Source organism: Clostridium sp. AM34-11AC, assembly GCF_003435375.1.
Taxonomy (GTDB): Bacteria; Bacillota; Clostridia; order Lachnospirales; family Lachnospiraceae; genus Pilosibacter; species Pilosibacter fragilis.
Genome location: NZ_QWGL01000009.1, coordinates 1 through 56,729, shown reverse-complemented (window position 1 = coordinate 56,729; position 56,729 = coordinate 1). Strand labels below are relative to the sequence as shown.

The 56,729-nt window shown below is 47.9% G+C and carries 64 protein-coding genes and 10 tRNA genes; 6 read left to right on the top strand and 68 right to left on the bottom strand.

The window, feature by feature from the left end; translation table 11 throughout:
- The first annotated feature begins 261 nt into the window (after positions 1-261).
- The 4 genes from DW826_RS07735 to fabG all read left to right on the top strand — a co-directional run bounded on the left by DW826_RS07735 (position 262) and on the right by fabG (position 4,748).
- Positions 262-1,311, top strand: a complete 1,050-nt coding sequence (locus tag DW826_RS07735; protein ID WP_117552451.1) for a beta-propeller fold lactonase family protein — start codon at positions 262-264, stop codon at positions 1,309-1,311.
- Positions 1,312-1,323: 12 nt separating this feature from the next.
- Complete coding sequence (locus DW826_RS07730; RefSeq protein WP_117552450.1) at positions 1,324-2,577, top strand: SLC13 family permease; 1,254 nt, start codon at positions 1,324-1,326, stop codon at positions 2,575-2,577.
- Positions 2,578-2,945: 368 nt separating this feature from the next.
- Positions 2,946-3,611 carry a hypothetical protein gene (locus DW826_RS07725; protein WP_117552449.1) on the top strand — a complete coding sequence of 222 codons (666 nt, stop codon included), beginning with the start codon at positions 2,946-2,948 and terminating at the stop codon, positions 3,609-3,611.
- Positions 3,612-4,016: 405 nt separating this feature from the next.
- Entirely contained in the window at positions 4,017-4,748 is a 732-nt protein-coding gene (gene fabG, locus DW826_RS07720; RefSeq protein WP_117552448.1) for a 3-oxoacyl-ACP reductase FabG, read from the top strand.
- A 16-nt stretch (positions 4,749-4,764) separates the two neighbouring features.
- On the opposite strand, the gene tsaB is transcribed toward fabG, so the two are convergent.
- The 5 genes from tsaB to DW826_RS07695 all read right to left on the bottom strand — a co-directional run bounded on the left by tsaB (position 4,765) and on the right by DW826_RS07695 (position 9,919).
- Positions 4,765-5,472 carry a tRNA (adenosine(37)-N6)-threonylcarbamoyltransferase complex dimerization subunit type 1 TsaB gene (gene tsaB / locus DW826_RS07715; protein ID WP_117552447.1) on the bottom strand — a complete coding sequence of 236 codons (708 nt, stop codon included), beginning with the start codon at positions 5,470-5,472 and terminating at the stop codon, positions 4,765-4,767.
- Positions 5,473-5,898 (bottom strand): tRNA (adenosine(37)-N6)-threonylcarbamoyltransferase complex ATPase subunit type 1 TsaE, encoded by a 426-nt coding sequence (tsaE, locus tag DW826_RS07710; RefSeq protein WP_015553816.1) that lies wholly within the window; start codon positions 5,896-5,898, stop codon positions 5,473-5,475. It lies immediately after the preceding gene.
- On the bottom strand, positions 5,895-6,389 hold the full coding sequence (locus DW826_RS07705; RefSeq protein ID WP_021905509.1) for a YcxB family protein: 495 nt from the start codon (positions 6,387-6,389) through the stop codon (positions 5,895-5,897). The genes tsaE and DW826_RS07705 overlap by 4 nt, the downstream gene beginning before the upstream one ends.
- Positions 6,386-7,576: a MalY/PatB family protein gene (locus DW826_RS07700; protein WP_117552446.1), complete on the bottom strand. Its 1,191-nt coding sequence runs from the start codon at positions 7,574-7,576 to the stop codon at positions 6,386-6,388. The genes DW826_RS07705 and DW826_RS07700 overlap by 4 nt, the downstream gene beginning before the upstream one ends.
- 192 nt (positions 7,577-7,768) lie before the next feature.
- A complete protein-coding gene (locus DW826_RS07695; RefSeq protein WP_117552445.1) occupies positions 7,769-9,919 on the bottom strand; it encodes a Tex family protein in 2,151 nt (716 codons plus the stop codon).
- Between the two features lie 250 nt (positions 9,920-10,169).
- On the opposite strand from DW826_RS07695, the gene DW826_RS07690 reads away from it, so the two are divergent.
- The gene (locus tag DW826_RS07690) at positions 10,170-10,889 is read left to right on the top strand and encodes a DUF4190 domain-containing protein (RefSeq protein WP_117552444.1); all 720 of its coding nucleotides are present in this window, start codon (positions 10,170-10,172) and stop codon (positions 10,887-10,889) included.
- Between the two features lie 338 nt (positions 10,890-11,227).
- On the opposite strand, the gene DW826_RS07685 is transcribed toward DW826_RS07690, so the two are convergent.
- The 63 genes from DW826_RS07685 to DW826_RS07370 all read right to left on the bottom strand — a co-directional run bounded on the left by DW826_RS07685 (position 11,228) and on the right by DW826_RS07370 (position 55,515).
- Positions 11,228-11,764, bottom strand: a complete 537-nt coding sequence (locus DW826_RS07685) for a L17 family ribosomal protein (RefSeq protein WP_015553821.1) — start codon at positions 11,762-11,764, stop codon at positions 11,228-11,230.
- A gap of 144 nt (positions 11,765-11,908) precedes the next feature.
- On the bottom strand, positions 11,909-12,871 hold the full coding sequence (locus DW826_RS07680; RefSeq protein ID WP_117470158.1) for a DNA-directed RNA polymerase subunit alpha: 963 nt from the start codon (positions 12,869-12,871) through the stop codon (positions 11,909-11,911).
- Positions 12,872-12,983: 112 nt separating this feature from the next.
- On the bottom strand, positions 12,984-13,577 hold the full coding sequence (gene rpsD / locus DW826_RS07675; protein WP_015553822.1) for a 30S ribosomal protein S4: 594 nt from the start codon (positions 13,575-13,577) through the stop codon (positions 12,984-12,986).
- Positions 13,578-13,592: 15 nt separating this feature from the next.
- A complete protein-coding gene (gene rpsK, locus DW826_RS07670) occupies positions 13,593-13,994 on the bottom strand; it encodes a 30S ribosomal protein S11 (protein ID WP_015553823.1) in 402 nt (133 codons plus the stop codon).
- Positions 13,995-14,081: 87 nt separating this feature from the next.
- Positions 14,082-14,450: a 30S ribosomal protein S13 gene (gene rpsM / locus DW826_RS07665; RefSeq protein WP_015553824.1), complete on the bottom strand. Its 369-nt coding sequence runs from the start codon at positions 14,448-14,450 to the stop codon at positions 14,082-14,084.
- 108 nt (positions 14,451-14,558) lie between these two features.
- Positions 14,559-14,672: a 50S ribosomal protein L36 gene (rpmJ, locus tag DW826_RS07660; protein ID WP_003022746.1), complete on the bottom strand. Its 114-nt coding sequence runs from the start codon at positions 14,670-14,672 to the stop codon at positions 14,559-14,561.
- 232 nt (positions 14,673-14,904) lie between these two features.
- Entirely contained in the window at positions 14,905-15,123 is a 219-nt protein-coding gene (gene infA / locus DW826_RS07655; RefSeq protein ID WP_015553825.1) for a translation initiation factor IF-1, read from the bottom strand.
- A gap of 5 nt (positions 15,124-15,128) precedes the next feature.
- Positions 15,129-15,302, bottom strand: a complete 174-nt coding sequence (locus tag DW826_RS18220) for a hypothetical protein (protein WP_015553826.1) — start codon at positions 15,300-15,302, stop codon at positions 15,129-15,131.
- An 11-nt stretch (positions 15,303-15,313) separates the two neighbouring features.
- Positions 15,314-16,078, bottom strand: a complete 765-nt coding sequence (gene map / locus DW826_RS07650) for a type I methionyl aminopeptidase (protein ID WP_015553827.1) — start codon at positions 16,076-16,078, stop codon at positions 15,314-15,316.
- A 4-nt stretch (positions 16,079-16,082) separates the two neighbouring features.
- Entirely contained in the window at positions 16,083-16,727 is a 645-nt protein-coding gene (locus tag DW826_RS07645) for an adenylate kinase (RefSeq protein ID WP_117470223.1), read from the bottom strand.
- Positions 16,728-16,834: 107 nt separating this feature from the next.
- Positions 16,835-18,157, bottom strand: a complete 1,323-nt coding sequence (secY, locus tag DW826_RS07640; RefSeq protein WP_117552443.1) for a preprotein translocase subunit SecY — start codon at positions 18,155-18,157, stop codon at positions 16,835-16,837.
- A gap of 1 nt (position 18,158) precedes the next feature.
- Positions 18,159-18,599 carry a 50S ribosomal protein L15 gene (gene rplO, locus DW826_RS07635; RefSeq protein ID WP_015553829.1) on the bottom strand — a complete coding sequence of 147 codons (441 nt, stop codon included), beginning with the start codon at positions 18,597-18,599 and terminating at the stop codon, positions 18,159-18,161.
- A gap of 26 nt (positions 18,600-18,625) precedes the next feature.
- Positions 18,626-18,808, bottom strand: coding sequence for a 50S ribosomal protein L30 (rpmD, locus tag DW826_RS07630; RefSeq protein WP_015553830.1), 183 nt, complete (start codon positions 18,806-18,808; stop codon positions 18,626-18,628).
- Positions 18,809-18,823: 15 nt separating this feature from the next.
- On the bottom strand, positions 18,824-19,333 hold the full coding sequence (rpsE, locus tag DW826_RS07625; protein ID WP_015553831.1) for a 30S ribosomal protein S5: 510 nt from the start codon (positions 19,331-19,333) through the stop codon (positions 18,824-18,826).
- 18 nt (positions 19,334-19,351) lie between these two features.
- Positions 19,352-19,720, bottom strand: a complete 369-nt coding sequence (rplR, locus tag DW826_RS07620) for a 50S ribosomal protein L18 (RefSeq protein WP_015553832.1) — start codon at positions 19,718-19,720, stop codon at positions 19,352-19,354.
- An 18-nt stretch (positions 19,721-19,738) separates the two neighbouring features.
- Positions 19,739-20,281 (bottom strand): 50S ribosomal protein L6, encoded by a 543-nt coding sequence (rplF, locus tag DW826_RS07615; RefSeq protein ID WP_015553833.1) that lies wholly within the window; start codon positions 20,279-20,281, stop codon positions 19,739-19,741.
- 165 nt (positions 20,282-20,446) lie between these two features.
- Positions 20,447-20,848: a 30S ribosomal protein S8 gene (rpsH, locus tag DW826_RS07610; RefSeq protein WP_117470156.1), complete on the bottom strand. Its 402-nt coding sequence runs from the start codon at positions 20,846-20,848 to the stop codon at positions 20,447-20,449.
- 251 nt (positions 20,849-21,099) lie between these two features.
- On the bottom strand, positions 21,100-21,285 hold the full coding sequence (locus DW826_RS07605) for a type Z 30S ribosomal protein S14 (protein WP_008396318.1): 186 nt from the start codon (positions 21,283-21,285) through the stop codon (positions 21,100-21,102).
- Between the two features lie 16 nt (positions 21,286-21,301).
- The gene (rplE, locus tag DW826_RS07600) at positions 21,302-21,841 is read right to left on the bottom strand and encodes a 50S ribosomal protein L5 (protein ID WP_021905519.1); all 540 of its coding nucleotides are present in this window, start codon (positions 21,839-21,841) and stop codon (positions 21,302-21,304) included.
- 23 nt (positions 21,842-21,864) lie between these two features.
- The gene (rplX, locus tag DW826_RS07595; protein ID WP_015553835.1) at positions 21,865-22,170 is read right to left on the bottom strand and encodes a 50S ribosomal protein L24; all 306 of its coding nucleotides are present in this window, start codon (positions 22,168-22,170) and stop codon (positions 21,865-21,867) included.
- Between the two features lie 14 nt (positions 22,171-22,184).
- Entirely contained in the window at positions 22,185-22,553 is a 369-nt protein-coding gene (rplN, locus tag DW826_RS07590) for a 50S ribosomal protein L14 (protein ID WP_015553836.1), read from the bottom strand.
- Between the two features lie 25 nt (positions 22,554-22,578).
- Positions 22,579-22,833 (bottom strand): 30S ribosomal protein S17, encoded by a 255-nt coding sequence (rpsQ, locus tag DW826_RS07585; protein ID WP_021905520.1) that lies wholly within the window; start codon positions 22,831-22,833, stop codon positions 22,579-22,581.
- 107 nt (positions 22,834-22,940) lie between these two features.
- Complete coding sequence (gene rpmC / locus DW826_RS07580) at positions 22,941-23,150, bottom strand: 50S ribosomal protein L29 (RefSeq protein ID WP_021905521.1); 210 nt, start codon at positions 23,148-23,150, stop codon at positions 22,941-22,943.
- Positions 23,140-23,577, bottom strand: a complete 438-nt coding sequence (gene rplP, locus DW826_RS07575) for a 50S ribosomal protein L16 (protein ID WP_015553837.1) — start codon at positions 23,575-23,577, stop codon at positions 23,140-23,142. The genes rpmC and rplP overlap by 11 nt, the downstream gene beginning before the upstream one ends.
- Positions 23,577-24,233: a 30S ribosomal protein S3 gene (gene rpsC / locus DW826_RS07570; RefSeq protein ID WP_015553838.1), complete on the bottom strand. Its 657-nt coding sequence runs from the start codon at positions 24,231-24,233 to the stop codon at positions 23,577-23,579. Before rpsC ends, rplP begins: the two co-directional genes overlap by 1 nt.
- A gap of 12 nt (positions 24,234-24,245) precedes the next feature.
- Entirely contained in the window at positions 24,246-24,632 is a 387-nt protein-coding gene (rplV, locus tag DW826_RS07565) for a 50S ribosomal protein L22 (RefSeq protein ID WP_015553839.1), read from the bottom strand.
- Positions 24,633-24,661: 29 nt separating this feature from the next.
- Positions 24,662-24,943 carry a 30S ribosomal protein S19 gene (rpsS, locus tag DW826_RS07560; RefSeq protein WP_015553840.1) on the bottom strand — a complete coding sequence of 94 codons (282 nt, stop codon included), beginning with the start codon at positions 24,941-24,943 and terminating at the stop codon, positions 24,662-24,664.
- 18 nt (positions 24,944-24,961) lie between these two features.
- Positions 24,962-25,807 (bottom strand): 50S ribosomal protein L2, encoded by an 846-nt coding sequence (gene rplB, locus DW826_RS07555; RefSeq protein ID WP_015553841.1) that lies wholly within the window; start codon positions 25,805-25,807, stop codon positions 24,962-24,964.
- 75 nt (positions 25,808-25,882) lie between these two features.
- Positions 25,883-26,182, bottom strand: coding sequence for a 50S ribosomal protein L23 (rplW, locus tag DW826_RS07550; protein ID WP_117470153.1), 300 nt, complete (start codon positions 26,180-26,182; stop codon positions 25,883-25,885).
- Positions 26,182-26,802, bottom strand: a complete 621-nt coding sequence (gene rplD / locus DW826_RS07545; RefSeq protein ID WP_117470152.1) for a 50S ribosomal protein L4 — start codon at positions 26,800-26,802, stop codon at positions 26,182-26,184. The genes rplW and rplD overlap by 1 nt, the downstream gene beginning before the upstream one ends.
- A gap of 27 nt (positions 26,803-26,829) precedes the next feature.
- Positions 26,830-27,465: a 50S ribosomal protein L3 gene (rplC, locus tag DW826_RS07540; RefSeq protein WP_117470151.1), complete on the bottom strand. Its 636-nt coding sequence runs from the start codon at positions 27,463-27,465 to the stop codon at positions 26,830-26,832.
- A gap of 222 nt (positions 27,466-27,687) precedes the next feature.
- Positions 27,688-28,005, bottom strand: a complete 318-nt coding sequence (rpsJ, locus tag DW826_RS07535; RefSeq protein ID WP_015553845.1) for a 30S ribosomal protein S10 — start codon at positions 28,003-28,005, stop codon at positions 27,688-27,690.
- Between the two features lie 485 nt (positions 28,006-28,490).
- Complete coding sequence (locus DW826_RS07530) at positions 28,491-29,888, bottom strand: S41 family peptidase (RefSeq protein WP_117552442.1); 1,398 nt, start codon at positions 29,886-29,888, stop codon at positions 28,491-28,493.
- Positions 29,889-30,022: 134 nt separating this feature from the next.
- Positions 30,023-31,255, bottom strand: a complete 1,233-nt coding sequence (locus DW826_RS07525; protein WP_117552441.1) for a M23 family metallopeptidase — start codon at positions 31,253-31,255, stop codon at positions 30,023-30,025.
- Between the two features lie 13 nt (positions 31,256-31,268).
- Positions 31,269-32,183, bottom strand: coding sequence for a permease-like cell division protein FtsX (locus DW826_RS07520; RefSeq protein WP_117552440.1), 915 nt, complete (start codon positions 32,181-32,183; stop codon positions 31,269-31,271).
- Positions 32,173-32,859 carry a cell division ATP-binding protein FtsE gene (ftsE, locus tag DW826_RS07515; protein ID WP_015553848.1) on the bottom strand — a complete coding sequence of 229 codons (687 nt, stop codon included), beginning with the start codon at positions 32,857-32,859 and terminating at the stop codon, positions 32,173-32,175. The genes DW826_RS07520 and ftsE overlap by 11 nt, the downstream gene beginning before the upstream one ends.
- Before the next feature lie 3 nt (positions 32,860-32,862).
- Positions 32,863-33,951 (bottom strand): helix-turn-helix domain-containing protein, encoded by a 1,089-nt coding sequence (locus DW826_RS07510; RefSeq protein WP_015553849.1) that lies wholly within the window; start codon positions 33,949-33,951, stop codon positions 32,863-32,865.
- A 295-nt stretch (positions 33,952-34,246) separates the two neighbouring features.
- Positions 34,247-35,341, bottom strand: coding sequence for an ABC transporter ATP-binding protein (locus DW826_RS07505; protein WP_117552439.1), 1,095 nt, complete (start codon positions 35,339-35,341; stop codon positions 34,247-34,249).
- A gap of 343 nt (positions 35,342-35,684) precedes the next feature.
- Positions 35,685-36,059 carry a RidA family protein gene (locus DW826_RS07495; protein ID WP_117470146.1) on the bottom strand — a complete coding sequence of 125 codons (375 nt, stop codon included), beginning with the start codon at positions 36,057-36,059 and terminating at the stop codon, positions 35,685-35,687.
- 22 nt (positions 36,060-36,081) lie between these two features.
- Positions 36,082-36,924 (bottom strand): S1-like domain-containing RNA-binding protein, encoded by an 843-nt coding sequence (locus tag DW826_RS07490; RefSeq protein WP_117552437.1) that lies wholly within the window; start codon positions 36,922-36,924, stop codon positions 36,082-36,084.
- A 29-nt stretch (positions 36,925-36,953) separates the two neighbouring features.
- Positions 36,954-37,673 (bottom strand): acyl-ACP thioesterase domain-containing protein, encoded by a 720-nt coding sequence (locus DW826_RS07485; protein ID WP_117552436.1) that lies wholly within the window; start codon positions 37,671-37,673, stop codon positions 36,954-36,956.
- 189 nt (positions 37,674-37,862) lie between these two features.
- Positions 37,863-37,935: transfer RNA gene (locus DW826_RS07480), tRNA-Gln, on the bottom strand.
- Positions 37,936-37,978: 43 nt separating this feature from the next.
- Positions 37,979-38,051 (bottom strand) — tRNA-Gln (locus tag DW826_RS07475).
- 77 nt (positions 38,052-38,128) lie between these two features.
- A complete protein-coding gene (locus tag DW826_RS07470) occupies positions 38,129-39,412 on the bottom strand; it encodes a hypothetical protein (RefSeq protein ID WP_117552435.1) in 1,284 nt (427 codons plus the stop codon).
- Complete coding sequence (gene truA / locus DW826_RS07465; RefSeq protein WP_117552434.1) at positions 39,412-40,179, bottom strand: tRNA pseudouridine(38-40) synthase TruA; 768 nt, start codon at positions 40,177-40,179, stop codon at positions 39,412-39,414. Before truA ends, DW826_RS07470 begins: the two co-directional genes overlap by 1 nt.
- 326 nt (positions 40,180-40,505) lie before the next feature.
- Positions 40,506-43,160 carry a cation-translocating P-type ATPase gene (locus DW826_RS07455; protein WP_181968020.1) on the bottom strand — a complete coding sequence of 885 codons (2,655 nt, stop codon included), beginning with the start codon at positions 43,158-43,160 and terminating at the stop codon, positions 40,506-40,508.
- A 91-nt stretch (positions 43,161-43,251) separates the two neighbouring features.
- Positions 43,252-44,973, bottom strand: coding sequence for a single-stranded-DNA-specific exonuclease RecJ (gene recJ, locus DW826_RS07450; protein WP_117552433.1), 1,722 nt, complete (start codon positions 44,971-44,973; stop codon positions 43,252-43,254).
- A gap of 39 nt (positions 44,974-45,012) precedes the next feature.
- On the bottom strand, positions 45,013-45,561 hold the full coding sequence (locus DW826_RS07445; RefSeq protein WP_117484614.1) for a SprT family zinc-dependent metalloprotease: 549 nt from the start codon (positions 45,559-45,561) through the stop codon (positions 45,013-45,015).
- Between the two features lie 113 nt (positions 45,562-45,674).
- A tRNA-Arg gene (locus DW826_RS07440) sits at positions 45,675-45,748 on the bottom strand.
- A 177-nt stretch (positions 45,749-45,925) separates the two neighbouring features.
- Positions 45,926-47,533, bottom strand: coding sequence for an ABC transporter substrate-binding protein (locus DW826_RS07435; protein ID WP_181968019.1), 1,608 nt, complete (start codon positions 47,531-47,533; stop codon positions 45,926-45,928).
- A 51-nt stretch (positions 47,534-47,584) separates the two neighbouring features.
- On the bottom strand, positions 47,585-49,303 hold the full coding sequence (locus tag DW826_RS07430; protein ID WP_117552432.1) for a M28 family metallopeptidase: 1,719 nt from the start codon (positions 49,301-49,303) through the stop codon (positions 47,585-47,587).
- Positions 49,304-49,602: 299 nt separating this feature from the next.
- Positions 49,603-51,039, bottom strand: coding sequence for a M20 family metallopeptidase (locus DW826_RS07425; protein WP_117514272.1), 1,437 nt, complete (start codon positions 51,037-51,039; stop codon positions 49,603-49,605).
- Between the two features lie 170 nt (positions 51,040-51,209).
- Positions 51,210-52,646, bottom strand: a complete 1,437-nt coding sequence (locus DW826_RS07420) for a M20 family metallopeptidase (RefSeq protein ID WP_117552431.1) — start codon at positions 52,644-52,646, stop codon at positions 51,210-51,212.
- 119 nt (positions 52,647-52,765) lie between these two features.
- Positions 52,766-53,248, bottom strand: a complete 483-nt coding sequence (locus DW826_RS07415; RefSeq protein WP_181968018.1) for a pyridoxamine 5'-phosphate oxidase family protein — start codon at positions 53,246-53,248, stop codon at positions 52,766-52,768.
- A 281-nt stretch (positions 53,249-53,529) separates the two neighbouring features.
- On the bottom strand, positions 53,530-53,853 hold the full coding sequence (locus tag DW826_RS07410; protein ID WP_015553864.1) for a branched-chain amino acid transporter permease: 324 nt from the start codon (positions 53,851-53,853) through the stop codon (positions 53,530-53,532).
- Between the two features lie 143 nt (positions 53,854-53,996).
- Positions 53,997-54,689, bottom strand: a complete 693-nt coding sequence (locus DW826_RS07405) for an AzlC family ABC transporter permease (RefSeq protein ID WP_117484611.1) — start codon at positions 54,687-54,689, stop codon at positions 53,997-53,999.
- 114 nt (positions 54,690-54,803) lie between these two features.
- Positions 54,804-54,887: transfer RNA gene (locus tag DW826_RS07400), tRNA-Leu, on the bottom strand.
- 37 nt (positions 54,888-54,924) lie between these two features.
- Positions 54,925-54,997 (bottom strand) — tRNA-Val (locus DW826_RS07395).
- 35 nt (positions 54,998-55,032) lie between these two features.
- Positions 55,033-55,106 (bottom strand) — tRNA-Asp (locus tag DW826_RS07390).
- Positions 55,107-55,146: 40 nt separating this feature from the next.
- Positions 55,147-55,220 (bottom strand) — tRNA-Ile (locus tag DW826_RS07385).
- A 17-nt stretch (positions 55,221-55,237) separates the two neighbouring features.
- Positions 55,238-55,310, bottom strand: a tRNA-Thr gene (locus tag DW826_RS07380).
- A gap of 7 nt (positions 55,311-55,317) precedes the next feature.
- Positions 55,318-55,389, bottom strand: a tRNA-Glu gene (locus DW826_RS07375).
- Positions 55,390-55,442: 53 nt separating this feature from the next.
- A tRNA-Asn gene (locus tag DW826_RS07370) sits at positions 55,443-55,515 on the bottom strand.
- A gap of 433 nt (positions 55,516-55,948) precedes the next feature.
- Here DW826_RS07370 and DW826_RS07365 point away from each other — a divergent pair.
- The gene (locus DW826_RS07365) at positions 55,949-56,536 is read left to right on the top strand and encodes an HD domain-containing protein (protein WP_015553866.1); all 588 of its coding nucleotides are present in this window, start codon (positions 55,949-55,951) and stop codon (positions 56,534-56,536) included.
- The last annotated feature ends 193 nt before the right edge of the window (positions 56,537-56,729 follow it).

Below are 56,729 nucleotides of genomic sequence, written 5' to 3'. Positions count from 1 at the left end.
AAATGTGCGGAACCGTTCCATTTCCGGTTCGTGATCCGGCGCGATATTCCATAATGGAATACCGCGCCTATTCTTTTCCTGAATTTCCATTTGACATGTTAATAATTTATCATATAGGTATCACCAGACAGAATCCCCCGATTTTTCTCTGAAACCGTCATCAGGTTATAGAGAACCCCCACATCGGTACGCAGGATTCCGGAACGTGATCAAGTGGGTATCTTTGATCGAATTATATATTTATCTCAGGAGGAAAAGGAAATGAGCTACGCTTATGTGGGCTGCAGAACAACAAAAGAACGAAACGCAAGGGGAAAAGGATTAAAAGTTTTCGAGATCAACGATAAGACCGGAGACTGGAACCTGATCCAGTGTTTAAAGACGGAGGAGGAAAATCCGTCCTACCAGACACTCGACAATGAAGGAAAATTCCTCTACTCCGTACACGGCGACAAGACAAAAGTCTCCAGCTACAGGATCCTTGAGGACGGAACCTTGTCCCCGTTAAATATGATCGATATCGGCGGAAAGAATCCGGTATTCATCACCGCTGACAAGACAAATCACTATCTGATCGTTGCTGCTCTTCAGGGCGGCGCTGTCTATGTGATCCGAAGAAACGGTGACGGCAGTCTCGGCGATATCGTCTCTGAGACACATCTTCCTGGCAGAAAAGAGGGATCCGTCTCCTTCGCGCACCAGTGCATCTGGGATCAGACAAAGACATTCCTCTTCGTTGTAACTCAGGGAAGGATTCAGGGATACGGACAGGTTCTCGTATACCGCTTCGACGCAGAAAACGGCACTCTCACCGAGACAGACTGCTTCCGCTCCAGAGAGTACGATGAACCGCGCCACATCGCGATCCATCCGAACAACCGGTATGCGTACCTGATCAATGAAAAGGGCAACAAGATGACATACTTCGGCTTTGATGACGTGAACGGAAAGCTTCTTCCGCGCCAGAACCTGCCGACACTTCCCGAGACATATACCGGAGAAGGACAGGCCAGCGCCTCTCTCCTTGACAAAAACGGTGAGATCCTCATCGGTTCCAACCGCATCCACGAATCCATCGTTCTCTACCGCATCGATCAGGAGACAGGTTATATGAAGGAGCTCGGCTACTATCCGGCAATGGGACTCACCCCGCGTTTTATTACCTTCAACCCGGATTACAGCCGTTTCTATATGGCAAATGAAGACAGTGATACCATTATCGAGATGAAACTTGACTCTGAACAGGGCCGCATGGAATACACCGGCCGCGTGATCGCAGCCGAAAGTCCGGTCTGCATCACATTCCGATAGGGAGGTGCACATTTGAATCTTGGTCTTATTTCACTGATCGCTCTTTTAGCAGCCATCGTCATCGGCTTCGTCCGCAAGGCGAACGTCGGAATTTTATGTATCGGCTTCTCCATGATCCTCGGTCTCGTCTACGGGATCAAGGCCGGAGACATCATCAAGGGCTTCAGTTCCTCCCTCTGCATGCAGATGATCGGTATCACATATCTGTTTGCCATCATCAATGAAAACGGAACTCTGGAGCTTCTCGCAAAAAAAATGGTAGCCCTTGTCGGACCGCACAAGGCGCTGATCCCGTTCGTCATGTACCTGCTCGGATTCCTGATCTGTGCGGTGGGACCGGGAGCCATCCCGTCTCTCGCGATCGTTCCGGTCATCGCGATCCCGGTTGCGATATCCGCAGGTGTGAACCCGATCATGACGGCGATCATCGGTGATCTCGGCGTTATGTCCGGACGTATGAGCCCTCTGACTCCGGAGAGTGCCGTTGTCCGTGAGCTTATGGAAGCACAGGGACTTACCGGAAATACTGTTCCGATCATGATGTGTCTCACTGTGACCGCTCTTGTCGTGGCTGTCTTCGTATACATCTACTACAAAGGGTGGAAGGTCGCTCCGCACACAGATCATGAGGACGTTCTTCCGAAATTCTGCAAAAATCAGTGGCTCTCCCTCGCGGGACTTGCCGCTCTCGCCATCGGTGCCCTGTTCTTTTCATGGAATGTCGGCCTCACAGGATTTACCGTCGGTTCCGTTCTGATCGTGCTCGGATGCGGCGATGAAAAGACTGCGTTTAAGATGATCCCGTGGAACGTGATCATCATGGTTCTCGGTGTCGGCATCTTAATGAATGTCATCTCCCTCTCCGGTGGTATCGACATCATGGTCGACGGTCTGGAATCCGTTATGGGACCGAAGACAGCCGCAACGATCATAGCGATCGCAGCAGGCCTCATGTCCTTCTTCAGCTCCGGACTCGGCGTTGTATTCCCGACCTTGATCCCGACAGCCAGCGGGCTCGCTGCGAGCATCGGAGGTGTAACCGCATTAGAGCTTGTCTCCGTGATCGTTATCGGAGGAACTGTTTCCGGCTTCACACCGATCTCCACCACCGGTGCCCTCATCATGGCAGGTGTTGCGCAGCAGGAGGAGGCAGACGAAAAATTCCCACAGAACAGACTGTTCGTCGAGCTGTTCGCGGTATCCTTCATCGCGCTTGCGGTGTTGGCAGTATTCGCTTTTATCGGAATTTACAAGATTATTGCTTAAATTTAGATAATTATGGCCTTTTAAATAACAAGCGGAATGCCTGGTGAGTTTTCATCGGGCATTTTTCTTAAGGGGTTACCGATAAATTTCAGGAATTGACTTGCATAATATTTTGGCATAGTGAATTGTCCTGAATTTATAAAACTCTTGATCTCTTTCTGTTATAATTGAGATACTGTCAGCAAATCAAATGATAGCTACATAGGAAGAGCCGTGTCCGTTTTCTCGCGAGAATGCGCAGTGATTCTGTGAAGAAATATGTCAGCTTACGCTGATCAGGATCATGCGCCAAGTCTCACGGATGTTCGACTTAAATTTTTGAAAGGAGAATCGCAGTTGCACATATCTATCCAGCTGCGGAACACATCATGATTTTCAACAAAGAAGAAAGAACCTACTGGATCGAAAACTACAAGAAATTCCCAACCTCAAATATTTCAGACGCGATGGATAACCTCGGTCTCCGCTCCGGAATCGTCCTTGGACTCCGCCCGTTAGACGTTTACCAGCCGAGAACCGCAGGTTTCGCGAAGACACTCCGCCAGATGCGCAGAAAGACAGCTTTTGACGGAAAGTCCCTGACAAAACAGGCATCCATCATCGACAGCCAGACCGAGTACGGTGACCTTCTCGTCATTGAGGCAACAGGGCTCACCGACGTTGCTACCGGAGGCGCTATGCTCGCCACAAGAGCCCAGATGCGCGGGGTCATGGGAGAACTCACAAACGGAAGTCTCCGTGACATCGACGAGATCGCAGACCTCAAATTCCCGGTCTACCTCGGCGGCACAAGCCCGGTAAAGAGCGCCCGCATCATGGAGACGGTTGACGTGGATGTACCGGTATTCCTCGGCGGTGTCCAGATCTGTCCGGAGGATCTGGTTTTAATGGACCGCACCGGAGTTGCCGTCGTCCCGAGCGCTCACTTAAAGGAAGTCCTTCTGGAAGCAGAGAAGATCAAGGCAAAAGAGGACCGCATCGAGAGCAAGGTCCGCAGCGGAATGAGCTTAAATGAGGCCAGACAGCAGAAATAACCATATCGAAACCGAAAGCCGTGACTGCATCGATCCTGATGTGGTCACGGCTTTCTTGTTGAGCTCCTTTGAAATATGACAATCCATACGCTGACCGAACTACAACGGATTTTTCCGCTATCCTATTGTAATTCCGGTGTTATTCCCTTAAAATATGCATATCTGCCGTTTTCATCAATCCTCGGAATTCTTATAGTCCGATCATATCCGGCAGCTGTGATCTCATCAAAAGAGCAACGTAACTATTCAGTACCTTCATAGTTACGTGCAAAAATCCATTCCAGATCAGCTTCGCTGATGGGATTTTTGCCTTCCAGCCTATGTTTTCTTACGGTCAGCGCAGCAAGTGCGCAGACCTACTGAACAGTTACAAAGCAACAAAATTTTATACGCAAATAGGAGTTCATTATGAAAGAAACAGTTCTCGTCACCGGCTCATCCCGCGGGATCGGGCGGGCCGTGGCTTTAAAATTTGCTTCCTGCGGATACCATGTCGTGATCAACTGTGCCAGAAGCATCGAACGGATGGAAAAAGTGAAAAAAGAAGTGGAGGCCTTGGGCGCAGAGTGCCTCGCGGTACAGGCGGACGTCGGAAATCCGGATGACTGTAAACGTCTATTTAAAGAGATCGAGTCCCGCGTCGGCCATGTGGATGTCCTCGTAAACAACGCCGGGATCTCCATCATCGGCCTTTTACAGGACTTAAGCTTTGAGGACTGGAACCGGATCCTCTCCGCAAATCTTTCCTCCGTCTTCCACTGCGCGAAGTTTGCGATTCCGGGAATGATCCACAACCACAGCGGAAAGATCATCAATATCTCTTCCGTCTGGGGTGTCTGCGGTGCCTCCTGCGAAGCGGCCTACTCTGCCACAAAAGGCGGCGTTAACGGTCTCACCATGGCCCTCGCCAAAGAACTTGCTCCGTCCGGCATCCAGGTGAACGCTATCGCCTGCGGGGCCATTGATACAGAGATGAACGGATTCCTCTCTGATGAGGAGCATGAAATGCTCTTGGAGGAAATCCCCGCTGGACGCATGGGAAAGCCGGAGGAAGTCGCAGACCTCGTCATGAAACTCGTAGAAGCACCGGATTACCTGACCGGACAAGTTATAAAAATGGATGGTGGCTGGATCTGATCCAGTCACCATCCACTCAGGCCTTCTTCTCTTCTCTCTCCTCGCGCTCCCGCTCCGCCTGGGACTTTCTCAGGTAGTCCGGCTTATGCTCCATGGCAGTCTCCGTCTTTCCCTCCGCAAAATAGACAGCACCGAGAGCGGCCACAGATGCGGCTCTCTGGCGGTTTACATGCGCCGGGGCAAGATCATAAGGCACGGTCATCTTCTCCGCGATCTGCTTCTCATAAACAGGCACACCGTCACCTAAGAAGATCACGCGCTCGCCCATCGCGTTCAGTTTTTCGATCAGCTCACCCATATCCATCGCATCCTGATCCATCACGGTCTCAAATTTCTTCTCAAAGCGATAGATTCCCGTGTAGACCTGGTTTCTTCTCGCATCCATGATCGGACAGATCAGTCCGGATGCACCGAACAGGTTGTACGCTGTCGCGTCAAGCGTCGGAACATGGATCAGCGGCTTATTTAATGCCAGTCCAAGTCCCTTCGCCGTCGCAGACCCGATTCTGAGGCCCGTAAAGGATCCCGGACCGCCGGATACTGCGATGGCGTCGATCGTATTCAGATCGATCCCCACAAGTTTTACCATCTCATCGATCATCGGCAGCAGGGTCTGCGAATGGGTCATCTTAAAATCCACCGTATATTCCGCCATCGTGATCCCGTCCTCATAGATGGCCGCCGATGCCACCAGTGAGGAACTTTCAATTCCTAAAATCCGCATCTATTTTTCCTCCACCGTGATCTTTCTGTAATCGAAGCCCTTTTCCAGGTTCTTCTCGATGGTGACAGTCTTCACATGCTCCGGCAGGATCTCCTCGATCATGTTGGACCACTCAATAAGAGTCACGCCTTCCCCGTAAAAGCAGTCTTCATATCCGACTTCATCCATCTCGCTGATGTCACCGATCCGGTACACATCAAAATGGTACAACGGCATTCTTCCGCTGTCATACTGCTGGACGATCGTGAAGGTAGGGCTGTTTACCGGCTCCGTGATCCCGAGTCCCTCAGCAAAGCCCTTCGTAAAAACTGTTTTTCCGACGCCGAGATCGCCGTTCAGGCAGATCACTTCGCCTGGCTTTGCCTGTTCCCCAAGCATTTTTCCAAAGGCGAAGGTCTCCTCCGGTGCGTTTGTTTCTTTTATCATGCCTTTAATCCTTTCGTCTTCTTCGGCGGAAGATTCCGCTTGCAGAAATCGACAAACTCCTGTTTTCTCCCTTCAATAGACCGGAATGGCACAAGATATCCGTTTGTCGGTCCGACCTTGATAATATACATGTTCGGGATCCGAACGACTTTCCAGATCTGATCCCATTTCAATTCTCCGGTCACACCGGCCTGTTCGACCCCGATCTGCTCATCCGAAACGTCAAGATTGATCGGCGTTGAGTATCCGGTCGTTTTCGCATGCGCCTTTGCCTTCATCCAGATCATGATCGGCTGGACAAACACAAAAAGGATGATACAGCCCAAAAGCATGACTCTCTGCATCACTGCCACTGAGCTCCATGCGTATCCGAGGATCCCGATGACCAGGATCAGGAACACGAATGTAAAGATCCCGGCAAATCCCGAATACGCGCTGTACATGGAGAAATCAAAAATATCTCTCGCTGTCATTTTTACCTGAATTTTCATACCAGTTTTTCCTCTTCAAATGCCGTCCGGATCCGGTTCATACACTCCTCGATGACGCTGCGCGGGGAAGCGACGTTGATACGCTCAAATCCGCGTCCCTCCTCACCGAAGATATATCCCTCATCCAGAGCGACCTTTGCTTTCTTCTGCATCAGTTCTTCCAGTTTTTTCTCATCCCGGTCAACGTATCCGTTGAGATCAAGCCACGCGAGGTAGGTTCCCTCCGCCTTGACGAGATGGGCCTTCGGAAGGTATTTCTTTAAATATTCGTCGATATACGCGAAGTTTCCATCCAGATAGTCCTTCAGCTGCTCCAGCCACTCTTCCCCCTCTGTGTAGGCCGCGATCATCGCCGTCATACCCAGAGCGGAAGCGCCATCCATGGACAGGCTGCCATTCACATAGTCTTTCCATTTTTTCTGAAGCTCTTTATTGTGGATCACAATGTTGGAGGTCTTCATTCCAGCAAGGTTAAAGGTCTTGCTCGGCGCCGTGCAGACAACGATCCGGTCCGCATACTCCGAAGCCACATTCATGATCGGTGTAAACGTCACGCCACGGCGGATCAGGTCGCAGTGGATCTCATCGCAGATGATCCATTTGTCGTACTTTTTACAGATCTCTACCGTCTTTTTAAGCTCGTCCTCCGTCCAGACACGACCTGTCGGGTTATGCGGACTGCACACCACGAGAACCTTGTTTGACGGGTCCGCCATCTTCTTATCGAGATCCTCAAAGTCGATCCGGTAAGCACCGTTCTCATAGATCAGCGCGTTGTCCACCGGAACACGGCCATTGCTGTTGGCTTTATTTGTAAATGGATAGTAGATTGGCCGCTGGAGAACGATCCCGTCCCCCGGCTCCGTGAGGAGGTTGATGAGTGCCGCATAGGCAGCCACAATGCCCGGACAGAAAAACAGGTTCTCTCTGCTCTCATTCCAGCCGTAGCGCTTTTTCATCCAGCCTGTCACCGCATCCATGCACTCGTCCGCATCGTACATGGTGTATCCGAAGATTTTCCGGTCGATCCGCTCATGGAGAGCCTTTAAGATCGGTTCTGCGCAGGCAAAATCCATATCCGCGATCCAGAGGGAGAGTGAATCCTTGTCCGCTCCCTTTGGCAGGCGCTCAACCTTCACTGCATGGGTTCCTTTACGGTCGATCACTTCATCAAAATTATACTTCATGACTGACTCCTCCATTTCTTCGGCTCGCCGGAATATTCACCGTCTGGCCCGTGTATTCCTTTTTTATCTGGTTCGTCTCCTTAAAAGCCTTATATCTCTGGCATTCCTACGCTGAAATCAGCTTCTTCCTGCCACAGGGATTTTATGACTTTTCCGTCAACTAAACGTTCCTTCGTATCGATAGTTTAGAATTTATTCCTCGTCCAATATCATAGATAAGGAAATCCTTTTCTTCGCCATATCCACTCCGAGAACCTTCACCTCAACGATATCCCCTACGCTGACCGCCTCAAGCGGATGCTTGATGTACTTCCTGGAAAGCTGGGAAATATGCACCAGACCATCCTGATGGACACCGATATCCACGAAAGCACCGAAATCGATGACGTTTCTTACAGTTCCCTTCAAGATCATTCCCGGCTTTAAATCCTTCATATCAAGGACATCGGTCCTTAAGATCGGTTTCTGCATCTCCTCACGCGGATCCCTCGCCGGTTTTTCCAGCTCTTTTACAATATCCTTCAAGGTCTCCTCACCGGCTTCAAGCTCCTCGGAAAGTTTCTTGTAATCTGTGATCTTTTTGCTGATTCCGGCCGCGCCGCCCTTCGCGATCTCCTCCGGTTCAATCTTTGCACGCTTTAATAACTCCAGCGCTGCCTTATAAGACTCCGGATGTACAGAGGTTCCGTCAAGCGGATTGTCCCCGCCTGCAATTCTCATAAATCCGGCACACTGCTCAAATGCCTTCGGGCCAAGCTTTGCGACCTTTAAGAGCTGGCGGCGGTTCGTAAACGCGCCGTTCTCCTCACGGTATGCGACGATGTTCTTCGCGATCACCTTGGAGATACCGGAAATATACTCTAAAAGAGATGCGGACGCCGTATTTAAGTCGACACCCACCTTATTTACGCAGTCCTCAACAACGTTTCCAAGAGCCTCGCTCAGATGTTTCTGGTTCATATCATGCTGATACTGGCCGACACCGATGGACTTCGGATCGATTTTTACGAGCTCCGCAAGCGGGTCCTGGAGACGTCGTGCGATGGAGACGGCACTTCTCTGTCCCACGTCGAATTTCGGGAATTCCTCTGTGGCAAGCTTGCTGGCAGAATATACGGAAGCTCCTGCCTCATTTACGATCACGTACTGGACGTGTTCCGGGATCTCCTTGATAAACTCCGCGATGATCTGCTCGGACTCTCTGGAAGCCGTTCCATTTCCGACGGAGATCAGGGAGATATTGTATTTCTCGATGAGCTTTTTTAAGGTCTTCTTCGCGTCCTCCACCTTGTTCTGCGGTGCGGTCGGGTAGATGACCACGGTATCCAGGACTTTTCCTGTGGCGTCAACGACTGCTAACTTACAGCCGGTACGGAACGCCGGATCCCATCCCAATACCACGCGGCCTGCGATCGGAGGCTGCATGAGAAGCTGCTCTAAGTTCTTTCCGAAGATCTTGATGGCACCGTCCTCCGCCTTCTCGGTCATGAGATTTCTCACCTCACGCTCAATTGCCGGGGCGATGAGACGGTTGTAGCTGTCTGCGATCACTTCCTGTAAGACCGGAGTTGTCACCGGGTTCTCTCTGGTGATGACCATCTTATTTAAGTAGCGTAAGATCTTCTCCTCCGGAGCCGCGATCTTTACAGTCAGGATCTTTTCCTTCTCACCGCGGTTTAAGGCGAGAATCCTGTGTCCAGCGCACTTTCTTACAAGCTCCTCGTGATGATAGTACATCTCGTAAACGGACTCTGTCTTCTCGTCCTTCGCCGCGGAGACGATAGAACCTTCCTCTTTTGTCACATTGCGGATGTATGCACGGTATTTTGCCACCTCGGAGATGCGCTCCGCAAGGATATCCTTTGCGCCGTCAATGGCCGCTTTCGCGTCTGCAACGCCTTTTTCCTCGGAGACATACTGGGTAGCCAGTGTTTCAATCGGTTCTTTTGTCACCTGCAGCAGGATCGTATCGGCCAGCGGCTCCAGGCCTCTCTCCTTCGCCATGCTGGCTCTTGTCTTTCTCTTCGGGCGGAACGGCAGGTATAAATCCTCCACCGCCACCATAGTCTCGGCTTCCTCGATCTTCTTCTTTAAATCAGCCGTCAGTTTTCCCTGATCCTCGATCGATGCGAGGATCTGAGTCTTGCGGTCTTCAAGACCTCTCAGATATTTTAATCGTTCATCCAGGTTTCTTAATACCTCATCGTTTAAGGAACCGGTTACTTCCTTCCGGTATCTGGCAATAAACGGAATCGTGTTTCCCTCGTCAATGAGCTTCACAGCCGCCTCGACCTGGCTCATTTTCACTCCCAATTCCGCAGTCAGTACGCCTAAAATGTCCATGTTCTTTCTCCTTCTAGTTCTACCCCGGAAAGCATAAAGCCGCCGGAGATGTCATTCTCCATTATAATTCAATCCATGCTCTTATGCAACTTAAATGTGGACATGGACGGCGTTTCATGTTAAACTATACGGTAACTGTTCCGTATTATTTTTCTTAACCATCGAGGGGCTGACCGGCCTTTTTTATCAGGGAACAGTGCTATGAGCATTTTGGCGGCAGCGCCGCAGAATTACAACAGGAGGAATTTTCATGGCAGATTACGAAGATCAGAATTCATCTGAATATAAAGATATGAACCAGGAAACACAGGCTGCTGATCCGAATCCGCACAGCGCCGGAAACGTTCCGCAGGCTCCAGATCCGGCACAGCCGGACCAGCAGAATCCACCCCAGAATAACGGACAGGATCCGTATTGGCATAATCCACAGAACGGACAGCCGATCCCGCCTCAGAATAACGGACAGGATCCATACTGGCAGAGTCCGCACAACGGTCAGCAAGTCCCGCCTCAGAATCCTGGACAGGATCCATACTGGCAGAATCAGCAGAACAGCGGGCAGTTCCCGCATCAGAACGGTCAGCCACCATATTGGCAGAATCAGTACAATAACGGACAGCCGCCCTGCTGGCAGAACCAGCCGCAGCGCCCGAGACGCGAGAAAAACTCCTTCGCAACGATCTCTCTGATCAGCGGAATCTTCGCCCTCTTAACGCTCTGCTGCTTCGCCTTCCCGGTCGCTATCATCTGCGGCGTCGGCGCAGTCTGCTTCGCCATTATTTCAAAAAAAGGCCAGCCCTTCAGAGGCACTGCAGTAGCCGGAATCATCCTTGGCGTCATCGCCGTTCTTCTCGGCATCGGCGAGTTCTTCTATGTGCTGACTATCACAAACCTAATGAAAGACCCGGCAAATGCTGCTGCATTCAACGAGTTCTTTGAGCAGTTCCAGAGACAGCTCGGAATAAACTAAACACGAAAGTCACAAAGACCATAGACACATTATTTATCAGATAGTGTCTATGGTCTTATTTTGTACTATGAGTCCGCTCAACCTGGGCACCCCCCACTGGCAAACTCGCGCTGCACGCTCTGCTGCCTGCGAAGTTCGTTGGCCACCCGCTCACTCGCAAACTCGCGATTACGCGCTCTATTGCCTGCTTCGCAGGCTGTTTGCACGTTAGTAGCGCAGGGAAAGTAAATCTCTGCTTCGCAGCCGCTTGTATTTCCTCTGCGCTCACTAAAAGAAGACCGACAGAACACGCTCACACGTATTCTACCGGTCTTCAGCGATTTCGTATTAAATTAGAATTAAACGAGCTCGATCAGAACTGCCATAGCACCGTCGCCCTTACGCTGACCGATCTTGATGATTCTTGTGTAACCACCGTTACGGGAAGCGTACTTCGGAGCGATCTCGTTGAACAGCTTGTTTGTAAGATCAACTTTCTTTGTGTTTTTCTTCTTACCAGCTGCTGCTGTCGGAACCTCTGTTACGTCATAAAGAGCTTTTACCATCTGTCTTCTTGCATGAAGTCTGGACGGCATGTCCTTCTTGATTTCCTTCTCAACTTCGTCGTATACAGTAACTTTCTTACCGTCAACAACTTCTTTTACTCTCTTGCCGTCAGCGTCCTTGCGGGCAACCTTAGCTGTAACTTTAACAGTCTCGAAGTTATCTTTCTCTTTTACTGCAAGAGCGATCAGGCTCTCAACGATCTTTCTTACTTCTTTAGCTCTTGCCTCAGTTGTAACGATCTTTCCATGATATAAAAGGTTTGTAGCCTGAATTCTAAGTAATGCTTTTCTCTGACTGGAAGTTCTTCCGAGTTTTCTATAACCTGCCATGATTTAATTTCCTCCATTTGTGGAACAGCCGCCCACGCTTCTTTGGACTTACTGGACCGCCGCCTTTTTTTCCATAATGAGTCGCTCTACGCCCTTCTGCGCCCTTCGGACTTACCTTCCGGGTGAATGTATCACAACCAAAATTTACTGTTCGTCGCTGGAATTGAGCTGTAAGCCCAGTTCTTTTAACTTTGCAAGTACTTCCTCGAGGGACTTGCGACCAAGGTTTCTAACCTTCATCATGTCCTCAGAAGTGCGGCTGCAAAGCTCTTCAACGGTATTGATACCTGCTCTCTTGAGACAGTTGTAGGAACGAACGGATAACTCCAGCTCGTCGATGTTCATCTCAAGAACTTTTTCTTTCTCGTTGTTCTCCTTTTCAACCATAACCTCTGCAGTCTTTGCATTCTCAGAGAGGTCGATGAAGAGATTCAGATGCTCGCTTAAAACTTTAGCAGCAAGGCTGACTGCCTCGTCCGGATCCAGTGTTCCGTTTGTGTAGATCTCAAGTGTGAGCTTATCGTAGTCTGTCTGCTGACCAACACGGGTGTTCTCAACAGACATATTGACACGCTCAACCGGTGTATAAATGGAATCTACAGCGAGAACTCCGATCGGAAGATCGTCGCTCTTGTTCTTATCAGCGCTTACGTAGCCACGGCCGTTGGTGATCGTAAGTTCCATGTAGAACTTGCTGTCTGCGCCGCCGCTTAAGGTTGCGATAACCTGATCCGGATTCAGGATCTCGATATCAGCATCTGTCTGAATGTCAGAAGCGTGGATCACACCCTCACCCTCGAACTCGATGTACGCAGTCTTCGGCTCGTTTGTATCACTGTTGTTCTTAATTGCTAAGCTCTTGATGTTCATAATGATCTCAGTCACATCTTCCTTAACGCCGGCGATGGAACTGAACTCATGAAGTACACCATCAATTTTCACCTGGCTGACAGCAGAACCCGGTAAAGAAGAAAGCATGATTCTTCTCAGGGAATTTCCCAGAGTTGTGCCGTAACCCCTCTCAAGCGGTTCTACGACAAACTTTCCGTATCTTTTATCTTCGGAAATCTCAGCAATCTCAATGTTTGGTTTCTCAAAATCGAACACAAAAAGCCCCTCCTTTTGGGTATGCTTTGACAAATGCCACGAAGCGTTCTTTTAGAACACAAAGCATCCGGCCGGAAATGGCCAGATACTTTGTAAAAACCGCTCCGGTGAATTATTTGGAGTATAACTCGACGATGAGCATCTCGTTTACAGGAACGTCGATCTCTTCTCTTGTCGGAAGAGTTTTGATCTCGCCCTTTAAGTTCTCATGGTCAGACTCTAACCATGCCGGAACAAGACGGCCAGCTGTGGTCTCGAGAACCAGCTTGTAGTGGTTGTCGCCTTTGTTCTTTTCTCTGATCTCAACAACATCGCCAGCCTTTACAAGGTAAGACGGGATGTTTACGCACTTGCCGTTTACAAGAACGTGCTTGTGGTCAACGATCTGTCTAGCTTCCTTTCTTGTTCTTGCGAAACCAAGACGGAAGATAACGTTGTCAAGTCTGCGCTCAAGAAGGATCATAAGGTTTTCACCTGTCTGTCCGTTTAAACGCTCAGCCTTATCGTAGTAGTTACGGAACGGCTTCTCCAGAACGCCATAGATGAACTTAGCTTTCTGTTTTTCTCTTAACTGAAGACCATACTCACTGATCTTCTTGTTTGCTCTTTTAGATTCTCTGTTGGATTTTTTATCTATTCCTAAATAAATGGGATCAAGGTCAAGGGATCTGCATCTTTTAAGAACAGGAACTCTATCAACTGCCATTTTACTTCCTCCTAATTAGACTCTTCTACGCTTTGGCGGACGGCATCCGTTGTGCGGAACCGGTGTTACGTCCTTAATGCTTGTTACTTCAAGACCACATGCCTGAAGGGCACGGATAGCAGCCTCACGGCCAGATCCCGGTCCTTTAACCATAACGTCTACGGATTTTAAACCATGTACAAGAGCTGCCTTAGTTGCAGTTTCTGCAGCCATCTGTGCTGCATATGGAGTAGATTTCCTTGAACCTCTAAATCCCAGACCGCCTGCACTTGCCCAAGATAAGGCATTACCCTGTGCATCTGTTAATGTCACGATTGTGTTGTTAAAAGATGACTGGATGTGCGCCTGTCCGCGTTCAACGTTTTTCTTTACACGCTTTTTTGTCACTTTTTTAGCAGTGGACACTTTTTTAGCCATTTTAAACTAACCTACTTTCTCATTTACTGAACCCTGTTTCCTGTCTTTAAAACATGCAACGTGATTCAAAACATTTGTTACTGATAATTATTTCTTCTTGTTTGCAACAGTCTTTCTCGGACCCTTGCATGTTCTTGCGTTTGTCTTGGTCTTCTGACCACGGCAAGGAAGACTCTTTCTGTGACGAATACCTCTGTAGCATCCGATCTCCTGAAGTCTCTTGATGTTTAAAGCGATCTCACGACGTAAGTCACCTTCAACAGTCTGAGTCTCAGCGATTACTGCTGCAATGTTCTTTACTTCGTCATCGGTTAAATCCTTTACACGTGTGTCAGGATTTACACCAGCCGCAGCAAGAATACGGTCTGCACTTGCTCTACCGATACCGTAGATATAAGTTAAGCCGATTTCGACACGTTTTTCCCTTGGTAAATCAACACCTGAAATACGAGCCATGAGTGGTACCTCCATTTAAATATTGTAGAAATAGTTATTGCCGACACAACAACGCACTCTCGCGTTTCATGTCAAAGCCGCGCGAAAAAATACAGGCAAATTGCGGCATCAGCCCTGTCTCTGTTTGTGCTTAGGATTTTCACAGATAATTCTGATACTGCCTTTTCTCTTAATAACCTTGCACTTCTCGCAAATCGGTTTTACTGATGATCTTACTTTCACAGTAATTCTCCTTTCCTTCGTAGTCCGCTTCCCTTTACTGCCGGAAACACACCGATTCCGTGCCATCTGGGAACGGCATTACGGGTTGCTATACCTGTATAAAAAGCACCTGAAAATGGGCATAATACAAGCGTTCCAACAAAGTTCGCTTGAGCATTATAACACTTCCTTGCCGGAAAATCAAGCGTTTTTATTGGTTTTCTTCAACTTTTTTAGCCCTTTGTCAAGGATACTATTTATCTCTCCAAATAATACGTCCCTTGGATAAATCGTAAGGGGACATCTCTAATGTTACCTTATCACCCGGAAGAATACGGATGTAGTTCATACGCAGTTTTCCACTGATGGTAGCTAATACCTTGTGACCATTCTCAAGTTCAACCTGGAACATAGCGTTCGGCAGCTTCTCAACAACGACGCCTTCGATTTCGATTACGTCAGCCTTAGACATAAAATTTACCTCCTGTTTCGTTTCTTAATGATCTGGACATGCTTTTTATTTTTCCGGAGGACCCGGCCGTTTTCTGCAAGCAGAGAAACGTATGTTCCAAGATCCTCCGATATGACATAAATTTTATCCTTGTCATTTCCGGCAATCGATCTTGCCAGGAATCCCGGGGTCATTTCCATGCTGGACCCTCCTATTCAAGGCCCGGGCGCAGGGAAAGGATCTCCGGCTCGCCCTCAGTGATGAGGATCGTATTCTCATAGTGAGCGGACAGGGCATGATCTGCTGTAACAACGGTCCAGTCATCGTCCATCCAGATTACATCCGGTGTGCCGGCATTGATCATCGGTTCAATGGCCAGAGTCATACCCGGCTGTAAAAGGATTCCCCTTCTCTTTGTCGCAAAGTTCGGGACCTCCGGATCTTCATGAAGGTGGGTACCAATTCCATGTCCAACCAACTCGCGGACAACGCCATAGCCGAATTTTTCGGCGTATGCCTGGATTGCCGTGGAGATATCATTCAGATGATTGCCTGCTTTCGCAAATTTAATACCTTCGTAAAAGCACTGTTTTGTGACATCCATCAGTTTCTGTGCTTCCGGGGAGACGTTTCCTACTGCCCAGGTGCGGGCTGCGTCGGAATGGTATCCCTTATAGATCGTCCCCGCATCAAGGCTGACGATATCGCCATCCTTTAAAATACGGTGCTTATTCGGGATTCCATGTACGATCTCATCATTTACGGACACGCAGATGGATGCAGGATATCCATTGTAATTTTTAAAGGAAGGAATACATCCATGGCTGCGGATCAGACGCTCTCCCAGCTTATCGATGTCCAGAGTGGACATTCCCGGGTGAACAGCTGCATGCAGCTCCTCGTGCACCTGCGCCAGAATTTCTCCGGCTTTTCGCATCAGTTCGATCTCTCTCGGCGATTTAATTGTTACTGCCATTATTTTAAGCTCCTAAAATCTTTGTGATAGCCTCAAATACCTGTTCCATATTCTGCGTTCCGTCTACGGTGTAGAGGACGTGCTTATCCGCATAGAAGCTGATGAGCGGGCGCGTCTGCTCATGATAAACAGAAAGACGTTTTGTAACAGTCTCCGGCTTATCATCGTCTCTTAAAATGAGTTCAGCGCCGCACTTGTCGCAGATGCCTTCCTTCTTCGGAGCAGCATATACGATGTGATAAGTCATTCCGCACTTTACGCATGCACGGCGGCCTGCCATACGGGTAACGATCTTTTCGTCCGGTACGTCAACATCGATCGCGAAATCGATCGCCTCTCCCTTTTTGGCAAGAGCCTCTGTGAGGGCCTCTGCCTGCGGGATCGTACGCGGGAAACCATCGAGAATGTATCCCTTTTCGCAGTCCGGCTGGCTGATTCTGTCCATAACAAGATCAACCGTCAGTTCGTCCGGAACAAGAAGTCCCTGGTCCATGAATGCTTTTGCCTTCTTGCCAAGCTCTGTTCCGTTCTTAATGTTTGCCCGGAAGATGTCTCCGGTGGAAATGTGCGGGATTCCGTACTTTTCCGCGATTCTCTGTGCCTGGGTGCCTTTTCCGGCTCCCGGCGCGCCCAACATAATGATTTTCATAATTGTAATTTCCTCCACTCGTCCTAAAAAACCGAAAAAGCGGGCGAAAAGCATCTTTCCGCCCGCTCCGATTTTCAGCACGCAGCTGCTGCTATTTCTCTATTTGATCAATCATTTAAGAATCCCTTGTAATTTCTTACAAGCATCATAGACTCCACAGCCTTGATCGTCTCGAGGATTACACCTGCAATAATGATCAGGGATGTGCCGCCGAAGGAAAGATTGCCGACAGAGAAGAGACCGGATGCGATGATCGGGATAATGCACACGATCACCAATCCGCAGGCACCGATAAATACAATATAGTTTAAGATATTGTTGAGGTAGTCTGAGGTTGGCTTACCTGGGCGGATGCCCGGGATAAAGCCGCCGGACTTCTTCATATTATTAGCAACTTCCAGTGGGTTAAACGTAATGGACGTATAGAAATACGCGAACAGTACGACTAATACGATATATACGAGCATACCAATGGAGTAAGCCGGAGCTTCCGGTTTAAACCAGTTGGATGAGCTCAACGCTAACAGGATCTTTCCAGCGATGGTTGAATAATCAACGTGGAAGAACTGAGCGATCATAACCGGCATTGACATGATGGAAGAAGCGAAGATGACCGGAATAACGTTCGCGGTGTTTACCTTCAACGGAATGTAGGTAGACTGTCCGCCGATCATTCTGCGGCCCTGCATCTTCTTGCTGTACTGTACCGGGATCCGGCGCTCTGCATCGTTTAAAACGAGGACAAAGACAACGATCGCAACGATAATTGCCAGTACAATGATGCCTGATACAGTTGCGACTGCAACTGATCTGCCTGCCATAAAGCGCTCATATAATGTCATCATATCCTGCGGAGTACCAGATACGATATTGATCAGAAGTACGATGGAAATACCGTTTCCTACTCCATTGTCTGTAATCCTCTCGCCAATCCACATCAGAAGAGCAGAACCTGCGGTCATAGCGGCTACGACCGTAAGATATCCCCAGATGTTACGGTGGTCTTCGAGAAGAAGTCCCTTTCCGCCAAGGCCAACTGCCATTGCGCAGGACTCAAAGAGAGCCAGGCCGACGGTAAGATATCTGGTGTACTCTGCAATCTTCTTTCTTCCATCCTCACCGTCCTTCTGCATTTCCTCAAGCTTCGGAATTGCAATTGTGAGTAACTGCATAATGATGGAAGATGTGATATACGGGGTGATACTCAATGCGAAGATAGACATGGAGGAGAAAGATCCTCCTGTGATCGCATTAAAGAATCCCATTCCAGAGTTCTGCAGATTTGAAAAGAAATCATGCAGATAGCTCGGATCAACGCCCGGTATCGGAAGACAGCAGCCGATTCGGATGACTACAAGCATCATAAAGGTGTAAAGAAGTCTGTCGCGGACTTCTTTCACCTTAAATGCTTTCTGTAAGGATTTTAACATATTAGATCACCTCGCAGGTTCCACCTACTGCCTCAATTTTAGCTTTTGCGCCTTCACTGAAAGCATTGGCTTTAACGACAAGTTTCTTTGTTAACTCTCCGTTACCAAGAATCTTAACGCCGTCCTGCGGGTTTTTGATCACACCTGTCTCCAGTAATGTCTCAACGGATACTACGGAGTCATTCTCAAATCTCTCTAATACACTTACATTAATTCCAACGATCTCCTTGGAGTTGATGTTTGTAAATCCTCTCTTCGGAAGACGTCTGTATAACGGCATCTGGCCGCCCTCGAAACCAGGTCTCGGTGCGCCGGAACGTGCCTTCTGGCCCTTATGTCCCTTACCAGCTGTCTTACCATTTCCAGAAGCGTGACCACGGCCTCTTCTGAAACTATCACTATGCTTAGATCCTTCAGCAGGATGTAAATTAGATAAGTTCATCACTGCACCTCCTTACTTTATATCAATTAGATTTCTTCAACTTTAACCAGATGTCTGACATTCTGGATCATGCCTCTAACTGCACCATTATCCGGCATCTCGACAGTCTTGTGCATCTTCTTTAAACCAAGTGCTTCGATTGTCGCTCTCTGCTTCGGAACAGCGCCGATAGGGGATTTTACTAATGTGATTTTTAACTTCTCTGCCATTTTATTATCCTCCTATTAGCAAACAACGTCTTCAACAGATTTGCCGCGGTTCTTAGCAACCTCTTCTGGAGTCTTTAACTTTGTAAGACCTTCGATTGTTGCGAGAACTACGTTTGTCTTGTTGTTGGAACCTAAAGACTTTGTACGGATGTTCTTGATGCCTGCAAGCTCTACTACGGAACGAACCGGACCACCAGCGATGATACCAGTACCTTCCGGAGCTCTCTTGATCAGTACGGAAGCGCTTCCGAACTCGCCAAGGAAGTCGTGCGGGATGCTCTTGTTCTCATCCATCGGGATCTCTACAAGGTTCTTCATAGCAGCTTCTTTACCTTTACGGATAGCTTCCGGAACCTCACCTGCTTTACCAAGGCCTGCGCCTACGTGACCATTGCCGTCTCCTACTACTACCAGAGCGGAAAATCTCATGGTACGTCCACCTTTAACAGTCTTGGATACGCGCTTAATGGCAACAACTTTGTCATTTAACTCTAACTGACTTGCGTCAATGATTGTACGCTTCATGCTGTTTTCTCCTCTCTATTAGAATACGAGACCAGCCTCACGGGCTGCATCTGCTAATGCCTGAATCTTACCCTGATAAATGAAACCGCCTCTATCGAAAACGACCTCTTTGATGCCTTTCTCGATTGCTCTCTTAGCTACTACGGTTCCGATATATGCAGCTGCATCAACGGTATCTGTGTTCTCTAACTCTGCTTTGATCTCTTTCTCAAGAGTGGAAGCAGATACTAAAGTATGTCCAACGGAATCGTCGATGATCTGAGCATACATATGATTATTGCTTCTGAACACTGCTAAACGCGGTCTCTCTGCTGTACCAGCAAAGCGATTGCGTAATCTATAGTGTTTTTTTCTGCGGATTTCGCTTCTTGACTGCTTGCTAACCATTTTTACACTCTCCTTAAATTATTTCTTACCAGTCTTACCAACTTTGCGTCTGATAACCTCATCAGCGTACTTGATACCTTTGCCCTTATACGGCTCCGGTCTTCTCTTCTCTCTGATTTCAGCTGCATACTGGCCGACTTTCTCTTTGCTGATGCCCTTAACGATGATGATGTTCTGTCCATCAAGAACAGTCTCGATACCTTCCGGATCTTCCATCTCTACCGGATGGGAGTAACCAAGGGAAAGTGTGAGCTTCTTGCCCTGCTTCTGAGCTCTGTAACCAACACCGTTTACCTCAAGCTTCTTCTCGTAGCCTTCAGTAACACCCTGGATCATGTTATGGATTAGCGTTCTTGTAAGACCGTGTAAAGATTTCATCTTCTTTAAATCGTTCGGTCTTGTTACGACGATGTGTCCATCTTCTTCTTTGATTTCCATCTCTACCGGTAAATCTCTTACCAGTGTTCCCTTCGGACCTTTAACGGTCACATTGTTGTTCTCTGCGATTGTTACAGTTACGCCTGCTGGAATCGCTACCGGCATTCTACCAATACGTGACATGCCTTTTACCTCCTACTTAGATTCTCGGAAAGTGCTTTTACACTTTCTGTTTTCAGTTTCTATGTTATATCTGGTCTGAAGTTGCCTCCAGACGCACGCAAACTCCGCCCTGCTGGATCAATGTTCAGCTTTGCAGGCGGGGTGCGATAACATCAATGGGAATAATTACCAAACAAATGCAAGAACTTCGCCGCCGACACCAAGCTGTCTAGCCTGCTTGTCAGTGATTACGCCCTGGTTTGTGGATACGATAGCGATACCAAGTCCGCCAAGTACCTTCGGCATATCTTCCTTGCCAGCGTATACACGTAAGCCCGGCTTGGAGATCTTCTTGATTCCGGAGATGATCTTCTCGTTCTTGTCAGCGCCATACTTTAAGGAGATGCGGATTGTCTGGAATGCACCGTCCTCAACGATGTCATATTTCTTGATGTAGCCTTCTCTTACAAGGATATCAGCGATAGCTAATTTCATCTTGGAAGCCGGAACATCTACTGTATCATGTTTAGCAGTGTTTGCGTTACGAATTCTTGTAAGCATATCTGCAATCGGATCGCTCATTGTCATGATTATATTTCCTCCTAATGGATTGTTGGTTTGTCACTGTGGTTCGCGAATCATTCGCGCTGCACAGGAGTGTTGTTCGGCCTGGGGAAAACAAGTTTTCCTTATAGGCGTTGTTACGATGTATAGGGAAGTTCTTTTCCCTGTGGTCGAAGAACGGGACCAGTCAGCCTATTAAGCGCTTCTCTGCACGGCCAGGCGGGGAAACACGATGTTCCCACCTGACTTCTGACGCTTTTCTAAGCAGCTAAATCCTACCAGCTTGCCTTCTTTACGCCCGGGATCTCGCCCTTGTAAGCGAGCTCACGGAAGCAGATACGGCAAATGCCATATTTTCTCAGATATGCATGTGGACGACCACAGATTCTGCAGCGGTTGTATTCTCTTGTGGAGAACTTTGCCGGACGCTGCTGTTTAATCTTCATTGAAGTTTTAGCCATGGATAAATCCTCCTAATTACTTTGCAAACGGCATGTTGAATAATGTTAACAGTTCACGAGCTTCCTCGTCAGTCTTAGCGGTTGTAACGAAGATGATGTCCATACCTCTGACCTTGTCAACTTTATCATATTCAATTTCCGGGAAAATTAACTGTTCCTTGATGCCGAGTGCGTAGTTACCTCTGCCGTCGAATGCGTTAGCGTTAACGCCGCGGAAGTCACGTACACGCGGAAGAGCGAGGTTGATCAGACGATCAGCGAACTCATACATCTTCTCGCCGCGAAGGGTAACTTTGCATCCAATAGCCATGCCCTCTCTGAGTTTGAAGTTTGCGACAGACTTCTTAGCCTTTGTAAGGACTGCCTTCTGACCTGTGATGATCTCAAGGTCACGAACTGCAGAGTCAAGGACTTTCGCGTTGTCTTTTGCTTCGCCTACGCCCATGTTGATAACGATCTTATCGAGCTTCGGCACTTCCATGATATTCTTATAACCAAATTTCTTGATCATTGCTTCAACGATCTCGTTCTGGTACATTTCTTTTAATCTAGCCAACTTGTGTTTCCTCCTCTCTGCTATTAGTCAATTACTTTACCGGTTGCCTTAGCAACGCGGACTTTCTTACCGTCTTTAACTTCAAAGCCAACTCTTGTAGCTTTTCCGTCAACGAACAGCATTACGTTGGAGATGTCGATCGGAGCTTCCTGATGAACAATTCCGCCGTTCTGGTTTGTCTGGCTCGGTTTGGTATGCTTTGTTACCATGTTGCAGCCTTCAACGACAACTTCGTTCTTCTTGGTGTCTACGCTCAGAACTTTACCAGTTTTATCTTTATCTTTACCTGCGATGATCTTTACCATATCATCTTTTTTGATTTTATGCATTACCTGGCACCTCCTTATAATACTTCCGGAGCCAGAGATACGATCTTCATGAACTGTTTCTCACGAAGCTCTCTTGCGACCGGCCCAAAAATACGGGTTCCTCTTGGAGTCTTGTCATCTTTGATGATAACTGCTGCGTTCTCATCAAATTTAATATAAGAACCGTCTTTACGACGTGCGCCTTTTACAGAACGAACTACAACGGCTTTGACTACATCGCCCTTCTTAACAACGCCGCCTGGTGTTGCTTCTTTAACGGAGGCTACGATTACATCACCGATGTTAGCATATCTTCTTGTAGAACCGCCCATAACGCGGATACAAAGCAGTTCTCTTGCACCTGTATTATCGGCAACCTTTAATCTGGATTCCTGCTGAATCATGCCTGATACTCCTTCCTCGAATCAATTATCTTGCTTTCTCGACGATTTCAACAAGTCTCCATCTCTTATCCTTGGATAACGGTCTTGTCTCCATCACTTTAACTGTATCGCCGATATTGCACTCATTCTTCTCATCATGAGCTTTTAACTTATATGTCTTCTTAACGATCTTTCCGATTAACGGATGTTTTACGTGGTTCTCGATAGCAACGACGATTGTCTTGTCCATCTTGTTGCTAACTACCTTACCAGTACGTGTTTTTCTAAGATTTCTTTCCACGACGGATAATCTCCTTTCAAAATCGATTTGTTACACGCATCGGCGTGTGTCATAATGACAACTAATCAACCCGCAAGCATGCCTTGGGGTTCTTCACCGATACGGGATTAGTTAGCAACTCTTGCCTTCTCTGTGATAACAGTCTGAATTCTTGCGATGTTCTTGCGAACCTCTTTGATTCTGCTTGTGTTATCTAACTGGTTGGTTGCGTTCTGGAATCTCAGGTTGAAGAGCTCCTTCTTTGCTGCAACTAATTCTTCATTTAACTCTGCAGCGGTTTTCGCTTTTAATTCTTCTACATACTTATTAGTTTTCACTGTTATCACCGCCTTCTAAATCTGCCTTGGAAGCAATTTTACACTTACACGGGAGTTTGTGCATAGCAAGACGAAGAGCTTCCTTTGCTGTTTCCTCCGGAACGCCAGCGATTTCGAACATAACACGGCCCGGTTTAACTACTGCTACCCAGTACTCAAGAGCGCCCTTACCGGAACCCATACGAGTCTCAGCCGGTTTAGCTGTTACCGGTTTGTCCGGGAAAATCTTGATCCAAACTTTACCACCACGTTTGATGTAACGAGTCATGGCAACACGGGCTGCCTCGATCTGATTAGATTTGATCCAGCACGGCTCAAGGGCAACAAGGCCATATTCACCGTTGGAGATTGTATTTCCTCTTAAAGCTTTACCGGCCATAGTTCCACGGAACTGTTTGCGGCGCTTTACTCTTTTCGGCATTAACATTATTTATCGCTCCCTTCCTTATTTCCCTTAGTCGGAAGAACCTCGCCTTTGTAGATCCAAACTTTAACGCCAAGCTTGCCGTAAGTTGTATCTGCCTCTGCGAAACCATAGTCAATATCTGCTCTTAATGTCTGAAGCGGGATTGTTCCCTCGCTGTAAAACTCTGTACGTGCGATATCAGCACCGCCAAGACGTCCGCCAACAGCTGTCTTGATACCAAGAACGCCAGCCTTCATGGATCTGGACATTGTGGACTTCATAGCACGACGGAAGGAAACACGGTTCTCAAGCTGCTGAGCGATGGACTCTGCAACAAGCTGAGCTTCACGGTCCGGTCTCTTAACTTCCTTGATGTCTACAAATACCTTCTTAGCAGTCATCTTCTGAACTTCAGCTTTGACCTTCTCGATCTCAGATCCGCCCTTACCGATAACTACGCCCGGTTTTGCTGTGAAAACGATAATTTTAACTCTATCAGATGCGCGCTCGATCTCGATCTTGGAAACGCCAGCGCTGTATAATCTCTTCTTAAGGTAAGTTCTGATTTTATGATCCTCGATGAGGTTGTCAGCGAAATCAGCTTCAGCGTACCATCTGGAATCCCAGTCTTTGATAACGCCGACTCTCATGCCGTGTGGATTAACTTTCTGTCCCATAACTGCCTCCTATTATTTCTCGTTCAGCACGATGGTGATGTGGCTCATTCTCTTTTCGATTCTGTAAGCTCTACCCTGTGCTCTCGGTTTTACTCTCTTCATAATCGGTCCCTGAGATGCGTAGCACTCCTCCACATACAGGTTCTCTGCGTTCATGCCGTTGTTGTTCTCAGCATTTGCGATTGCAGATTTTAATAATTTCTCGATTAAGCTGGAAGCATATCTAGGATTGTAAGTTACAATACCAAGTGCTGTCTGAACATCTTTGCCTCTGATGGCATCTAATACGAAACAAGCCTTCTGAACGGATACTCTTGCGTAAGACAGCTTTGCAGACGGTCTTGTATCCTTCTGGGCATTTCTCTCTCTCTTAATCTGACTTCTATGTCCCTTAGCCATTACTGGAACCTCCTTTCAAAGCGTATCTATTATTTACGTCCGGACTTTTTCTCGTCTTTGCCGTGGCCTCTGTAAGTTCTTGTAGCAACGAACTCACCAAGTTTGTGACCAACCATATCTTCTGTTACGTATACCGGTACATGCTTTCTGCCGTCATGTACTGCGATTGTATGACCAACCATCTGCGGGAAGATTGTAGAACGGCGGGACCAGGTCTTGATAACCTGTTTCTGTCCTGCCTCGTTCATAGCGTCTACCTTCTTCAGTAAGCTAGCGTCTGCAAATGGTCCTTTTTTAAGTGAACGAGCCATCGTTTTACCTCCTATCGATTATGAAATCGCCTTACCATTTCTTCTTCTTACGATTAACTTGTTAGACTGTTTGTTTTTCTTTCTAGTCTTAAGACCAAGAGCAGGCTTGCCCCACGGTGTGCACGGACCCGGACGGCCGATACCAGTCTTACCTTCACCACCACCATGCGGATGGTCATTCGGGTTCATAACGGAACCACGGACTGTCGGGCGGATACCCATGTGACGTTTTCTACCTGCTTTACCAATCTTAACAAGGTTGTGGTCGCCGTTGCCTACAACACCGATTGTTGCGCGGCACTCGATCGGAACCATTCTCATCTCGCCGGACGGTAAACGAAGTGTAGCGTATTTTCCTTCTTTAGCCATTAACTGTGCAGCGTTTCCTGCAGAACGAACCATCTGGCCGCCCTTGCCCGGGAAAAGCTCGATATTGTGAACCTGTGCACCAACCGGAATTAAGGATAACGGTAAGCAGTTGCCGACCTTAGCCTCTGCGTGCTCGCCGCTCATAACCTTCATGCCGTTTGTAAGGCCCTGCGGTGCAAGGATATAGGACTTCTCACCATCTGCGTAGCAGATTAAAGCGATGTTAGCGCTTCTGTTCGGATCGTACTCGATACCGATTACAGTTGCCTGAATTCCGTCTTTGGAATTTCTCTTGAAGTCAACGATTCTGTATTTCTGTCTGTTTCCACCGCCCTGATGTCTAACGGTGATCTTACCCTGGTTATTACGACCAGCGTTCTTCTTTAAAGAAACTACTAAGGACTTCTCCGGAGTTGTCTTTGTGATCTCGGAGAAATCAGAACCTGTCATATTTCTTCTGGAAGGTGTATATGGGTTATAGGTTTTGATTCCCATTTCTGACTCCTTTCAACGCCTTCTGGCGTTTCTATTTTTCGTATCGCGGCTTTGGTTGCCGCATAGTTTCAAAAATTACAGACCCTGGAAGATTTCGATATCTTTGCTGTCTGCTGTAAGCTTAACGATTGCTTTCTTAGTCTTAGCAGTCTTGCCTACTACCATGCCACGTCTGCGGTTCTTACCGTCAGCGTTCATTGTGTTTACGCTGTCAACCTTTGTTCCTGGGAACATTTTCTCAACAGCTTCTTTGATCATGGTCTTGTTTGCTTCCGGATGTACGAGGAATGTGTATTTCTTCTCGCTCATAGCGTTCATGCTCTTCTCAGTTACAACCGGTTTGAGGATTACGTCGTAGTACTGTACGTTTGCCATTATGCGTATACCTCCTCGATAGATGCTACAGCAGCCTTAGTAGCTACTACAGTGTTGTATTTCAGAATGTCGAATACATTGATTGTATTAACAAGGGAAGTCTTAACTTCCGGGATATTTCTTGCGGAAAGAACTGTGTTCTGATCGTTGTCAGCAAGAACAACAAGAGCCTTGGAAACTTTGAGGTTGTTCATAACAGCCTTGAAGTTCTTTGTCTTGATCTCGTCGAACTTTAACTCGTCAACAACTACAAACTTGTTCTCGTTTACTCTGCTTGTAAGAGCGGACTTAAGAGCAGCTCTCTTCTCTTTCTTGTTAAGAGTGATTGTGTAATCTCTCGGAGTCGGAGCGAATACCATTCCGCCGCCTGTCCACTGCGGAGATCTTGTGGAACCCTGTCTAGCGTGACCTGTTCCTTTCTGTCTCCACGGCTTTCTGCCGCCACCGGAAACCTCAGAACGTGTTTTTGCTTTCTGTGTTCCCTGACGTTTATTTGCAAGCTGTGCAACAACAGCCATGTGTACGAGATGCTCGTTCACTTCAACACCAAATACAGCGTCGTTCAGCTCGATTGTGCCAACTTCTTTACCTTCCATATTGTATACGGATACGTTTGCCATTTCTGTTTCCTCCTTTCCTGTAAAAGCTTATTTGTTAGCCTTTACTGTTTCCTTTAATGTTACTAAGGACTTCTTCGGTCCCGGTACAGCGCCTTTAACAAGGATCAGGTTGTTCTCAACGTCAACCTTGACAATCTCGAGGTTCTGAGTGGTAATCTTCTTGTTACCCATCTGACCCGGCATGCCTTTGCCCTTGAATACGCGGCCCGGAGTTGTTGCGGAACCATTGGAACCCTGATGACGATGGAATTTAGAACCATGAGCCATCGGTCCTCTGCTCTGTCCAAGTCTCTTAATAGCGCCCTGGAAACCTTTACCTTTGGAGATAGCAGTTGCATCAACCTTATCGCCAGTAGCGAAGATATCAGCTTTGATTTCGTCTTTTACGTTATACTCTTCAGAATTCTCAAAACGGAACTCTCTAACGAATCTCTTGTAAGATACGCCAGCCTTGTCGAAGTGACCCTTTACCGGCTTGTTTACAAGTTTCTCTCTCTTATCTACAAAGCCAACCTGTACAGCTTTGTATCCATCGTTCTCCTCTGTCTTAACCTGTGTTACTACACACGGACCAGCCTGAAGAACAGTTACCGGAACAAGAACGCCTTCATCGTTGAAGATCTGAGTCATTCCGACTTTTGTAGCTAAAATCGCTTTCTTCATTGTTTTTACCTCCTGTTACTAATCTACAGCGGAACGCAAAACAGAATTTACTGTGCGTTCATCCTAGAGCAGCCCAACATAGGTGGAACACTATGACATTACATATTGTAATGATGTTGATTCCCTTTCAGGATGAGTAGTGTTGCTTTTATATCAGAACCATTCAGGATTTCTAATTTTAGTGGCTACATTTCAGTAGCATGAAAAGTAAATATTTTTCAATTATTTATTTTTCATTTTGATGTCGATATAAACACCAGCCGGCATTTCCAGTCTGGACAGTGCATCTACTGTCTTCTGGCTCGGGCTTGCGATATCGATGAGTCTCTTATGAGTTCTCTGCTCGAACTGCTCTCTGGAATCTTTGTACTTATGAACAGCTCTTAAGATTGTTACAACCTCTTTCTTTGTCGGCAGCGGAACCGGACCACTCACCTGTGCTCCTGTTTTCTTTACTGTCTCGATGATCTTTCCAGCGGACTGGTCGATCAGCTGATGGTCGTAAGCCTTTAATGTGATTCTCATAACCTGACTTGCCATAAAAAAAGTCGCCTCCTTTTCGCACTTTTAATCGAAGTACGACAAGCGGTGACTGTACACGGTCTCGTGTGTATCATGCCGATTCACACGTTGTTACTGCCCCTTACCCTGAGCAGCTGTTAATTTGGTACAGTGACTTGTCGCCAGTTTCCTAACTTGACATTCGCTCCACGGAACACCTGCCATTCTCAGGCAGCAACCTCTCGTTTCAACGCTATCATGTCACAGCCAGATAAGAATAACACATCGAAATCGAAAAATCAAGCTTTTTTTGCTTATTTTTCAAGGGTTTTTTCAATTTGTGGATAACCGGCAGGAGCATGTTCAAATCATGGTTTTCCATGCACAGATTGAAACGAAAAAGAGGAAAAAGTACACTTCATATTAATTTTCAAGTGTCTTTTTCCTCTTTGATGAGCTGTATAATGCACTGTTTCTTCTATATATAATATAGTAGAAACGCAAATTTATCTGCCGGGCAGATTCTACTGCGCAGCCCCTGCTTCTTTCTCGATCTCCAGATTCTCCTTCACCTTCGCCTCAAAATCATCGTCCGCGGTCGCTGTCTCCCCGTTCTCTGCGGAGATCTTTTCATTTACGGCATCCACGCCTTCATCGAAGACCTCCAGAGCTGTCTGAAGCTGGTTGTCCTCATCCTTCGGGATCTCGATCTTTGACTTTAAGTCTTCGTCGAGAGCTACGGTCACATCCGGCTCAATGCCAAGTTTGTGGATGCACTCGCCTGACGGGGTGTAGTAGTATGCCGTTGTGAGCTTCAGACCGCTGCCGTCCGGCAGGTTGAAGATGCCCTGAGCGATTCCTTTTCCGAAGGTCTTCTCGCCTACAATCGTTGCCCAGGCATTGTCCTTTAAGGCACCTGTCAGAACCTCGGACGCACTGGCGCTTTCACCGTTTACAAGAAGAATGATCGGGACATCTACCTCATGTCCGTCATCGGAAGTATAGACGCTGTCATCGATTCCTTTTCCCTTGAAGCTTACAATGGTCTTTCCATCCGGAAGCAGGTAGTCCGCAATATCCTTCGCCGCCTGAACAACGCCGCCGCCGTTGTTTCGAAGATCGATGATCAGCTTGTCCATTCCCTTGGATGCCAGATCATCCACAGCGCTCTTAAACTGTTCAGAGCTTACCTCCTCAAAGGAAGAAAGTGAAATGTAGCCGGCATGATTATCCAGCAGTTCATACTCTACTGTTGGGTTCTCCACCATACGGCGCTCCACGTCCATCTCTACATACTCATCCGTGGACTGGCGGTACACAGTCAGATGAACCTTCGTCCCCTCCTCACCTCGGATGTGGTCACTGACGAGAAGAGACAGGTCCTCTCCGGTAGCCTCGATATCTTCTACTTTATAGAGGATATCTCCCGGCAGCATTCCGGCTTCCTGGGCCGGGGAGTTCTTGAACACCTTGACCGCTGTGATGATTCCTGTGTATACATTCTGGCTCACTTGTACACCAATTCCGCAGTAAGTTCCGGAAGTCTCCTCATTCAGGCTTGTGTACTCGTCCTTATCGTAATATACGGAATACGGATCGTTCAACGAGGACATGTAACCGCGGTAGATCCAGTCTTCCGCCGTTCCGTTCTTTGCCTGTTCTTCCTCCGTCATGTTCTCATCGAACAGGAAGTACTTATCGATCAGTGCCTCCATATACTGAAGCTTCGGCGTGATCTTGTTCATATCCAGCTGAGTGCCGGATGTCTCCGCGGTCTGTGTGCTCTGGCTCTCAGATGCACGCCTTCCTACGGTCCAGATCCCCGTTGCAACACCTACGACTGCAAGTCCGGAGAATGCTGTCACAAGGACTCCGACAAGGACGCCTTTCCAAAATTTATTTTTTGTCTCTTTCTCTTCCAATGTCTTTTCTCCTTCATCCCAGGGCAGCCAGATCTCATCCGATAAAAACTGTGCCAGGATCTTTATGTAAAAAGTCTACAGGTCATATTTCCCTGCATTCAGCACCGCAGGCTCTCTTTTCTGCCTGTCAGTCCCTACGGGCTCACATATTTCGTCGGATTCACATAGGACCCGTTCACCCGGACTCCGAAGTGGAGATGAGACCCGGTGGAGTATCCCGTCGAACCGACCTTCGCGATGGTCTGTCCCTTTTTCACACTCTGCCCCTGTGATACAAGCAGGCTCGATGCATGCATATAAACTGTATACACGCCGCCGCCATGGCTTATCATCACATAATTTCCTGCAGAAGAACTGTAAGTCGCGATCACGACCTCACCCGCAGCAGCAGCCACGATCGATGTTCCCGTCGGCGCGCTGATATCAATTCCCTGATGGTTCGAGGACGCGCCCTTCGTCGGGGATTTTCGCCCTCCAAAGCCGGAAGTAATCCGCCCACTGGCAGGACACGGCCATGTAAAGCTAATGTCCCCAAGACTCACGGTTTTATACGTCTGTGCCGCCTTGTTTGCCGCTGCGGCCTTTTTCTTTTCTTCCTCGGCTTTCTTTCTCGCTTCCTCTTCCTTCCGCTTGATCTCTGCCTCGATGGACTTGATCTGGTTCTCCTGGGCCTCGATGGACTTCGCGTACTCGGAGATCTGTCCCTCCGCGGAGGCGATCTTCGTCTCGTAGTTCTGAAGCTCCGTCTGTTTTGCAGCCAGAAGCTTCTCCACGGACGCCTGTTTTGCCTCCGTCTCGTCCTGAAGCATCAGGAGCTCGGCATGTTCACTCTCTAAACTCTTTTCCTTCTCCGCGATTTTCTCCTTCGTAGCGGCATATTCATCGAGCTTCTGCCGGTCGTAGGACGAGATCTTTGTGATGTACTCCGCCTTGCTCAAGAGCTCCGAGAGGGAGCCGGACTCCATGAGTAGGTCCACATAGGTGCTGTCGCCCTTCTCATACATATATTTTATCCGCAGCTTCATGGATTCATACTGGCTTTTCTCTGTCTCCTTCGCCTCGGATAATTCCTGTTTCGTCGTATCGATCTGTTTTTCCTTCGCGTCTATGTCATCGCCAAGCTTTGAAAGCTCATTTCCGATGGACTCCAGGCTGGAATCCAGCTTTTTGACATAGGCCGTCGTATCGCTTTTAAGGTCTTCCAGGTTCTTTAGCTCCTGTTCCGTCTTCTTTTTTTCCGCCTCCAGCGCCGTCTTTTTGCTCTTCGCGTCACTCAATCCGCTCTTTGTCGCCTGGGCAGAAAGCGGTGTCGCAAGAACCAGGGCAAAGGACAGGACCGCAGCCAGAAATCTTCCTGATTTTCTCATATGCTGTCCCCTCCTACACGCGCAGCTCTTTGCGGATCGTAAAGAAGCTTACAAAAAATCCAAGTCCGCCGCCCAGCGCCAGGGCGATCGCCGCCATCATCGGATAGAAGGTTCCAAGCGGCAGGAACTGGATGATTCCGGAAAGAAGTTCAAACCGGTTCATCACATACTCCACCGTCTGTCGGTAGACAAAAATAATGACCCCCAGCGGGATCGCCGCTCCGACAAGCCCCAGGATCGTTCCTTCTACCACAAATGGGGCCCGGATCATAAAGTTCGTCGCTCCGATAAGACGCATGATCCTGTTCTCGTTCTTCCGGAATTCAGCCGCAACAGAGATCGTATTGCTGATCAGGAATACCGCAACAGCCAACAGCATGGCGATCAGGACGCCGAACAGCAGGCCCAGGATCTTATTGAAGCTTGCAAGTCCCGTAGCCGCACTGTTGGAATAGTTTACTTTCCGCACACCATCAATACTTTCCAGGTATGCCACCATTCCATCCTGATCCGTAATATTGTTCAGGCGGATCTCGTAGGAAGAGGAGCCTGCAAGCGGGTTGTCATCCGCAAAACCTTCCGCTAAGGCTTCATCCTCACCGAAATACTCTGTCTTAAAGCCGTCCCACGCCTCCTCAGCGGAGACGAATTTTATCTCTTTTATCATTCCCGACTTGTCCGACTCGATCTTCGCGCCGATGTCTTTGATCTCGTCCTCCGTCAGGTTCTCATCAAAAAATACCGTGATTCCCATTGTGGTCTCCGCCGTGCGGACCATATATTCGATGTTGGTGATCACGGAGAAAAATACGCAGAATAAAAAAATACATGCAGAAATGATCGCGGTCGACGCAAGGGAAAACCAGATATTTCTGCATATATTTACCAGTCCCTGCTTCATGCAGAACCAGAATGTACTAATCCTCATAACGGTACCCACTTTCCTCCTCATCACAGACCACCATTCCGCGGTCGATCGTGATGACGCGTTTCTTCATCAGGTCCACGATCTCATGGCTGTGTGTGACAACGATCACCGTTGTTCCACGCCGGTTGATCTTCTCCAGGAGTCCCATGATCTCCATCGCATTGTGGGGATCCAGGTTTCCTGTGGGCTCATCGGCAAGCAGGATCTCCGGGCGATTGATCAGTGCCCGGGCAATCGCCACGCGCTGCTGTTCTCCGCCGGAGAGCTGATGCGGGAAAAACTTATACTTGGAAGAAAGGCCTACCATCTTTAACATCTGCGGAACCGATTCCCGGATCGTCCGGCTGGACTCCCCGATCACCCGCTGGGCAAATGCCACATTCTCATAGACCGTCTTGTCCTTTAAAAGACGGAAATCCTGGAATACGACACCGAGACGCCGGCGATACTTCGGAACATATCTTCGCGGCATCTTTCTGAGGTCCATGTCATTAACGACAACACGACCGGAGGTCGGCTCCACTTCCTTCAAGAGGATCTTGATCAGTGTAGATTTTCCGGAACCGCTCCGGCCGGTTATGAAGACAAATTCCCCGTCATCGATGGTGATGTTCACGTCCTTCAGGGCTTTCGTACCCCTGTCATAGGTCTTTGTCAGTTTTGAAATTTCTATCATAATTTAGTAGTCCAGATTCTCCATGTACTTCATGTACTTTACAACCATCAGGGCAATTTTGAAGGTGATCGCATCCTCAAATACTCGCAGATCCAGTCCGGTGCTCTTCTGGAGCTTATCCAGACGATAAACAAGCGTATTTCTATGGATGTAGAGCTGTCTTGATGTCTCGGAGACATTCAGGCTGTTCTCAAAGAATTTGTTGATCGTTGTGAGTGTTTCCTCGTCGAACTCATCCGGGTTCTTTCCATCAAAAATTTCTTTGATAAACATCCGGCAGAGTGGAAGCGGAAGCTGATAGATCAGACGGCCAATACCGAGGTTGGAGTACGCTACAACGTTCTTGCTGCTGTAGAAGATCTTTCCGACATCGAGAGCCATCTTTGCTTCCTTGTAGGAACGGGAAACATCCTTGATCTCGCCAACGATGGTACCGAACGCGATGCGCACTTTGGACATCGCCTCTGTGTTCAGCATATCTAAAATCGTATTTGCTGTCTTCTCGAGATCTTCATAGGTCTCACCCGGTTTCACCTCACGGACAAGAATGATATTCTTCTCGTCGACTGCGGTGATAAAGTCTTTTGTCTTTGTGGAGAACAGGCTGCGCATGGTCTCCAGGGCATTCGTATCTTTCTCATTCTTTGTCTCGATCAGGAATACGACACGTTTTACATTTGTCTCGATATGAAGTTTCTTCGCCCGGTTGTAGATATCAACGAGCAGAAGATTATCAAGAAGCAGGTTCTTGATGAAATTATCTTTATCGAATCTTTCTTTGTAGGCCACCAGAAGATTCTGGATCTGGAATGCTGCCAGTTTGCCTACCATATACACGTCATCGCTGCCGCCTTTTGCAAGCAGGATGTACTCAAGCTGATGTTCATCAAATACTTTAAAGAACTGATAACCGGAAATCACCTGGCTGTCCGCCGGAGAATCCACAAACGCAAGTATGGAACTTTCATACTCTTCCGCATGCTCGAATGTGGAAGCCAGGACCTTTCCCTCCACATCACAGACGCACAGGTCAATTCTTGTAATCTCTTTCAGTCCTTCGATATTCGACTGTAAAATCTGATTTGAAATCATAGCGCCCTCTCCTTTTCACAGTATGGACATATCCACATTTATTCTAATGCAAAATCACAAAAAAGAAAAGAATTTTTTTGTATTTTTTACTAAAAAACATGCAAAAAGGCAGACCGAGTTCCCCTTCCGGAACCGGTCTGCCTGATATTTTGGTTATTCATAACTATTCAGCATCTTCATAGTCACACGCAAAAATCCATTCCTGATCAGCTTCGCTGATGGGATTTTTTGCCTTCCTGCCTATGTTCCCTTACGGTCAGCGCGGCAAGTGCGCAGACCTTCTGGACAGTTATGGTTATTCTTTAATGATTTTTTCTGTTTCTTTGTCGAAAAGGTACACATCGTCGCCGGAAATCGCAAAGGACATTTTCTTTCCGGATGGCTTTTCGCCGTCGGATGCTTTTGCAAGAAATTCGTTTTCTCCAACACGGAAACGGATGTATGTGGCATCCTCAATCTCCTCGCTGCCAAGAATCTCTCCGGTGATCTCACCCTTTCCATCCTTCGCCGGAACAATTTTTTCCGGTCGAACGCCTGTGAAGACTTCTTTTCCGACATAGTCGAGTTTCTTTAACTGTTCAGCCTTTTCTCCGGAAAGCCGGATCTTTCCTGACGCAAACTCCAAAACAATATTTCCGTTCTCCTCCAACACCCTGGCAATAGAGAGATCCATTCTCGGTGTTCCGAAGAATCCCGCCACAAACAGACTCTCCGGATGGTCATAGATATTCTGTGCGGAGTCTTCCTGGCAGATCTCGCCCTCGTTCATAACGATCGTTCTCGTTCCTAATGCCATTGCAGTCTTCTGGTTGTCCGTTGCGTAGATCACGGTAATTCCAAGCTCACGGTTGATATTTGCGAACTCTTTTCTCATCAGTTCCTGGACATCCGGATCTGCTTCCGCGATAGTGCGGTCCAAAAGCAGGATCCCCGGGCGGCGCATCAGGGCACGTCCGAGAAGAACGCGGTATGTATCAGCTGCTGAAAGCTCCTCCGGCATTTTTTCAAGGATTCCCTCGATTTTCAGGATTCCCACGGTCTCATCCACTCTTCTCGCGATCTCTGCAGCCGGCATCTTTGCCATTCTGAGGGAGAATGTAAGGTTGTCCTCCACGCTCATTCCCGGATAGAGCACACTGTTCTTGAAAAGCATTGCGACATTTCTCTCTTTCGGATCTGCATCCGTCATATCCATTCCATCGATCATCAGGCTGCCGGAGGTGATCTCCTCCAGACCGCCGATCATCCGGAGCAGCGTCGATTTTCCGCACGCCGTCGGACCCACCAGGATCAAAAACTCCCTGTCCTTCACTTCCAGGTTGAAATCCCGGATCGCCTGCTGATCACCCGGGAACGTCTTGTTGATATTCCTTAACACTAAACCGGACATTGATTTCCTCCTGATCTGTATTCTCACGGTTAACTGCAGAATTGCAGACTTAACCTATTTTTATATCTGTTGCATCCATCATACACAATTAGTACTTGTTTTTCCATATGGTTATTCCACAAAAAAATTTCGTTTTTTCCATGCATATTCCATATAGTGGATTTAAGTTTTTGACAAATATACCCTTTTTTCATAAAAACAGGCAGGAAGATAGTTAAATCATTATCAAAATTGCCAAAAAAAGCAGCGGCCGTCATTTTCTGACAGCCGCTGCTCAGGTTCCAAAAATTTTATAACTGCTCAGTCCATTCACAGTCACACAAAAAATCCATTCCAGCCCTGCTTATTTTACAGCAATTGCCTCCATCTCAAGCAGAACATCCTTCGGAAGTCTTGCAATCTCCACACAGGAACGCGCCGGGCAGTCTTTTTCGAAATATTTCGCGTAGATGCCGTTGATGGTTGCGAAATCATCCATATTTTTGATAAATACGCTTGTCTTTACAACCTGGTCGATGGATGTTCCTGCTGCCTCGAGAAGATTCTTCATGTTCTTCATAACCTGCTCCGCCTGTGCTTCGATCCCCTCCGGGATCTCACCTGTCTCCGGATCTACCGGGATCTGTCCTGACGCGAATACAAAGCCGTTTGCCTCGATTGCCTGAGAGTACGGTCCGATTGCTGCCGGTGCTTTTGTTGTGCTGATTACTTTCTTCATGTGATTGTCCTCCATTTTTTCCTTATTTATCGATTTTTCGGATGCTCTTCTCCGCGATCTCGATCTTTCCTTCTTTTAATAAGTGGCCCACCGCGCGCTTGAAGGCATTCTTGCTGAGTTTAAATTCTCTCGCGATGACTTCCGGTGATGCCTTATCATTAAACGGCAAAACACCGTCAAATTCTTCGATGACCTTCATGACAAGATCGGAGTCAGAAAAGATCTGGCTGCCCGCCTTGTCGCGTGTTGTGAGGTCAACCTTTCCATCCCCACGCACTCTCGTCACACGGACGCGGATCTCGTCTCCTACCTTGTAGCCGGAAAACAGCTCCTTTTTCGGGATCATTCCCTGGTAGATCCCATCCACTGCAACGAATGCGCCCATATCTGGATTGATCTCAAATACAAATCCATCCGCCTCGTCTCCGGTGTGGTACGGGGAATCACATCTCAGATACTGGTACGCCTTCATGGTCGCCGCGAGACGTTTGCTCTTATCGACATAGAGGGCAACCAAGCATTTCTCCCCTTTGCGGACCTGGTGGGTCTGCTCCTTAAACGGGAGCAGGAGATCTTTCTCCAGTCCCATATCGAGAAACGCGCCGATCTTTGAGACTTCTTTCACCTCAAGGACCGCTGTCTCACCCAGAGTAACCTTCGGGCGGGATGTCGTCGCGATCAGGCGGTCCTCAGAATCCTTGTAGAGGAACACCTCCAGCTCATCACCGATCTTTGTTCCTTCCGGCACCTGTTTTTTGGGGAGAAGAACACCCTGGGCATCCGCCTTGTCCCCGTCAGAAAGGTAAATTCCGAAGTCTTTCTCCTTGATCACCTTCAGTTTCTGAATTTTTCCGATTTCCATCATGTCTTTCGTCCTCCCGCAGCCGGACACTTTTACGGCTGCGTCCTCTCTTTTAACTCAATATTTGCGAACACATCACCATTTGTATTGCAAAGAGATACGAGATGCGATCTCCCCTCTCTTGCGCTCTTGACAACGATCTCATCCCCGAGTACCGCCGCCTTCCGGTACTCCGCCCGGATCTCGCCGATCTCGATTCCCGCAGGGACAAGTTCTCTCGCGATATCCACATACTGGGCATTATTTACATGGAGATTTGTATCCAGAAGATGCTTCATGACCACCAGACGTCCAGTCTCTTCCATCTCCTTCGGCACGGCGATCTTTCGTCCCGCGTCCTCCATCTCGATCTTCGGATTAAATTCGCCGTACGGATCAGTATCCGCATCCGTAATCCTCATAGGCCGGCCAGTCTCCGTATTCATCAGGAACCAGTAGGAATTGGCTTTTACCAGATATTCTCCTTTTTCATCGAGGATTGCGAAATTTCTCAGCGCATAAAGTCCCTTCACCGCATATGGCCATGTCACTACCTTGATCCGTTCTCCAAGTACCGGACGGCGTCCGATCACGATCTGCCAGGAAGATAAAAGCCACGCCTTCTTCTCCCGTCCAAGATATCCGATCCCGACTCCGGCATCCTCAGACTGCATCGTCGAGCAGTCCTGCATATAATTCATAATTCCGGTCAGGGACAGCTTCGCGTCAATATCCGTCTCGCTGTACCGGACCCGGCTGTTTAATTCGTACATAGTCTAACCTCATGTTGTTGTCTCAATCTGTCTCGAACTTCCCGCTCATAAACACGGGCCTTCAATGCTCAGATGTCTGTCAATGCAAACCGTCCTTTCGCACCACTACCTTAACACAAATGCCTGCCAAGCGCAAGAAAAAAAGACCATTAAGCCTTGCATTCACAAAGATTAACAGCCTTTCGTTAGCTGGGCTACAAGGATTCGAACCTTGAAAATGACGGAGTCAGAGTCCGTTGCCTTACCATTTGGCGATAGCCCAATAATATGTATCTGAAACACTTGGACAATATTTAGTTTTTAAACTGGGCTACAAGGATTCGAACCTTGAAAATGACGGAGTCAGAGTCCGTTGCCTTACCATTTGGCGATAGCCCAATGCATCAACAGGTTGTATTATAACGCAACGACTCTGATCCGTCAACTGTTTTTTTAATTTTTTTACTTTTTTAATTCTAATTTTTCGGATTATCCGGATCTTCAAATCCCGGTCCCCTTAAGTACGCCGGTGTTTTCGTCTCCGGCGTCAGCATTCCGGACGCGGCGGTAGTCTCTGTAACCGCTGCTGTTGTCTCCGGGGCTGTCGGCGGTGCAGTTTCCGGCGGCACAGTTTCCGATGCTGTAGTTCCCGGTTCCGCAGTTTCCGGTTCCGCAGTTTTCGGTTCCTCAGTTTTCGGCTCCGTAGTTTTCGGCTCCGCAGTTTTCTGCGGCACAGTCTCTGTCGGAGAGGTCCGGGAATTCGATGAATGCCGGTCTTTCTCATCCGGATCGCCCAGCTCCCTGTTCGTCTCCTGATCCACCCAGTCCACGCTCTCCCCGGCCTCCAGAGCTTTTCTCCGTCTCTGCATCTCGGAAAGTCCGTCATTTTTCGTGGATTCTCTCTCGTCACCCGTATCCAAAGCCGCAGATTTCTGTTCCGACACAGCTTCTGTTGTCTCTAAAGCTGCTGTCTCCTCCGTGGTCTCTTCGCTTGCTTTTTCGAAAGTTGTCTTTACGACCACCGGTTTTAAGGATATCTGATATTCCTGCTCATTGATCTCCCGGATCAGGCGTTTTGAGGAATGCCCGGCAAGTTCTTCCTGCTTTCCTATCGTGATCCCCGGATTTTCCGAAAAAAGATGCTTTAAAAATTCTGCCTTCGTCACCGTGATCCCATATTTTTCCGCAATCTCCCGGGTTTTTGTGTCCTCTTCTGACTCAAACACATAGACCGTCGCCCTGGACTCCTTTTTCTGAAGCTCGGATTCCGTCTGCTTTTGCAGCTCTTTTACGATCTTTTCCGGTGACGCCTTTACTTCCGCGCCGGACTTCCGGACGGAGATCAGGATTCCCCCATCCTCTCCGAGACTGTTGTTATCCGCAAGCCTGTCAAAGATCTTCCCCACTGCGATTCCAAGGCTTTTCCCCTCAAACACGGTCATGGAGACTGCCTCATTTGATCTGGCCATCATTCCCTTTGCAGATAACACGGATCCCCGCCGGTTCATGGTAAATTCCATCATAATATCCGAATTTACTTCCATGATCAGTGACTCCTTCCGGTTCTTCCCCATCATCAGCACCGCCATCAGGCATACTGCTGCCGCGCAGATTGACAGAGCTCCTCCGGCCCGTCTGAACCACTTTTTCAGGGAGTCCATAGAGAATTCACCGTTTACGTCCATCCCGGCTTCCCGTAACTCCTGCTTCTTTTTCTTTTCCTTAACTGGCATGTCCTCATATTCTTTGTTCTGATTCATCATACCGTTTCCCTTTCGCCCTCATAGCCCACGTGGAGAAGGAATAATCCCTCGGGCGGAGCTGTTCTTCCCGCCATATCACGGTTTTTCGCTGCAATGATCTCTTTCATTTTCTCCGGTCTCCGCGTTCCACTGCCGACCTCCAAAAGCGTTCCCGTTAAGATCCGCACCATGTTATAGAGAAAGCCGTTTCCTGTATACAGGAATTCGAGCTTCGTTCCATGTTCCACGATCCGGATCTCATCGATCCGGCGCACCGTGCTTTTTTTCATTCTGCGGTTCGCGCAGAAGCTTTTGAAGTCATGTTCGCCGATAAGAAATTCCGCCGCCTGTCTCATCGCTTTCACATCCAGCTTCTTCCCGCAGCCATAGACATATTTTCGTTCGAATACGTTTTTCTTATCCCCGGTCTCCACATAATATCCATATGTCTTTGATGTGGCAGACAGGCGGCTGTGAAACCGTTCCGGCACAATCTTCGCAGAGAGGACCCTGATATCATCCGGAAGATACCAGTTCAGATATTCCCGTGCTGACTCTCCGTCCGGACAGATTTCCGCATTAATATGGAAATTAGCTACCTGACCTCTCGCATGGACCCCCGCATCCGTTCTTCCGGAGCCATGGACCTCTATCTCTTCTCCAGCCATTCTGAAAAGCACGTTTTCCAGTTTTCCCTGAATCGTATTGTCGGTATTTCCCTGTTTCTGCCACCCATCATACCGGCTTCCGTCGTATTCCAGAGTAATGCGGATATTATTCTTCATGATTGTTCCTTCCTGATCTCCAACTGAATGCGGCCCGTCACATTCAGATGTCCCCGCGGCCGCTTATTTTCTTTTAAACAAAAATTCCCGGCAGAAATTACTCCTTATCCGCCGGGAATGTCTGGCTCATCTGCCTGTTACCGTCTGAAAAAGACTACTGATCTTCCAGAACCGATGTACAATGCGGACAGCGTGTCGCATGAATATTGATTTTCGTTTTGCAGTACGGGCATTCTTTTTCCGCAGATTTCACCATTATTTTACCAATTTTTTTCTCTGTTGGGAATACCCGGAGACCGTTTTTTTATCTCTGTGCCTGTTTTTTATCATTCCGCCGTTTTAGACGGGTTGAATATATGTGTCAGGAAAATAAACATCTCATGGGCGAACAGCGGCATGGCCGCAAGCACGAGCAAAGTTTTCCATTCCCCGGCATTCAAACGCACCGTCTGAAATGCCGCAACCAGAGCCGGCTGTTCCGTCACCATAAGCTGCAGAGCAAATCCAATGAATACTGCAGCGATCATCAGAGGGTTCCCTCCATGATCCATCCGAAATACAGATTTTTCCACATCACGCATTCCGATCGCATGAAAAAGCTGTGACAATCCAAGAACCGTAAATGCGTATGTCTGGCAGCATGCAAGAAGCTTTGGAGACTGTAAGACGTCCGCCACCGCTGCCGGGGTCAGCTGCCGTCCGCTGCTTACAAGAAGCTTTGCAGGAACGATCAGAAACGCGGTCAGACTGATCAATGCGATCAGGAAACCGTAAAACAACGTACAGACTCCGCCGCCATGCGCAAACAGGCTCTCTCCTTGCTTTCTCGGTTTTTCTTTCATCAGTTCTCTCCCGTCACATACATCTGTCCCCAGGGCCAGAGCCGGCAACGAATCCGTGATCAGATTGATCCACAGGATATGACTTGCCTTAAGAGGTGCCGGAAAGGAAAAAAGGATCGCAAAAAACATGGTCATGATCTCACCAAAATTCGATGATAAAAGAAAAATGACCGTCTTTTTAATATTGGCATAGATCTCTCTTCCTTCCCGGACAGCTTCCCGGATCGTTGCAAAATTGTCGTCTGTCAATACTATATCTGCTGCCTGCTTTGCCACATCCGTTCCGCTCATTCCCATCGCGATCCCGACATCCGCCGCTTTTAAAGATGGGGCATCATTGACTCCATCCCCGGTCATCGCCACGATTCCGCCGTTTTTTTTCAATGCCCGGACGATCCGTACCTTATGATCCGGAGAAACTCGTGCAAATACCCGGATCTCCGAAATCTTATCAGCAAGCTCCCCATCGCCCAGGCAATCCAGCTCTGACCCTGTCATGCACTGAGAGGGAGAATCCGCGATCTTAAGCGTTCTTGCGGTCGCAAGTGCCGTATCCTTATGATCCCCTGTAATCATGACGGTCGTAACACCTGCATGGCGGAATTCTTCCACTGTTCCGGAAACCTCCGGACGGACCGGGTCCTCAAGCACTGCCATTCCCAGAAAGGTCATTCCCTTCTCGGAAAGATCCTTTCCCTCCTTTACCGCCGCCCCAAGAACACGCCCACCGGACGCAGACATTTTTTCTGCCCGCCTCATGTACCATGTTCGTTTCGATGCTCCCATCGGATGAACTCCCATTTCGTCCCGGTAGGAGGTGCAATTTCCAAGAATCATGTCCGGTGCACCTTTCGTGAACGAAACTGTCCGCATTCCGTTTTGATGCACCGTCGTCATACACTTTCTCTCCGAGTCAAACGGACGCTCCGCAATTCTTTTCCACGCATCCCGGATCTGTTCGGACTGTTTTTCCCCATTCCTTGCATTTTTATCCGCATATAAAAGAAAAGCTGCTTCTGTAGGATCTCCGATGATTCCGTGCTTTCCCCATCTTGCATCATTGCAGAGTAAAAATGTTCGTAAAAGCCACTCTCTGTCCCCATCCAGATTCCGCACCGTCATCTGATTTTTTGTCAATGTCCCCGTTTTGTCCGAGCAAACCACATTAACCGCTCCAAGAGTTTCCACAGAAGGAAGACGTCTCACGATCGTATGTACCTTCGCCATCCTCGAAACAGAAAGCGCAAGGACGATCGTCACCACAGCCGGAAGTCCTTCCGGAACTGCTGCCACAGCCAAAGAGATCGCTGTCAGAAACATCTCCCCAACATCCCGCTTCTGCCAGACTGCCGCCAGAAAAAGGATCGTACAGAGACCCACAGCCAGAATACTAAGAAATGTTCCCAACTCTCCCAACCGTTTCTGAAGCGGTGTAATCTCTTCCGGTGTTTCATGGATCATTTTCGCGATTCGTCCGATCTCAGTTTGCATCCCGGTATCTGTAACAATCCCTTCACCGCGTCCGGCAGTCACAAAGGTTGACATATATGCCATATTTTTTCGATCACCGAGAGGTGTTCCGGTCGAAGCCACATACTGCGCATCCTTTTCCACCGGTACAGACTCTCCGGTAAGTGATGCCTCCTGTACCTTCATATTTTCCGAACGGATCAGTCGGAGATCCGCCGGTACCTGCTGACCGGCATTTAAAAGCACCCTGTCGCCCGGCACCAGCTCCGCCGCGTCCATCTCCAAAAGCTTTCCGTCCCGCCGGACAAGCGCCTTCCTTGTTGTCAGCTTTTTTAATGACTCCAGCGCTTTCTGGGCCTTTCCCTCCTGAATCACACCAACCGTTGCATTGAGCAGCACAACTGCTGCAATGATCACCGCATCTCCTCGTTCTCCAAGAAATACAGAAATTCCTCCTGCCGCCAAAAGTACATAGATCAGCGGATCCATCAATTGCGAAAGCATCCGTTCTGCCACAGACGGAGGCCTTTTCTCCTCCAGCTCGTTCCGCCCATACTCCCGAAGCCGCTTTGTCGCTTCCTTCCCACTCAATCCCCCGTCATCCGACGATCCCAGCAGCATTTTTGTCTCAAAAACAGAGCACCGTTCAAAATCCCCCGGCTTTTCCATAAAAAAATTCTCTCCATCCTCTTTTGCTCAAAGCAAGTTTATGAGGATGGAGAGGAAATCATGCCTGCATTCCCATTCTCCGACTGACCGATCAACGAAATTTATAATTTTTTATGATCGCCTGCAAGGTACGTGTCCCATTATATTCATTTACATCCGGATAATAGATCATGTCGATCGTATTCTGCCCTGTCTGCTCTTCCAAAAAACGATCTCCATCTGCAAACAGCAGACCATCGAACGGATGTCCAGTGTTCGTCACAAGATTCATTTTCACGACATTTCGATTTTTTCCAAGAACACGTACATTTCGAATCGTCAGACTTTTCTGGGCAAACAACGGTTTTTCATTTCCCTGCCCGAATGGTTCCAGACCTTTGAGCTCATCCACGATTTTTTCATTCACATACTCAAACGGCATCGGAACATCGATCCAGATCTGCGGAACGAAATCATCTTCCGTAAGCTTTGCATTTTCATTCAGTCTTCTCCTGAACTCATCAATATCACTTTCCTCAATGGAAAGTCCCGCTGCCATTGGATGCCCGCCAAATTTCACCAGCAGATCCGACACCTCGCAAAGCCCCTGGTACATATGGTATGCCTCTATGGAACGTCCGGATCCCTTCGCACTCTGCTCGCCTCTCGTCAGCACAAAGGATGGCTTATGGAAATGCTCCCGGAGTCTTCCGGCTATGATCCCGGCAAGTGATTCATGGCACTCCGGCAAGAACACCACCAGCACCTTATCCGACATGTAGAAACGTTCTACCTGTTCGATAGCCTCTGTTTCTCCCTTTGCCGTCATATCCTTTCTCACATCATTGAGTTCCTTTAATTCATCCGCCAGCCCACTGACCCGGTCCGGATCCTGTTCTAACAACATCCGGAGCGCAACCTTCGCACTTTTCAACCGTCCACCTGCATTTAAGCACGGTCCGATCACAAAACCAATGTGATATGCGCTCAGATTGTTTATATCCAGATTATTTTTCTCTACAAGCATTCTGAGACCGGTGTTCTTCGTCGAACCGATCTTTTTCAGTCCATATTTGACGATCAGACGGTTTTCATCCTGCAGCTTCATGACATCTCCCACGGTCGCAATGGCCGCAAACTCCAGAAGCTCCATCCACTCATGCTCCGGAATTCCAAGATCCTCATAGATCACGTTTATAAGCTTCCATGCTACGACCGCACCGCAAATTTCATGGTACGGATACGTCTCCCCGTCCTGCTTCGGATCAACCACTGCATCTGCCGGCGGCAGAATCTGTCCATAAGCATCTACCGGTACTTCATGATGATCGGTCACCACAACCGTCATGCCAAGCTGCTTTGCGATGCTGATTTCCTTTAATGCCGCGATTCCATTATCACAGGTCACAAGTGTATCGATCCCGTCCTCTGCTGCCTGACGGATGATGGATTCATTGATCCCGTAGCCATCCCGGATCCGGTCCGGTATCTCATAATCAATCTGCCCATTTCCGGCAGCACGGTGAAAGCCCTTGAGAAGAATATATGTTGAACAAACACCATCAATATCGTAGTCGCCGATGATCCGGATTTTTTTCCCTTCTATCAACTTCTTTTCAATGATCCCCGCAGCGGTCTCCATTCCCTTCATCTGTCGCGGATCATAAAGATCATCCAGTGTCCCGTAAAGATACTTTCTCATCTCACGTTCATCCAAAAGACCTCGGTTTCGCATGATCCGAACAGCCACCGGACTCACCCCCAGACGCATCGCAAGCCCGTTAAAATCTGCCCGTTTTGTCTGAAGCATCCAGATTTCTTTCTTTTTCTGCATCGTTTCTCTCCCTCTTTGCGCTTCCTCATTCCGGCACGTTCAATACTTCTGGCCATTTTCCTTCAGCCATTGCCGCCGTTTTCGATAGTCCGGCAGAATCTTCTCCACTTCATCCCAGAATTCCGTGCTATGGTTCATCTGGAGCCGATGGGCAAGCTCATGGACCACAACATAGTCCAGAATCTCCTCCGGCATCAGAACCAGCTTCCAATTAAAATTCAGGTTTCCCTTTGCACTGCAGCTCCCCCAGCGCGTCTTTTGCTCCCGGACCGTGATCGATCCATAGGAAACGCCCATGAGCCCTGCGTAATAACAGCATCGTTCTTTTAACACGTTTTCCGCTCGTTTTTTTCCTTCAAGACGTTCCGTTTCTGTGTAGGACGGACGCACTGCAAGGATCTGTTCTCCGGCACGGAGCCTTACCTCGATCCAATCCCGATGACTCTCCACAAACCAATCCGCAGTCTCCGGCGGTGTCCGGAAAGGAGCACGCACCGTAATCGTTCCGTCAAGCTCCACCTTCAAAGACATGGAACGGCGCCTGGACCGGACCAGCTCATATGTAAAATGTTCCGTTCTTCTTTTCATGATTTCCTCCAGAAGCTTCTTCCTTTTTCACTGCACAAGTTTCACAGAAAGTTCCATCAAAAGTTCCCATGAAATCGAAAAAAGGCATCTGCAATTGCAGATGCCTTAATCAGCGCGCCAGAGAAGATTCGAACTCCCGACACTACGGTCCGTAGCCGTATGCTCTATCCAGCTGAGCTACTGACGCACGCTCTCTGAGTTTCAGATGTCTGTCACTCAACAAAAAATATTCTACTATATATTTTCTTCTTTGTCAACACTTTTTAAATTTTTTTCAATTTTTTTCTTTTCCCTTACATCAATATCATAAGCCGCAAAAAAGCTTTGGGGCCATCACGCCAAAGCGTAACAGCCCCGTCCTTTTTTACTTCTCGTAATAGCAATCTCCCAAATAATGGAAGGACGTATTTTTGTTAAATTTGAATCCCTTAAGGTCTGATCTTCTTCCTACCATGCTATATTTGTAATACAGAGGTACCCACGGACAGAGCTCATTTAAGCGAACCTGAAGGTCTTTATATATCTGGAGGCGTTTTTCTTGATTTGTTTCCACCGCTGCAGCATCGATCATTTCATCTACCTTATCATCTTTGAGATATGCACGATTGCCGCTCATTCCACAGTTTCTTGAATGGAATAACTGAGTTACACTATATGCCGGATCACAAGTAGTATTTACCCAGCCAAGAATCAGGAGATCATGTTCTCCGGCATTGATCGCATCCTGAAATGCTCCCCATTCATACACATTGATGTCTACATTAATGCCAACCTGAGCTAACTGAGCCTGAACTACCTGTGCAGCACGACTTCGTACTTCTCCGGATACGTACATCTTAAGATCCAGTCCATTTTCATATCCTGCTTCTGCAAGAAGTTCTTTGGCTTTTTCCAGATCCTGAGGATATGGCTTTACGTCCTCATTCCACCCAGGCACAGTCTTTGCAACAACGGAGGTGGCTACTTCGCCGCGACCTTCTACAATCGTATCTACGAATTCCTGACGATTCGTGGCATAATTGATCGCCTGACGTACCCGGACATCATCCAATCCTTTTTTAGTTGTGTTCATAGCCATAAATTCTACAGAAGGTGCCGGCCAGCTTTCCAGAACAAGATCTTTACAGTTCTCAATATTGACAGCATCCACCGGATCTACGGCTAAGATCACATCAATCTCCCCTGTTTCCAGTGCGATTGTACGAGCACTTCCTTCCGGAATGATCCGGGTTGTAATCGAAGTGGCTGTAGCAGGTCCATCAAAGTAGTCATCAAACCGGACCAACGTCCAGTGGTCATTCGGAACCCACTCTTTAAACATAAACGGACCTGTTCCGATCGGAGCTTCTCCATATGTATCGCCAGCCTCTGTTACTGCCTTCTCTGATAAGATCTTCATACTGGTATCATTAAGGATATACAGGAATGCTGGACACGGATTTGAAAGATGGATCGTCACCTCGTAATCCCCGTCAACAGAAACATGATCAATGGCTGATGCATTAGACATTGCTTTTGGCATGGTCTTGGCACGCTCTAAACTGAATTTCACATCGCTGGCCTTCAGTTCATCTCCATTGTGAAACTTTACGCCTTTCCGCAGTTTAAATTTGTACTTTGTGTCATCCACAATCTCAAAACTCTCTGCCAGATCCCCTACAGGCTCACGGTTATCATCAATTTTGATCAAACCATTATAAATATGGAAATTCAGCGTTGCAGATGGTGAATCCACCCCCACCTGTGGATCCATAGACCGGATATCGCTGCTATTCGCCGAAATAATGTCTGTCCGTCCAATGGACTCTGGTTTTTTCTCTGACGATGTTTCCGCACCGGATGAAGCCGATGTCTCCGCCTTTGAATCCGCTGTCGATGTACCGGAGTTTCCCCCACTCTGTCCGCAGCCCGACAATACCATAGCCCCGGCCAATGCCAATGCCGTCAGTTTTCCATACATCCTTTTTCTCATGCACATGTCCTCCTTGTTATTATATTGTTACATAATTTTTTCCTTCTCGCTTTATTTCCCCCATCCAGAGATCCATTTCCGGCAATTCTCCGCAACTACGTTCATCTGTCCTGTAAGCCGGTTTCTCTGACGCACAAATCTTGTCTGGACTGCCAAATAATAATCTGCTTCTGTATTTTCCCTTGTCAGACCCTCTGCCATAGCAAGTCCGGCAAACACCGTTCCCTTTACCGCCGGATCCTGATGGTATGGGCTGGATGTCGTGTACATGATCCTTGCCAATTCTCCCGCTATTTCCATGATGACATCGTCTGTATGTTTCTGATTCTCCATAGCGTTTTCAAGATCTGCAACCGCTTCCTTCAGGCTGCCGATCGCCCTCCAGACCGGAGAAAGATCAAATTCCGCACTAAGCTTCTGTTCTATAGAACGAAGCTCGTTTTCCATAAAGCTGACAAACCCGCTCATCTCTGCAGGAAGCTTCTCACAATTAGCGAAAATGGCGGTCAACTTTGTAATGACTCTTGTATCTCGCAGTGTCACCTCCGGATCTACCTTATCAAAGGTATCCTCTTTCGTATGCCACCAGGAAAATATTTTATGATCCTGTTTTATAAACTGCGGCATCATAGCAAACGGAATATCCGCTCCCCAGAAGGTCTGATCTGCGAATCGTACCATCGGCGTCGGTGCCTCCGGTTCTTTATCATTAAACTCCCTTAAAAACTCTCGGTCAAAGGCTTCGCCCTCCAGCATAGATGTCCGCATTCCAACCACATCCGAACCTTTACAGCCGCAAATATCCATATTAATGTGGGCCACACAATTTTCTTTCAGATCTTCCCAATGGTGATCATAATACCAGGTCGATCCGGAATAACGGGCATCTGAATGACCGGACCACCAGGCAAGCACTACAGACCGCTCCAGATGTTCCTGATTTTCTTGAAATACCCTGGCAATCTCCATCATAGCAGCATTGGCAACGCCATTATCCGTTATCCCCTCATACCAGGAATCATAATGACCGGAAACCAACACATACTTATCCGATCTTCCCTGAATACGTGCTACCGGCATGGTACTGGAAACGATTGACTGACACATTTCAACGTTAAGGCATGCCGTCAGTGGACTTTCTTCCAGTTTTTTCTGCAATTCCTTTCCTGCACTTTTTGTGATTTCCACAAACGGAATTCTCGGATAATGACAAGCCAGATCCTCCGGCTCAGGTGTTCCCCATACACCTCCAAGCGTTCCATGGTGTGCCAGATCCGCATGCCAGATTGTGATCACGCCCAAAACTCCGGCACGTTTTGCCTCACATGCAAACGCAAAGCTGTTCTCATATGTCAGAACGATCTTTCCGGCAAATTCTGCCATTCTCGCTCTCTGCTCCTTCTGGCTGCAGCCTCCGGTTGCGCTGATCCGGTCGAAAACCAGTTCAGCTTCCAGATTTTCCGCTGTTCCACTATACACATACGGAGTCAGAGGCACGATTGCTTCCGAAGAATCCCCTTGGATCCGTATGGATGCTTCTCCCGGAAGGCTTCTATATACCTGATAAATTTCCCGCTCTACCGGGATTCCCAGTTCTTCCATTCGTTTTGCGATTCGTTCTGCCGCTTTCTCTCCATCCTCAGAACCTGTATAGCGGTCCAGGTAACTGAAACACTCTACATCCTTCATGATTCTGGATATTTCTAAGGCTTTGTCAATTTTTTCAATAAGCTTATTTCCTTCCGATGAACAAAGACTCATACCCTGCATGTTCTAATTTTCCCTTCTTCTTTCCCCATTCATTTGGGCACGATCCATTTCTTGTGTATTTGTCTGTTTTGTTGTAAAATAATTATTTTTGTCCTCAGTATTTAAGCATATTATACAATATCAATTTTTATATCGTCTAATGCTTAATTCGAATATTATATATAATTTTTGCGAATACGATATAATATACTGAAATTATATTCAATTTGTACTATATGCAAAAAGCCCCCGGAGAATCCATATCTGATTCTCCTGGAGCTTTTTCCTAACGCTAAAATATCTAAAAAATGACTATGTTTTTACCAGAGTTCCGGTTTTGCATCCTTCGGAAGCGGATTCGGATATGTTTCACCGTCCAGCTCTTCCAACCAGTCCTTATGAGCCTTTTTGATGAGCTCCGGATTTTCCAGAAGATCCGCTCCTGTGCATGCCATGACTTTTGCCGCCGTCAGCATGCCCTTATGGGCAACACTTGCCTTTCCCTGAGCAACAGCCTGCCAGGAATGAAGTGCTGTTCCTGCCGCATAGCAGCACACATTTGTCTGCACCGTCGGAACCACCCAGCTCACATCACCGACATCGGTAGAGCCACCACCGCCATATGATTCGCTCCGGTCCAGTTTAAAATCCAACAGTGGCATATCCAGGACTTCCTTCCGCTTGTCCTTTTCAACGACATGAGCGATCATGTCCTTTAAGCCCTCTTTGTCTAACTCCGTAACGACCTCTTTGAATTTTCCCGCGTACGCCAGCTCCTCTTCCGTATATCCGATCGGAATAAAATGGTCAAGATTTTTGTCCATGACCTCTTCCAGAACATCATTTCCGATCACGTTGGAATAAGCGGCAACCTGACGAATATCCACAGTCGTTCCCGTGATCAGCGCCGCGCCCTTCGCGATATCGCACATCCGCTCATAAAGCTTTTTGACCTGAGTTACCTTTGGTGCGCGGATCGCATAGAGTACCTGTGCCTCCGCTGGAATCACATTCGGGGCAATTCCACCGGTGTTTGTGATCGCACCATGAACTCTCGCTGCGTCGATCATATGCTCTCGCATATAATTCACGCCAATGTCCATGATCTCCACTGCATCCAGCGCAGAACGTCCAAGCTCCGGCGCTCCCGCCGCATGGGAGGAGATTCCATGGAAGGTAAAGAACACACGGAAATTGGCAAGGAATTTATCGTCTCCCATTGTTTTGTTCGTCGTGCTTGGATGCCAGGTGATAGCGATATCACAGTCATTGAAATATCCGTCCCGGACCAGATATGCCTTTCCGCCCGCATTCTCCTCCGCCGGACAGCCATAGTAGCGGATCGTTCCCTTCAGGTCTTTTTCTTCCATATAGGACTTTAGTGCATCGACAGCCGCCACAGATGCCGTTCCGAGAAGATGGTGGCCACAGCCATGTCCATCTGTTTTTCCTGCGATCGGACGACGCTCCGTGCAGTCTGCTTCCTGCTGAAGACTGGAAAGAGCGTCAAACTCACCAAGAAATGCGAGGACCGGCTTTCCGCTTCCCCACTCGGCAATAAACGCTGTCTTCTCTCCGGCAAGGTCAGCCCGGATTGAAAATCCGCGAGACGCAAGGTATTCCTGTTGTACCCTCGAAGATTCATATTCCTGAAAACGAGGTTCCGCATATCCCCAGATCTCATCCGCCATAGATGTATATGTGTCCTTCTGTTTCTCCACCAGTTCAGAAATTCTATCTTGATTCTTTGTTTCCATGCTGTCCACTCCTTCCTGTGTAATCCTTGTTCCTGCCACACACATTTCCATCAACAGGCACTATGTGCAACACTTCCATAAGCAGAAGCTTGTTATACCTATTTTTTTAGGCAGTCTTCTGAAAACCATCGCCCTTGATGGTTCTCATTCCGACTGCCTGATCTATCCTATTACCAGATCGATGGTTTTAAATCTGCCGGAAGCGGATTCGGATATGTCTCTCCGTCGAGCTCTTCCTTCCAGTCTGCCTTTGCCTTCTCAATTAATTCCGGATTCAGAAGAAGTTCCGCGCCGACATACGCCATAACCTTCGCTGCCGCCAACATCCCTTTATGAGCAATCGAAGATTTTCCCTGTGCAACAGCCTGCCAGGAATGAAGCGCTGTACCTGCTGCGTAACAGCTGGTATAGACCTGTGCTGTCGGAACGACCCAGCTGACATCTCCGACGTCCGTGGAGCCGCCACCGCCGTAAGCACTGTTTTTATCGACAATAAGATCCCACATCGGCTGCTCTAAGAGCTCCTGTTTATGCTCTTTTCCTCCGATCACTGCCGCCTGATCCTTCATTCCTTCTTTATCCAGCTCTGTGATCACACCCTGGAATTTCTTTGCATATGCAAGCTCTTCCTCCGTATAGCCGATCGGAACCACATGCTCCAGATTCTCCTGAACAAGATCCGCCAGTGTATCATTATTGATCAGGTTGGAATATGCTGCAACCTGCTTGATATCAACGGTCGTGCCTGTGATCAGAGCCGCGCCCTTTGCAATATCGCACATCCGCTCATAAAGCTTCTTGACCTGTGTTACCTTTGGTGCACGGATCGCATAGAGGATCTGTGCCTCAGCCGGGATCACGTTCGGAGCGATTCCGCCGGAGTTTGTGATCGCGCCGTGAACTCTCGCTGCATCGATCATATGCTCTCTCATATAGTTCACACCGATATCCATGATCTCAACGGCATCCAGCGCGGAACGTCCAAGCTCCGGCGCCCCGGCCGCATGGGATGAGATTCCGTGGAAGGTAAAGAATGCCCGGAAGTTTGCCAGATGGAATCCGCCCTTCATAACTTTATTCATTGTGTATGGATGCCAGGTAATCGCGATATCACAATCATCAAAATATCCATCCCGGACCAGATATGCCTTTCCACCCGCATTTTCCTCCGCCGGACAGCCATAGTAACGGATCGTTCCGCTCATGCGATTCTCTTCCATATAAGTTTTTAACGCATCAACAGCCGCTACCGACGCTGTTCCGAGAAGGTGATGACCACAGCCATGTCCGTTTGTCTTTCCCTCGATCGGGTGACGTTCTGTGCAGTCTGCCTCCTGCTGAAGGCTGGAAAGTGCGTCAAACTCACCTAAAAATGCGAGGATCGGCTTTCCGCTTCCCCATTCCGCGATAAATGCGGTCTCTTCTCCTGCGAGATCTGCCTTGACGGAAAATCCTCTCGCTTTTAAGAACTCCTGCTGAAGCTTCGTGGACTCGTACTCCTGAAATCTCGGCTCCGCAAAACCCCAGATCGCGTCACTGATTTTTGTATATTCATCGCGTCTCTGATCGATCGTCGTGCCGATCTCTTTTCTAAAATCTGTTCCCATATGTATATGCTCCTTTCTATGTTTCCCTTATCCATCAGAACCGTACAGGCACGTTTCCGGCTCTCTTCACCTCTTTGTCCCACATGGGCTTCCGTTCGTGCACACACCCGCCCCTCATGTTATTCATGTCTTTTTCCAGTGACGTTCTCAGTTACGATCTTCCAGACCGTCACTGCGTTCACCATTGCCTCCGCGAACGAGTTCTCTTCGAATGCCTTCTTCTGACTCATCTGATTCATGAGGCTCGCCAAAGCTTTTTTCTTCGATGTGAGATCTTCCACGAAATATGCAGTTCCGTTTCCGCAGATGCTCTCAAAGCTTGTCGTCGACTTGCAGGCTGCGTCATAATCGATCTTCAGGCTATTTTTCCCGTAAATACAATATGAAACCTGAGGATTCTCTCTGATCTTATCAATCTTCGTCCCTTCCTTCGCTCCGTGAAAATACAGAACCAGCTTTCCTTCTTCCACTTCTGCACCATAATTCAATGGAATTAAATAAGGACATGACTCATCGTGGAACGCAACGGTGCACACAGTCTCCCGTTTCGCGATCGCCACAATATCAGCCATGTCCTTCAATTCTCTGTCACTTCGTCTCATCCAGACCTCCATTCCAGTCATAAAGATCCTACACTTTTGCCATTCTCCATTTCGATCCTTCAGGATTTTCATCGAAATTCCGCATTCAGTGCCATCCGCCAGACTTCCCGTAAGATGAGACTATCATATCATAATTTTTTTAATATCTCAAGTAATATACCGTTATCTTGTTCCTTCTGTCTGAAATTATCCCTCAATTCAGAATACTAAATTGCAGTTCCAGCACCACCGCAGACTGATCATGACCCATGATCACAATTCCAGAGCTTTCTCCTCTTATCCTAAAATACGGCCTGAATCAAAAACATATAAAGTACAGTTCCTGCCGCAATACTGAGCAGTGTATTCCTCTTCCATACATGCAGCCCGACAACCACTGCGGAAGCTGCAATCTCCGGAATTCCATGAGATCCCGCAAAAAAGCTCACATTTTTCAGGCAGTACACCACCAGCATCCCCATGATCGCATACGGAAGAACTCCCGATAAATATGTAATGTATCCGGGGATCTCCTTCTTCCTGCCGAATATCACAAACGGAAGAAATCTTAAAACAATCGTTACTGCAACGCATACCGCGATCAGTGTGACCGCCCTCAAATCCATCCTCTCTATTCCTCCTAAATCAAGCAAAATCCACTGCTACCGCTGTATTGTACGGAATTTTCAGTTCGGAAATTTCCTACCCGTGTGCAGCAACCTGGGCACTGTTTTCATACTATTTCCTGTCCTTCGGAAAATGTCATGAATTATGCCGTCATCTGGCTGCTCTCAGTTTTCTTACTCCCACGCATCAGCGTCAAAATCACCGTGATAGAGATCATCGACGGGATCAGAAAGGCTGATGCCCCAAAGATCAACAGACAGATCACGGATGCAGCAACACCTGCAACGGCGCTTCTGTGATCCTTCGTGCTCATCCACTGTTCCGTAAATACCACCAGAAACAGAGCTGTCATCGAGAAATCGATCCCTTCCGTATTGATATTCAATACACTCCCGAGCACCGATCCCATCACGCTTCCAATTACCCAGTAAATCTGGTTCAACAGCGAGACAAGGAAGAAATATTTCTTCTCCTCGACCCCCTCCGGTACATCTCCACTGCACACCAGCGAATACGTCTCATCCGTAAGCGCAAAGATCAAATACGGCTTATATGGTTTTGTGTCCTTATATCGTTCCAGCATGGAGATTCCATAAAATAAATGTCTTGCGTTGACCATCAGTGTCATAAGCGCCGCTGAGATCAGCGATGCGCCACCTGTTATCAGATCAATTGCCACATACTGCATTGACCCCGCATAAATGAACACACTCATCGCGAGCGCCCAGGTGATGCCGTAGCCCTTCGCTCCCAGCAGCATTCCAAATCCGATTCCCAGAACGATATATCCCGCCATTACCGGAATTGATCGTTTCAACGCATATCGAAATGTCATATCTGTTCTCCTATCCATATTATTTCGAGATCTCTCCTGTTCATCTCCATCACGCTCCCATAATTCGGGTTTTTCGTTAAACAAAAAAAGAGCTTGCAAAACAAGCTCTTTTCATGCCGGTGACCGGACTTGAACCGGTACGGGGTTGCCCCCGAGGGATTTTAAGTCCCTTGCGTCTGCCTATTCCGCCACACCGGCAGACATATAAATATGTCGATGATGGTTTCCCATCAAATGGGACCTATAGGGCTCGAACCTATGACCCTCTGCTTGTAAGGCAGATGCTCTCCCAGCTGAGCTAAGATCCCAGATATGAAATTAATAATCCTTATTTCCAAGGAAACGACCCGGATGGGATTCGAACCCACGACCTCCGCCGTGACAGGGCGGCGCTCTAACCAGCTGAGCCACCGGGCCAAATATTTTATCAGTTGTATGAACCTTTTACCAGGTAGAGTGGACCTTCAGGGACTTGAACCCGGGACCGACCGGTTATGAGCCGGTTGCTCTAACCAACTGAGCTAAAGGTCCATAAGTTTAGGACTAAAAGCCGATGATCGGACTCGAACCGATAACCTGCTGATTACAAATCAGCTGCTCTGCCAATTGAGCCACATCGGCACATCAATGACCCCAAGGGGATTCGGACCCCTGTTACCGCCGTGAAAGGGCGATGTCTTAACCGCTTGACCATGGGGCCGCGTTCATTATTTGTACCAGAAGCTCATATCCATGAAACTGGCAAAATAAAAACTCCCCGAGTAGGACTCGAACCTACGACAGCGCGGTTAACAGCCGCGTGCTCTACCGACTGAGCTATCGAGGAATATTTCCTTTGTTCTTAGCTGTTCCTTAAGAACAGTGCTATTATATAATATGTTTTCGCATCTGTCAACCCGTTTTTTATATTTTTTGAAAAATTTCTACACTTTATTTTCCGGTATGTTTTATCCTTATTTTATCAGTATTCTCACCCGTTCATGCCTTGCTTTGAACTTCCAGCAACTATTCAGTACCTTCATAGTTACAAGCAAAAATCCATTTCAGATCGGCTGCACCGATGGGATTTTTGTCTTCCAGATTATGTTTTCTTACGGTCTGCGCAGCAAGTGCGCAGATCTACGGAACAGTTACAATTCCCATTCTAAAAAACCGCTGTACTTTTCTCTCATAAATTGGTAGGATAAACTCATCAATCCTCTGGACTCATCAAAAAACACACCCTATAGGTCAATTTACATATCGGGAGGCAAACATTCATGGATAAACGTTTAAAACAACAGTTAGATTTTGTACTTGAGATTGATAAAGAAAAGAATATCCTGCGCCAGACACATCTCTCCGGCCATGGCCGCCGGGAAAATGACGCAGAACATGCCTGGCATATGGCCATCATGTCCTACCTTCTCCGTGAGTATTCCAATGAATCCGTAGATATCGCAAAGGTCATGCTGATGTGCCTGATCCACGATATCGTGGAGATTGATGCAGGTGACACCTTCGCCTACGACGAGGAAGGTCGCAAGACCCAAAAGGCCCGCGAAGACGCTGCTAAAGAGCGTATCTTCTCCATCCTACCGGAGGATCAGAAAAATGAGCTCATCGCTCTCTTCGACGAGTTTGAGGACTGCGAAACATCTGAATCCAAATATGCCCATGCCATGGACAATCTTCAACCGCTTCTCTTAAATCACAGCAATAACGGTGATGACTGGAAGCAGCACCAGATCACCTCCAAGCAGGTCTACGGCCGCCAGAGCAAGACGAAACTCGGCTCCGAGCGTCTCTACGAAATTACGGATCATCTGATCCAGGATGCAATCAAGAAAGGTTTTGTGAAAGAATAATAAAAAGAGTCCTCATAATAACACTTCAAATCAATTTAAAGCTACTACTATGAGGACTCTTGCGTCAATCCAATTTAAAGCTACTACTATGAGGACTCTTGTGTCAATTTGCGCTTTGCAAAAAAAGACCAGACATCTCTGCCTGGTCTACTCACACATACCTTCAAAACCACATATTGAAATCCATCTTTAC

Coding starts and splice junctions, on each gene's coding strand:
- DW826_RS07735 (WP_117552451.1), top strand. CDS start 262: ATGAGCTACGCTTATGTGGGCTGCAGAACAACAAAAGAACGAAACGCA.
- DW826_RS07725 (WP_117552449.1), top strand. CDS start 2,946: ATGATTTTCAACAAAGAAGAAAGAACCTACTGGATCGAAAACTACAAG.
- tsaB (WP_117552447.1), bottom strand. CDS start 5,472: ATGCGGATTTTAGGAATTGAAAGTTCCTCACTGGTGGCATCGGCGGCC.
- tsaE (WP_015553816.1), bottom strand. CDS start 5,898: ATGATAAAAGAAACAAACGCACCGGAGGAGACCTTCGCCTTTGGAAAA.
- DW826_RS07705 (WP_021905509.1), bottom strand. CDS start 6,389: ATGAAAATTCAGGTAAAAATGACAGCGAGAGATATTTTTGATTTCTCC.
- DW826_RS07700 (WP_117552446.1), bottom strand. CDS start 7,576: ATGAAGTATAATTTTGATGAAGTGATCGACCGTAAAGGAACCCATGCA.
- DW826_RS07695 (WP_117552445.1), bottom strand. CDS start 9,919: ATGGACATTTTAGGCGTACTGACTGCGGAATTGGGAGTGAAAATGAGC.
- DW826_RS07690 (WP_117552444.1), top strand. CDS start 10,170: ATGGCAGATTACGAAGATCAGAATTCATCTGAATATAAAGATATGAAC.
- DW826_RS07685 (WP_015553821.1), bottom strand. CDS start 11,764: ATGGCAGGTTATAGAAAACTCGGAAGAACTTCCAGTCAGAGAAAAGCA.
- rpsD (WP_015553822.1), bottom strand. CDS start 13,577: ATGGCAGTTGATAGAGTTCCTGTTCTTAAAAGATGCAGATCCCTTGAC.
- rpsK (WP_015553823.1), bottom strand. CDS start 13,994: ATGGCTAAAAAAGTGTCCACTGCTAAAAAAGTGACAAAAAAGCGTGTA.
- rpsM (WP_015553824.1), bottom strand. CDS start 14,450: ATGGCTCGTATTTCAGGTGTTGATTTACCAAGGGAAAAACGTGTCGAA.
- infA (WP_015553825.1), bottom strand. CDS start 15,123: ATGTCTAAGGCTGACGTAATCGAAATCGAAGGCGTCGTTGTTGAGAAG.
- DW826_RS18220 (WP_015553826.1), bottom strand. CDS start 15,302: ATGGAAATGACCCCGGGATTCCTGGCAAGATCGATTGCCGGAAATGAC.
- map (WP_015553827.1), bottom strand. CDS start 16,078: ATGGCAGTAACAATTAAATCGCCGAGAGAGATCGAACTGATGCGAAAA.
- DW826_RS07645 (WP_117470223.1), bottom strand. CDS start 16,727: ATGAAAATCATTATGTTGGGCGCGCCGGGAGCCGGAAAAGGCACCCAG.
- secY (WP_117552443.1), bottom strand. CDS start 18,157: ATGTTAAAATCCTTACAGAAAGCATTTAAGGTGAAAGAAGTCCGCGAC.
- rplO (WP_015553829.1), bottom strand. CDS start 18,599: ATGAACTTATCTAATTTACATCCTGCTGAAGGATCTAAGCATAGTGAT.
- rpmD (WP_015553830.1), bottom strand. CDS start 18,808: ATGGCAGAGAAGTTAAAAATCACATTAGTAAAATCCCCTATCGGCGCT.
- rpsE (WP_015553831.1), bottom strand. CDS start 19,333: ATGAAGCGTACAATCATTGACGCAAGTCAGTTAGAGTTAAATGACAAA.
- rplR (WP_015553832.1), bottom strand. CDS start 19,720: ATGGTTAGCAAGCAGTCAAGAAGCGAAATCCGCAGAAAAAAACACTAT.
- rplF (WP_015553833.1), bottom strand. CDS start 20,281: ATGTCACGTATTGGTAGAATGCCGGTAGCGATTCCAGCAGGCGTAACT.
- rpsH (WP_117470156.1), bottom strand. CDS start 20,848: ATGACAATGAGCGATCCGATTGCAGATATGCTTACAAGAATTCGTAAC.
- DW826_RS07605 (WP_008396318.1), bottom strand. CDS start 21,285: ATGGCTAAAACTTCAATGAAGATTAAACAGCAGCGTCCGGCAAAGTTC.
- rplX (WP_015553835.1), bottom strand. CDS start 22,170: ATGCATAAAATCAAAAAAGATGATATGGTAAAGATCATCGCAGGTAAA.
- rplN (WP_015553836.1), bottom strand. CDS start 22,553: ATGATTCAGCAGGAATCCAGATTAAAGGTTGCCGATAATACAGGTGCA.
- rplP (WP_015553837.1), bottom strand. CDS start 23,577: ATGTTAATGCCGAAAAGAGTAAAGCGCCGCAAACAGTTCCGTGGAACT.
- rpsC (WP_015553838.1), bottom strand. CDS start 24,233: ATGGGACAGAAAGTTAATCCACACGGCATGAGAGTCGGCGTTATCAAA.
- rplV (WP_015553839.1), bottom strand. CDS start 24,632: ATGGCTAAGGGACATAGAAGTCAGATTAAGAGAGAGAGAAATGCCCAG.
- rpsS (WP_015553840.1), bottom strand. CDS start 24,943: ATGGCTCGTTCACTTAAAAAAGGACCATTTGCAGACGCTAGCTTACTG.
- rplB (WP_015553841.1), bottom strand. CDS start 25,807: ATGGGAATCAAAACCTATAACCCATATACACCTTCCAGAAGAAATATG.
- rplW (WP_117470153.1), bottom strand. CDS start 26,182: ATGGCAAACGTACAGTACTACGACGTAATCCTCAAACCGGTTGTAACT.
- rplD (WP_117470152.1), bottom strand. CDS start 26,802: ATGGCAAACGTATCCGTATACAATATGGAAGGTAAAGAAGTTGGCACA.
- rplC (WP_117470151.1), bottom strand. CDS start 27,465: ATGAAGAAAGCGATTTTAGCTACAAAAGTCGGAATGACTCAGATCTTC.
- rpsJ (WP_015553845.1), bottom strand. CDS start 28,005: ATGGCAAGTCAGGTTATGAGAATCACATTAAAGGCTTACGACCATCAG.
- DW826_RS07525 (WP_117552441.1), bottom strand. CDS start 31,255: ATGAGAAAATCAGGAAGATTTCTGGCTGCGGTCCTGTCCTTTGCCCTG.
- DW826_RS07520 (WP_117552440.1), bottom strand. CDS start 32,183: ATGAGGATTAGTACATTCTGGTTCTGCATGAAGCAGGGACTGGTAAAT.
- ftsE (WP_015553848.1), bottom strand. CDS start 32,859: ATGATAGAAATTTCAAAACTGACAAAGACCTATGACAGGGGTACGAAA.
- DW826_RS07510 (WP_015553849.1), bottom strand. CDS start 33,951: ATGATTTCAAATCAGATTTTACAGTCGAATATCGAAGGACTGAAAGAG.
- DW826_RS07505 (WP_117552439.1), bottom strand. CDS start 35,341: ATGTCCGGTTTAGTGTTAAGGAATATCAACAAGACGTTCCCGGGTGAT.
- DW826_RS07495 (WP_117470146.1), bottom strand. CDS start 36,059: ATGAAGAAAGTAATCAGCACAACAAAAGCACCGGCAGCAATCGGACCG.
- DW826_RS07490 (WP_117552437.1), bottom strand. CDS start 36,924: ATGATGGAAATCGGAAAAATTCAGAAACTGAAGGTGATCAAGGAGAAA.
- DW826_RS07485 (WP_117552436.1), bottom strand. CDS start 37,673: ATGTACGAATTAAACAGCCGGGTCCGGTACAGCGAGACGGATATTGAC.
- DW826_RS07470 (WP_117552435.1), bottom strand. CDS start 39,412: ATGAATCAGAACAAAGAATATGAGGACATGCCAGTTAAGGAAAAGAAA.
- truA (WP_117552434.1), bottom strand. CDS start 40,179: ATGAAGAATAATATCCGCATTACTCTGGAATACGACGGAAGCCGGTAT.
- DW826_RS07455 (WP_181968020.1), bottom strand. CDS start 43,160: ATGGAAAAGCCGGGGGATTTTGAACGGTGCTCTGTTTTTGAGACAAAA.
- recJ (WP_117552433.1), bottom strand. CDS start 44,973: ATGCAGAAAAAGAAAGAAATCTGGATGCTTCAGACAAAACGGGCAGAT.
- DW826_RS07445 (WP_117484614.1), bottom strand. CDS start 45,561: ATGAAAAGAAGAACGGAACATTTTACATATGAGCTGGTCCGGTCCAGG.
- DW826_RS07435 (WP_181968019.1), bottom strand. CDS start 47,533: ATGAGAAAAAGGATGTATGGAAAACTGACGGCATTGGCATTGGCCGGG.
- DW826_RS07430 (WP_117552432.1), bottom strand. CDS start 49,303: ATGCAGGGTATGAGTCTTTGTTCATCGGAAGGAAATAAGCTTATTGAA.
- DW826_RS07425 (WP_117514272.1), bottom strand. CDS start 51,039: ATGGAAACAAAGAATCAAGATAGAATTTCTGAACTGGTGGAGAAACAG.
- DW826_RS07420 (WP_117552431.1), bottom strand. CDS start 52,646: ATGGGAACAGATTTTAGAAAAGAGATCGGCACGACGATCGATCAGAGA.
- DW826_RS07415 (WP_181968018.1), bottom strand. CDS start 53,248: ATGAGACGAAGTGACAGAGAATTGAAGGACATGGCTGATATTGTGGCG.
- DW826_RS07410 (WP_015553864.1), bottom strand. CDS start 53,853: ATGGATTTGAGGGCGGTCACACTGATCGCGGTATGCGTTGCAGTAACG.
- DW826_RS07405 (WP_117484611.1), bottom strand. CDS start 54,689: ATGACATTTCGATATGCGTTGAAACGATCAATTCCGGTAATGGCGGGA.
- DW826_RS07365 (WP_015553866.1), top strand. CDS start 55,949: ATGGATAAACGTTTAAAACAACAGTTAGATTTTGTACTTGAGATTGAT.